The following is a 57,112-nucleotide window of genomic DNA, read 5'->3' on the forward strand; positions in this document are numbered from 1 at the left end:
AGGCGCCAACGGCCTGAGCTGGAAGACGGTCGATTCGCTCAAGCTCGGCATCCTGCATGCGCAGAACGGGCAGTGGAACGGCAAGCAGATCCTTACGAAGGCCTGGGTCGATTCGGTGCACGCGCCGCACACCAAGGACCGATACGGCTACCAGTGGTGGCTGGGCCAGCACGGCGCCTACAACGCCGATGGCCTGTTCGGGCAGTATTCAGTGGTGTTCCCTGAACAGAACGCGGTGCTCGCGCTCAATTCAGCGCTGCCGCCCAAGGCCGGGTTCAACGCAGGCATCCTGTACAAGCACTTTCCCGCGGCATTCGGCGCTACTGCCGTGGCCAGCGAGAAGGACTACGCCGCGCTCAAGGCCCGCACGCGCACGCTGCAGCTGCTCCCACCGGTGAAGCCGACCAGCTCGCCCGTTGCCGCGAACGTGCGGGCCAGCGCTTTGACTTTGCGGAGAACCCGGAGAAGATCAAGTCGATGCGGCTCGACTTCTCTTCCGCGGAGTCTTGCGTCTTCACCATGGAAGACGACCGCGGCACGCACAAGGTGCAGGTCGGCCTGCGCAAGCCCTTCGAGGGCGATACCACCATTACCGGCAACAAGCTGCACCACGAGTACCAGCCCGAAGTGATGCGCGTGGTGGCCAGCGGCGAGTGGCGCGACGCGCGCACCTTCGTCATGACGTGGACCTTCGTCGAGTCGGCCTTCCGCGACACCGTGGAGTGCCGCTTCTCCGGACCGTACATGCGCTTCGACCGCAGCGTGAACGTCAATTCCAGCGCAACCGAAATGCCTACGCTCACGGGGACGCGCGCGAAGACTTAGCCCACACTTTTTGAGAGGCGCTTTTACCGGCGGTTCACGTGCCGGACAAATTGACGGGCGGGGTTCGTGGCTCAATGTCCTTCATGCATATGCTTTCGGACGCCACGGTCTTCACGCAGGTGCGCTTCTGGGTGCTGGTGCTTTGCTCGCTGGTGTGCCCGGCCGCGATCTTCGTCACGCTGTTCGTGCGGCGCGAGTTCTCCAAGAAGGCCGTGCTTGCCTTCGGCCTGCTGCTGATCCTGCTCGCGGGCGTCGACATCTTCGTGCTGCGCGCGCTCTCGCTGGAGGCGCAGGCCACGCCTTCGCTGGCTGACGACATCGTCTTCTCGTCCGAACTGTCGATCGCGCTTTACATCATTCCTGCCGCGTTCGGCACCTTCGGGCTCAACATGGTTTCGCATGTGCTCATGCATTACCTGAAGCAGAAGGAAGCGCGCTTCGAGGCGCACCGGCAACCGGCGCAGCCGCTGCCCATCGTCAATGGGGCGCATCGGAATCGCCCGAGGGCGCCGGGCGGGCCACGGATGCGGCCGACCGCCGTGGTGCGTCGTCGGCGCGAGGCGGTGCAGGTCGTCGCCAATGCGCTGCCTCGCGATCCGTCAGCGACGGAAAGACGTCGCGCAACTCCGCGAGGGGCACGCAGCCCGATTCGCGGTTCATGATGAACCACGTCGGTTCTGCCGCATGGCTCGACATTGAATGCGCTGCAACGACCAGTGCGGCCAGGGCGACGAGGGTGCGGGATGCTGCGATCAAGTCCGTGATCTCCAGGGAAGAGGAGGGACGTACATCCTGCTGCGGGAAGGGGACGGCATGGCATCATCGTGCGCCTCTCCCACTCGCATGCCCATGTCCGCAGATTCCTTTGTCCGCCGCGTCCGCAGCCAGCTCGACCAGTTGTCCGCAACCGAGCGGCAGCTTGCCGATTTCGTCCTGGAGTTTCCGGGCGAGCTGGCCAGCTATGCGGGCAACGAGCTGGCGGAACTGGCGGGGGTGTCGCCTTCGACGGTGAGCCGCTTCATCCGTCGCATCGGCTACGAGAACTACGAAGAGGCCCGGCGCCAGGTTCGCGAGGAAAAGCAGACGGGTTCGCCGCTGTTCCAGAACGCGACCGAGGCCTCGAAGCGCGGCCACCTTGTCGCCACGCATTTCCAGCAGTCGCAGGCCAACCTGGCCAGCACCTTCGACCGGCTCAACGACAGGCAGATGGCCGGCATCGTGAAGGCGATCATCGGCGCGGGGCAGGTGCTGATCTTCGGCAGCCGCAGCAGCCATGCCTTTGCCCTTTACCTGCGTTGGCAGATCGTGCAGGTGGTGCCGCGCGTCACCGCCATTCCGGGGCCCGGCGAGACGTTGGCCGAGCACCTGGCTGGCCTGACCGGGCGCGACTGCGTGATCGTCTTCGGCACGCGACGGCAGACGCGGCAGATGGACATCCTGCTCGCGGGCGCCAGCAAGGCCGGCGCGAAGATCGTCTACATCAGCGACAAGGCCTCGCCGGACTTCGCTGGGGCCACCTGGTCGCTGCAATGCGATTGCCGGGGGCCGGGGCTTCTGGACAATCACACTGCCGTGATGGGCATCTGCGACCTGATCGCCACGATGGTGATCGAAGCCTCGGGCTCCGCCGGTCGCAGGCGTCTGGCCGCGATCGAGCTCGAGCACGAGGAAAACGGCGAGCTTTGAGCGGCAGCGGCGCTCGACTGGCCTGATCTGGTCGGAGTGCACTGAAAAGACGCACGACCGTAGTGCGCATCTGCCCATCCAAGGTGCATCCGCAGAGGCTGCAACAGGTCTCGGATGCGCCCGCCTGTGACGGTCATTCCACGCTTTCCCCTCTGAAAAGTACCCCTGCGGCACGTGGCTTACGTGCGTCACGCGCAGGCGGGCATGTCGCTTGCATAGGGATGTTTCGCATGAAATTGAGATTTCACAAAAACAAACTAGGTGAAATCGATATGTCAGACCGATGGAGTCGCCGATAGCATGCGAAGCGATTCCGGACTGCGCCGAGCAAAGCACTTCATACCTTTCTCAAGGGGTTTCCTATGGCTGGACCTGCACTCTCTTCCGGACCCGACTCGCCCCGGGTCGCCGAACTCGACAGAGCGCTCGACAAGATCGGCGTCACGCGATCGCACCACACGATCATCTTTTTGATCCTCATCGGCTGCCTGTTCGACAGCTTCGAGCAGAATGCCGTGGGTATCGTGGGACCGATGCTGCGCGAGCAGTGGGGGCTCAGCGCTTCCGACATCGGCTTGCTGAACACCGTCACCTTCGCCTGCGCGGCGGTGGGGCGGATCATCTCGGGCTTCATCGCCGACCGCTACGGCCGGCGCGTGATGCTGTCGATCGACCTGCTGCTGTTCACCCTCGGCGCAGGCATCTGCGCGATGGCGCCCAACCTGGCGGTGATGGCGCTGGGCCGCGCGGTCGTGGGTTTCGGGCTGGGCGGCGAGATCGCGATCGCCGTCACCATGCTGGCCGAGTTCTGCTCGACCAAGTTCCGCGGCACCGCTGTCGGGCTGGTGAACGTCGGCGCGGGTGGGCTCGGCAACTTCCTGGCGCCGGGCTTCGGCCTGCTGGTGTTCTGGATGTTCCCGGGCGACAACGCGTGGCGCTGGCTGTTCGCCTGCCTGATGGTGCCGGCGCTACTCGGTGCTTTCTATCGCCGCTACATCCCCGAGACGCCGCGCTTCCTCCTGTCGCAGGGCAAGGTGAAGGAAGTCAATGCGGTGTTGTCGCGACTGGCGTCGGGCAGGCTTTCGAAGAAGAACGTGCCGCAGCATCAGTACATCACCGACGATGGGCTGGCCACGCCGAATGCCCGCATCAAGGTACGCGTGACCGAGATCTTTCGCGGTGCACTGGCGCGGCGGACCATTCCGCTGTGCATCACGATCTGGATGACCTACGGCGCGCAGATCTCGGTGCTCACGCTGATGCCGACCATCCTTGTTGCCCTGGGCTACAGCATGTCGAAGAGCCTGCTCTTCACGATGGTGATGCAGGGCGGGAGCCTGCTGGGGGCCATCGCAGCCTCGCTGCTGGGTTTTCACTTTCCGCGCAAGCGCGTGCTGACGGCCGGCGCCGTGTGCGCCTGCCTGGCGGCGTTGACCATCGGCTTCGTTGCCAAGAGCATCGTGGTGATCCTGATTGCCGGCGCGGTGTTCCAGTTCTTCGTGCTGCTGCTCAACACGACGATCTGGATCTTTGCGCCCGAGCTGTACCCGACCCGGGTGCGAGCCTTCGGCACGGCCTTCATTCTTGCCACTGGCACAGCGGCAGGCGCGCTGATGCCGCTGGTGGCGGGCCGGCTCTTCGATGCCTTCGGCCTGGTCGGCGTGTTCAGCCTTGCGGCCGGTATGTACGCGGTCTTCGTGGTCAGCGTGCAGAGCGTGCCCGAGACCTATGGCCAGTCGCCCGATGCGTTGCCGCTGCCGGGTGAAAGCCCCGGCGACGACGCTGCCCCGACCACGAAGATCGTGCAGCCGGGTTGAATTTTCAGAGAGTCCTCACGCATGCAAGAAATCCTGCTCATCAACCCCAACTCGTCGTCGTCGACCACCGCAATGATGGCGAAGATCGCCAGCAGCGAGGCACCGGCCGGATGCCGCGTGACAGGCATCACCGCGGCCGGCGGGCCGACCATGATCGTCAATGAAGACGAGCTGAATGCGGCTGCGACGGAGGTGTTGAAAGCCTGGCGTTCCGCTGCCGGCGGAAGGTGGAATGGCGTGATTGTCAGCGCCTTCGGCGATCCGGGCATCGAGTTGCTGCGCTGTGAAGCAAGCGTGCCGGTGGTCGGCATCGCCGAAGCATCGATGCTCGCGGCCAGCGAGGGCCGTCGCCGCTTCGGCATTGCCACGGTCACGCCCGAACTGGTGTCGCCCATCGAGGGCAGGGCGGCCGCGCTGGGACTGCGAGCTCTCTACACCGGCATCCGCCTGACGCAGGGCGACCCGCACGCGCTGGCAGCTGATCCGCAGGCGCTGGAAGAAGCGCTGGCAAAGGCCGTGCAGTGCTGCATCGACGAAGACGGCGCCCAGGCGGTGATCATCGGCGGCGGTCCGCTGGGGCAGGCCGCACTGGCGCTGGCCCCACGGTTCGACGTGCCGGTGATCGCGCCCATCTCGGCCGCCATGCGACTGCTGTGTTCGCGGTTCGCAGCAACCCGGGGAGCATGAGGAATGAGCACCGTGGGCGTGTTCATCACAGTGTCGAGCTGCAAGCGCAAGTAACCGCTTCCGGCTGCACGATCCGCAGCCACGGCCATCGTGCCTGGTAGTCCGCCGCCTTCTTGAGGAACAACTCGCGCATCGGGAGCAGCGGGTTCATGCGCAGAATGCCCGCTGCCAGGTCGTCCAGCCCGTCGGGCGCATAGAGCGTTCCGTCGGCCAGGTCGATGCCGACGCGGGTGCATGCGATGAGGTAGCGGTCGATCCCGTCGCGCGCGGACCCGAGCCGGGGGTAGGGCGACTTGAAGCGTTGCTCATACCAGAGGTGAACGCGCGCCTGGTTCTTGACCTCCACGCTCACGCCCAGGTCGGCCACCGCTTTCTGCACGCGCTGGATCACGATGTCTTCGGCTTCCCACGACAGGTCGGTGTCGTCGAAGTAGAAGACGTCGTAGTCCTTCACGCCCCAGCCGGGCGGTTTGTCGGAAAGACGGTTCCACGTCGCCTGGAACAGGCAGCCGGCGGTCAGGAAGCCCTGGCGAAGCCCGAGGCCGGGCAGGCGTGAAAGCAGCGCGGCGTTGACCGGGTCCTGCATGGCTTGCCCGATCAAGCCGGTGGGTGTCAATGGCATGGTGTCGACGCAATGCAAAGAGGCCTGACGACCATCGCCGTCAGGCCTCGAATCGTGGAGATGCGAAAGAAGCGGATCAGCCGACTTCAGCAATCAGCTCGATTTCCACGCAAGCCCCCATCGGCACCTGCGCCACGCCGAAGGCGCTGCGTGCATGCGCGCCCTTTTCAGGCCCGAAGACTTCGGCGAAGAACTCGCTCGCGCCGTTGGTCACCAGATGCTGTTCGGTGAAGGTGCCGACCGAGTTGACCAGGCTCATCACCTTGACGATGCGCTTGACCTTGTTGAGGTCGCCCACGGCCGCATGCAGCGTGCCGAGCAGGTCGATGGCGATGGCGCGTGCGGCCTGCTTGCCTTCTTCGGTGCTGATGTTGGCGCCGAGCTGGCCGGCCCAGACCTTGCCGTCCTTCTTCGCGATATGGCCTGAGAGGAACACGAGGTTGCCGGTCTGCACGAAGGGCACGTAGGCGGCCGCGGGGGCGGAGACCGGGGGCAGGGTGATGCCGAGGCTGGAAAGTTTGTCGTAAACGCTCATGGAGACTCCTTGTCTTGGGAAGGCGATTGTGTCCGGGTTTGCGGCAGGCCCTCGATCACTTCCCCCACTGGCTGCACGGTCACGCCGACCCGCAGCGTGTGCCTTGCGCCGCCATGGAGTACGCCGCGCATCGGCGACACGTCGGAGTAGTCGCGGCCGATGGCGAGCGTGACGTAGTCTTCGCCCGGCTGGCGGCCGTTGGTGGGGTCGAAGTCGGCCCATCCGCCTTGACTGCCGACGCCCTCGGGGCCGTCGCCGGGCAGGTACACCGACACCCAGGCGTGCGAGGCGTCGGCGCCCACCAGCCGGGGCTGGCCGGGTGGCGGCTGTGTCAGCAGGTAGCCGCTCACGTAGCGCGCGGGCAGGCCCATGGTGCGGAAGCACGCAATCATGATGTGGGCGAAGTCCTGGCACACGCCTTTGCGCTGCGCGAGGGCCTCGACGGCGGGGGTGTTGATCTCGGTGCTGTCGGCGTCGTACGCGAAGTCTTCGTACATGCGCTCGGTGAGGTCCATCGCCACGTCGAAGGTGGGGCGGCCGGGCACGAAGCTGGCGCGCGCATAGGCCGTGAAGTCGTCGTGGCGCGGCACGTAGGGCGACGGAAAGACGAACTCCGAGGCCGCGTCGAAGGTGGCGTCCTTGCGGAAGCGGAAGCGTTCGCGCACGCTCTCCCAGGGCAGCTCGCGCGCCACGGTGGCGGGCAGCACGGGCACCGAGGTTTCGACCACGCTCTCGGCCGTGACGACGAGCCGGTCGTGCGTGGCCTCCAGCGCGAAGAAGGCACGCGTGTTGCCGTACAGGTCGGCCACTTCGCTGCGCTGCGCGGGCGCCGGCTCGATGGCGAGCTTGTGGCTCACGAGCCGCTGCGAGTCGGTGGCCAGCGGCTTCAGGTGGGCGAGGTGCTGCGCCGTCTCGACCGGCGGCGCGTACTCGTAGCGCGTTTCGTGGGTGACGTGTAGCAGCATGATGGTTTGGCCTACTTCGACTCGGCGCCGAAATGCGAAGCGTAGATCTTGGCGTAGGTGCCGTCGGCCCGGATGCCTTCGAGGCCTTGGTTGATCTTGGCGAGCAGTTCGGTGTTGCCCTTCTTCACGGCAATGCCGTACTTCTCGACCGGGAAGTTCGCATTGCTCACCGTCTTGAAGCCGCCTGCAGTGTTGTTGGCGATGTAGTGCACCACCACGCCGTTGTCGGCCACCACGGCCTGCACGCCGCCGGCTTCGAGTTCCTTGAGCGCGAGCGGCGTCGATTCGAAGCGCTTGATGGCGGTGCTCGATTTGCCCAGCAGCTTGCCCACAACCTCGTCGCCCGTGGTGCCGTTCTGCACGCCGACCTTCAGGGTCTTGATGTCATCGAACTTCGCGACGGGCGAGTCGTTCTTCACGGCAATCAGCTGCCTGGCGTCGAAATACGACTGCGAGAAATCCATCGTCTGGCGGCGCTCGTCGGTGATGGTGATGGCCGACACCAGCAGATCGCGGTCGCCCTGGTCGAGCGCGTTGAAGATGCCTTCCCACGGCGTGTTGACGAACTTCACCTCGATGCCGGCCTTCTGCGCGACCGCTTTCACCACGTCGATGTCGAAGCCCACGATCTCGCCCTTGTCGTTCTGCGACTCGAAGGGCGTGTAGGCGGCGTCGGTGCCGACCACCAGCACCCGGGCGGCGGCAGGTGGAGGCGGTGCGCTGGCTGCGGCGGGCGCGGCAGGCTCCTGCTTGCTGCAGGCCGCGATGGCGAGCGCCGCGAGCATGCCGGCGGCGGTGAGTGCGAAGCGGCGGTTGATGGCGATGCCTGACATGGATATGCCTCCTTGGAACTGTCTTTGTCTGGGAATCAGGCTCCGACCGAGCGCAGCGATTCGGATGTCAGCGTGAAGTAGCGTGTGCCGATCGCATCGGACACATGGTAGGCGGCCGTCTCGCAGTTGGCGAGCAGCTCGACGAGGGCCGGGTAGTTGGCTTCGGGCCCTGCGGCGCAGAGGTGTTCGAGCGTCCAGCCGGCCGGGTCGGGCAGTTCGTACGACAGCGCGGTCAGCTTGCCGGGCGCGCTGCCGGCCAGCCGTGCAATGCGCCCGCGCAGGGTCTGCGTGACCCATGCGAGCGAGCGCGGGTTTTCGGCGTCGAGCACCAGCAGGTCGACCATGGTGGCGACATCGCGGCGCTGCTGGTAGCGGGCGTGGAAGGTGATGGTGCTGTCGAACAGCGCCACCATCGCCTCGAAGCCGCTCACCTCGTGCACGGCGCCGTTGTCGAAGCCGGCCTCCAGCGCATTCGACAGAAAGCCCAGTCGCTCGATGTGGCGGCCGATGGACAGCAGCCGCCAGGCGTCGTCGCGTGTCATGCGGTCGGTCTGCGCGCCGGTCATGGCGGCCAGCGCGGTGCTGGCGGACTCGAGGGCGCGCAACGCGGCACTGCTGGCAAAGCTGCCTTCGCCGGCCTGCTCGGCCGCGCGGCGCAGGAAGTCGGTCTCGGCGCGCACGATCTGGTTCCAGTTGTCCTGCGACAGGCGCTCCCGCACGGCGGCGGCCGCTTGCCGGATGCACATCAGGCTGAAACCCACGCTGCCGCCGCGCTCCACATCGCCCAGTTCGGCGATGAGCGCGCGTTCGAACACGCGGCGCGATTGCGGCGCGCTCGGCACTTCGGCCGGCACCAGTGCATTTCGCAGCGCCATGCGGTGCAGCCATTCGAGCAACGGGCGCGAGGACTGGTCTTCGCTGCCCAGCAAGTTGAGCGTGAGGCGCGCAAGGCGCACGGCGTTCTCGGCACGCTCGGTGTAGCGGCCGAGCCAGAACATGTTCTCCGCGGCGCGGCTGGTAACGGGCGCGCGGTGCCGCGCGAGCGAGGCCGGCGTGGCGTGCGGCTGCAGCAGCGTGGTGCGGTCGACCTCGCCGTGGGTCTGCACCCACACGTCGGCGCTGCTGCCGCCACGTTGCATCGACGCGATCTGCGCATCGGGCCCCGCAAGCCGGGCCAGGCCGCCGGGCAGCACGCGCCACGACTGCGCGCCGTCGCTCACCGCGAACACGCGCAGCAGCACGGCGCGTGGCGCGATGTGGCCCGGGCCCATGTCGTTGGCCCAGGTGGGCATCTGCGACAGCGGCTGGTAGCCCTGCACGGTGTGCACATCGCCTTCTCGCACGATGCGGCCGGCCCATTCGTCGAGCTCGCGCCGGCCGAGCTGGCTGCCGAGCACGGCGTCGAAGCTGGCGCGGCCGTCGAAGCCGGGGTAGGTGGGCTTGATGGCGCAGTCGGCCAGTTGCGGCAGCACCGATTCGAGCGCGGCACGCTCGCCGCACCACCAGGTGGGCAGCGCGGGCAGCTTGAGTTTTTCGCCGATCAGGCGGCGCGCCAGCCCCGGCAAGAAGCCGAGCAGCGCGGGCGATTCGAGGAACGCCGAGCCCGGCATGTTGGCCACCAGCACGTTGCCGGCGCGAATGGCCTGCAGCAGGCCGGGCACGCCCAGCGTGGAATCGGGGCGCAGCTCCAGCGGGTCGAGGAACTGGTCGTCGAGCCGCTTGATGAGGCCGTGCACCGGGCGCAGGCCCTGCAGCGTCTTGAGGTAGAGCCGCTGGTCGCGCACCGTGAGGTCGCTGCCTTCGACCAGCGTGATGCCCAGGTAGCGCGCGAGATACGCGTGCTCGAAGTAGGTTTCGTTGTACGGGCCGGGCGTGAGCAGCGCGATGTGCGGCGGTACGCCGGCCGGGCACATGCGCTGCAGGCCTTCCATCATGGCGCTGTAGGTGGCGGCCAGGCGTTGCACGTGCAGCGCCTCGAAGGCCTGAGGAAACTGCCGCGTGATGGCGAGGCGGTTTTCGAGCAGGTAGCCCAGGCCCGAGGGCGCCTGCGTGCGCTGCGAAACCACCCACCAGTTGCCGTCGGGGCCGCGTGCGAGGTCGAAGGCGGTGATGTGCAGCCAAGTGTCGCCCGGCGGCTTCACGCCGTGCAGCGCGCGCAGATAGCCGGGGTGGCCGCGCACCAGCGCCGGGGGAATGAGCCCTTCGGCCAGCAGCTGCTGCGGGCCGTAGACGTCGGCCATCACCCGGTCGAGCACGCGCACGCGCTGCAGCACGCCAGCCTCGATCTGGCTCCAGCTTTCGGGCGAGACGATCAGCGGGAACAGGTCGAGCGACCAGGGGCGCTGCGGGCCATTGGCGTCGGCGTACACGTTGTAGGTGACGCCGTTGTCGCGGATCTGCCGTTCAAGGCTGGCCGCGCGCCGGGGCAGGTCGTTGAAGCCGCCAGGGCCGAGCTGTTCGAAGAAGGCGTTCCAGGCGGGCGTGAGCGGCGGTTGTTCGCCGGAAGGGCCCTGTGTCTGCGTCTGGGATTGAGACTGCGACGACTGCGATTGGGACTGCGACTGCCCAGCGGCCGGTGGTCGTTCGACCGCGGCGTCGTACAGCAGCGGGGCGGGCGCAGGGGCTGGCGCAGCCCCCGGCACTGGCCGTACAGGCGCTACCGCGGTGGCCTGCCCACGCAGTTCATCGAAATGGCCGGGCAGGGCCGGCGGGGCGAGCGCCGACGCCAGGGCCGCTGGAAACTCCAGTGCCTGGGCGTCGAACAGGGATTCGTTCAAAGGTTCCACAGGAGGGGGATTGTCACACTGCCTTCACGGGTATCCGTTTGGGCAGCGTGCTAAATGTCCCCTTATCGCCGCAGATCCAGCGTGAACGGGAATTCGCGGCTGCCCGGCAACTCGATGGTTGCCGGGGGTGTGCGCATGAGTCCGGGTGTATGGCCGGTGCGGGTGAAGCGCGAGTGGCGGCGGCTTTCCGCCTCGTAGGCGTTGACCGGGAAGGTGTCGTAATTGCGCCCGCCCGGGTGGGCGACGAAGTACTGGCAGCCGCCCAGCGAGCGCTTCATCCAGGTGTCGACCAGGTCGAAGGTCAGCGGCGCGTGGGCCGGGATGCTCGGGTGCAGGGCCGAAGGCGGGTTCCACGCCTTGTAGCGCACGCCGGCCACGAACTCGCCGACCACGCCGGTGGGCTGCAGCGGCAGCACCTTGCCGTTGACGGTGATGACGTGGCGGCTCTCGTTCAGGCCGGTCACGCGCACCTCGATGCGTTCGAGCGACGAATCGACATAGCGTACCGTGCCGCCGGCCGAGCCTTCCTCGCCCATCACGTGCCAGGGTTCGAGCGCGTTGCGCAGCGAGAGCTCCACGCCCATCGCCTGCATCTGGCCCACCAGCGGGAAGCGGAACTCGAAGTGCGGCGCGAACCAGTCGGCATCGAAGGCGAAGCCGGCCTGGCGCATCTCGCTGATGACGTCGTCGAAGTCCATCTTGACGAAGGTCGGCAGCAGGAAGCGGTCGTGCAACTCGGTGCCCCAGCGGGTGACGGGGGCCTTGTAGGGCTCGTCCCAGAAGCGGGCGACCAGCGCGCGAATGAGCAGCTGCTGCGCGATGCTCATGCGCGCATGCGGCGGCATTTCAAAAGCGCGCAACTCCAGCAGGCCGAGGCGGCCGGTGCTTGAGTCGGGCGAGTAGAGCTTGTCGATGCAGAACTCGCTGCGGTGCGTGTTGCCCGACACGTCGATCAGGATGTTGCGCAGCGTGCGGTCGACCAGCCAGGCCGGCATGTTCTGGCCATAGATCTCGCGGTTCTTCGCGATTTCCTTCAGGGCGATTTCCAGCTCGTAGACCTGGTCGTTGCGGGCCTCGTCCACGCGCGGCGCCTGGCTCGTCGGGCCGATGAACATGCCCGAGAACAGATAGCTCAGCGACGGATGGTTGTGCCAGTAGAGCAGCAGGCTGGCCAGCAGCTCGGGCCGGCGCAGGAAGGGGCTGTCGGCGGGCGTGGCGCCGCCCATCACGAAGTGGTTGCCGCCGCCGGTGCCGGTATGGCGGCCGTCGGTCATGAACTTCTCGGCCGACAGGCGGGTTTCGAACGCGGCGTTGTAGAGAAACTCGGTGTGGTCGACCAGTTCCTTCCAGTTGTGGGCCGGGTGGATGTTGACTTCGATCACGCCCGGGTCGGGGGTGACGGCCAGCATCTTCAGTCGCGGGTCGCGCGGCGGCGGGTAGCCTTCCATCACGATGCGCACGCCCAGGTCGCGCGCGGTGGCTTCGACCGCCGCAACCAGGTCGAGATAGTCCTCCAGGCGCGCGAGCGGCGGCATGAAGACGTAGAGCACGCCCGAGGCACTGCCCTTCTTCTCGGCCGAGGGGCCGTTGGCCCGGCGCGGGTCGCGCACTTCGACGCACAGCGCGGTGCGCGTGACCCAGTGGGCCGATTCGCCGCGCAGCGGCTGGCGCGTGGTCGATTTGTCGTCCGCATCGTCAGTTGCTGCTGCAGCCGATGCATCGCCTTCGCCGGCACTGCCCGGCGCCTGCATGCGTAGCGAGGCGGGCACGACGGGCGGTGCGCCGAAGGCATAGGGCACTGCGCCGAGGTCGGCCCCTGTGCCGGTTGTGCCTACGGCATAGCGCGCACGGTAGTCGGCCGCGCTCGGCAGGGCGCCGCGTGGCGCGGTCGGGTCGCGTTCGATCAGGTAGGGGTAGTCGCCCTTGCTGGCCCACGGCTGCGAGTCGAGCGGCAGGCGGTAGCCCATGGGCGAGTCGCCGGGGATCAGGTAGAGCCGGTCGTCGCGCAGGAACCAGGGGCCGGTCTTCCAGGCCGGGCCGGCGAGCGCGGGGGCGTCGCCGTTCGCATTGCCGGGCTCGATGGGCAGCATGTAGCCGATCACCGCGTCGAGCTTCTGCGTGAACACGCGGCGCAGGCGCACACGTTCGAGTTCGTCGTCGAGCTTCGATTCGAAGGGGTCGACGTTCACCGGCAGGCGGCGTTCGCGCCAGAGGTAGTAGTAGATGTCTTCGTAGCCGGGCTGGATGTAGCGCTCGGTCAGGCCGAGCTTGTGGGCCAGCACGGTGGTGAAGCGGCGCGCGTCCTCGCTCGTGTAGTGCGTGGGAAAGCGCTCGTCGGCAAACAGTTCGGGGTCGTGCCACAGCGTCTGGCCGTCGGCGCGCCAGAAGATCGACAGCGCCCAGCGCGGCAGTTGCTCGCCCGGGTACCACTTGCCCTGGCCGAAATGCAGGAAGCCGCCCTTGCCGTACTCGGCGCGCAGCTTGTGCACGAGTTCGGTGGCGTAGCCGCGCTTCGTGGGGCCGAGGGCGTCGGTGTTCCATTCGGGCGCGTCGCGGTCGCTGGTGGCCACGTAGGTCGGCTCGCCGCCCATGGTGAGGCGCACGTCGCCGGCCTTCAGGCGCGCGTCGACAGCGTCGCCCAGGGCCAGCACTTCGGACCACTGCTCTTCGGTGTAGGGCTTGGTGACGCGCGGCGATTCGTAGATGCGCGTGACCTTCATCTCGTGGCCGAACTCGACCTCGGATTCGTCGACGCCGCCCTCGATGGGCGCCGCGCTCGAAGGCGTGGGCGTGCAGGCCAGCGGAATATGGCCCTCGCCGGCCAGCAGGCCCGAGGTGGCGTCGAGGCCGATCCAGCCTGCGCCCGGCAGGAACACTTCGCACCAGGCGTGCAGGTCGGTGAAGTCGACCGTGGTGCCGCTAGGGCCGTCGAGCGCCTTCACGTCGGGCGTGAGCTGGATCAGGTAGCCCGAGACGAAACGCGCGGCCAGCCCGCAGTGGCGCAGCAGTTGCACCAGCAGCCAGCCCGAGTCGCGGCATGAGCCGCTGCCGCTGGTGAGCGTTTCTTCCGGCGTCTGCACGCCGGGCTCCATGCGGATCAGGTAATTGACGTCTTGCTGGACCTGCTGGTTGATGCCGACCAGGAAGTCGATGGTGCGCTGCTCCTTGCGATCGATCTTGTCGAGGTAGGCCTGCAGCAGCGGCGTGGGAGCTTCGGTGACGAGGTAGGGGGCGAGCTCTTCGGCCTGCGAGGCCGTGTACTTGAAAGGAAAGTTCTCGGCCTGCGGCTCGAGGAAGAAGTCGAAGGGGTTGTAGACCGCCATCTCGACCACGAGGTCGACCGTGACCTTGAATTCGCGCGTCTTCTCGGGGAACACGAGCCGCGCCTGGTAGTTGGCGAACGGGTCCTGCATCCAGTTGACGAAGTGCTCGGCCGGCTCGACCCGCAGCGAATACGAGATGACGTTGCTGCGGCAATGCGGCGCGGGACGCAAGCGCACGACCTGTGGGCCCAACTGCACCAGGCGGTCGTATTTGTAGTGGGTGACGTGGTGGAGAGCGGCGTGAATGGACATGCGTTTTTGTGTGCAGTACTGCGAGATTGCATCGAAAAGATGTCTCTTGTGAGACGCATACTAGCCCAGATGCCAAGCAATTAACGCGCCACTGAGCGTGACTTTGGGGAGGGTTTGCATCATGGGTTCGGGAGTTTTTCGTTGACGCCGTTTCGTGCGTCCGGTGGCGCCGTGGGCGCAGGGTGGGGGTTTGCGGCGCTGGGTGGCTCGCTGCTGGGAGCGGCCTTGCAGTTGCAGCAGGCGGTGCTTTGGCCGGCGTGGGCCTACGCCGGCTTGCTGTTCGTGGCAGTGGCCGGCCTGTGTTGGCGACGCATGCCGGGCAGGGGCCTGATGCTCATCGCCTTGCTATGCGGCGCGATGGCCGGCGCAGGGCTCACGGGATGGCGCGCGGCGGTCTATGCGAGCGGCGCGCTCGACCCGGCGCTCGAAGGGCGAGACCTGCAGGTCACGGGCGTGGTGTCGGAGATGCCCCAGCGAAACGAAGCTGGAACGCAGTTCCGCCTGGATGTCGAGTCCGCGGGTTGGGCCGATCCGGATGCGCAGGGGCGGCCCGCGGTGCCCGATCGCATTGCACTCGGCTGGTATGCCGAAGGCTCGAGCCTGTGGAGCCGTGCTTCCGAAAGCCGCGCGCCCTTGGCCAGCACAGTCGGCTCCCTGCACGCCGGCGAGCGATGGCGGCTGACGGTGCGTCTGAAGGCGCCGCATGGCAGCCGCAATCCCCATGGCTTCGACAGCGAACTCTGGATGTGGGAGCAGGGCCTGCATGCCAGCGGCTATGTGCGAACCGGCGCGCGCGATGCGGCGCCAATGCTGGTGGCAAGCACGTGGTGGCATCCCATCGAACGCGCACGCGAAGCCGTACGCGACGGCGTCTTCGAGCGCGTGCCCGACCGCGCGCAGGCGGGCGTGATCGCGGCCCTGGTCACCGGCGACCAGAGCGCCATCGACCGCTCGGGCTGGGACGTGTTCCGCGCCACGGGCGTGGCACACCTGATGTCGATCTCCGGCCTCCACGTCACGATGTTTGCCTGGCTGGCCGCGCACGTCGTCGGCCTGCTCTGGCGGCGCAGCGCGCGGCTGATGCTGCGCTTGCCGGCGCAGCAGGCAGCGTTGATAGGCGGCGTGCTGCTGGCCACGCTCTACGCGCTCTTCAGCGGCTGGGGTGTGCCCTCGCAGCGCACTGTGTGGATGCTGGCGACGGTCGCGCTGCTGCGCCTCACGGGCCGGCGCTGGCCTTGGCCGCATGTGTGGCTGCTGACTGCGGCCGTGGTGGTCGCGCTCGATCCGTGGGCCTTGATGCAGGCCGGCTTCTGGCTGAGCTTCGTGGCGGTGGGCGTGCTGTTCGCCACGGACGCCGCGGTGCCGGGCGAGCGGAAGACCGGTGCCGCTTCCCGCCTGTTGCAGTTCTTTCGCGAGCAATGGGTCATCACGCTGGCGATCACGCCGCTGAGCCTGTTGCTGTTCCAGCAGGTGTCGTTGATCGGCCTGCTGGCCAATGCGGTGGCGATCCCCTGGGTCACGCTCGTGATCACGCCGTTGGCCATGCTGGGCGTCGCCGTGGCGCCGCTGTGGGACCTTGCAGCCCGGGCCGTGCAGGTGCTGGCGCTGCTGCTGCAATGGCTGGCCGGGCTGCCGTATGCCACGCTGTCGATGGCCGCGCCGCCTTTGTGGATGGCCGCTTGCGGCGTGGCCGGCGGTGCATTGCTGGCCATGCGGCTGTCCTGGTCGCTGCGCAGCCTCGGCATTCCGCTGCTGCTGCCAGTGTTGCTGTGGCAGGCGCCCCGGCCGGCGGCCGGCGAATTCGAGTTGCTCGCTGCCGACATCGGCCAGGGCAACGCGGTGCTCGTGCGCACCGCCACGCACAGCCTGCTCTACGACGCCGGCCCGCGCTACAGCCTTGAAAGCGATGCCGGCCATCGCGTGCTCGTGCCGCTGCTGCGGGCCTACGGCGAGCGCCTCGACATGCTGGTGCTGAGCCACCGCGACACCGATCACACCGGCGGTGCGCCCGCGGTGCTCGCGATGCAGCCGCGGGCCGAGCTGCTGAGTTCCCTCGAAGCCACGCATCCGCTGCAGGCGACGCTGGCGGCACGGCGTTGCGAGGCGGGGCAGGCCTGGACCTGGGACGGCGTGCACTTCGAGGTGCTGCATCCGTTCGACACCGACTACCGCGGCTTCACCAAGCCCAATGCCGTCTCGTGCGTGCTGCGCATCGGCAACGGGCGCGCGGCGGCGCTGCTGGCCGGCGACATCGAGCGACTGCAGGAGGCCGCGCTCGTCGTTCGCACGCCGCAGCTGCTGCGCGCCGACGTGCTGCTGGCGCCGCACCACGGCAGCAAGACTTCGTCGAGCCCGGCCTTCCTCGATGCGGTGCAGCCGGGCATTGCCTTTGTCCAGGCGGGGTATCGCAACCGCTTCGGCCATCCGGCGCAGGAGGTGGCGGCGCGCTACCGGGACCGCGGCGTGCGGCTGGTCGAAAACACCCGCTGCGGCGCCGCTCACTGGACCAGCACACGCCCCGCCGACGTGGCCTGCGAGCGCGAGCGCCATGCGCGGTACTGGCAGCACAGCCCTGAAATCGTGAATTAATTGTCAAAAGTAGTCCGAAAGGCCACTTGTCAGCGTGCTCGTACTGGCGTCCCATGCGTTGTATCGTTTGGCTACAACTCAGAAGAGGGGACAGCATGAGCAACCGTCAAGGCCTTCGGTGGGACCTGTTGTCCGGGCATACGCCGTGACGGCCACTGTTCCGGCCATCACCAGCACGAGCGCCGCGGCCGCACCCGGCGCGCGGCTCAAGATGCACCGCGAAGGCCCGGTGCTGGTGCTGACGCTGAGCAACCCCGCGGCGCGCAATGCGCTCAATCCGTCGGTCTACCGCGCGGCCGCCAAGGCGATGCGCGCCACCTCGGGTTTTCGCACCGTGCGTGCCATCGTGTTGTGCGGGGAGGGCGATCATTTCAGCGGCGGCGGCGACCTGCGGCGCCTGGCCCGGCAACGCAAGCTGCCGGCCGCCGAGCAGCATGGCCACATCGATGCGCTGCACGAATGGATCATGGCGATCCAGGAGGCTCCCCAGCCCGTCATTGCCGCCGTCGAGGGCGCGGCCATGGGCGGAGGCTTTTCGCTGTGCCTGGCCTGCGACCTGATCGTGGCCGCGGAAGACGCGAAGTTCGCCATGTCCTATGTGAATGTGGGCCTCACGCCCGACGGCGGCGGCACCGATTCTCTGGTGCGCGCGTTGCCGCCGCAGGCCGCCATCGAAATGCTGCTCGACGGCACGCCCAGCACCGCGAAGCGGCTGCACGAACTGGGCGTGGTCAACAAGGTCGTGCCGCATGGGGAGGCCGGCGCCACCGCGCTCGCCTGGGCGCAGCAGCTCGCGCGCGGCCCGTTCGAGGTGCAGGCGCGCATCAAGCAGCTCGTGTATTCGGCGCGTGGGCGCAGCCGGCGTGAGCAGCTCGACGCCGAGCGCGAATCCTTCTTGGCCAGCCTCTACAGCGACGAGAGCGGGGAGCGCATCAAGGGATTTCTCTCGCCCCGCAAGAAGCTGACGGCCAGCGAGGAAGGGCCTGGGCGCTGAGCGAAGAAAAAGTCTTCCGGCCCGTCTCCGGCCTTGGCATAAGGGGTTCTACTGGCCCTGAACTTGCTAAGCTATAGCTCAAGGAGATTGGTCGTTCCATGCACAAATTTGACGAGATGTATGAGCAGTTGCCCTATGCGGGGGCTGCAATCCGACAGCACTACAAGCGCTACGACCAATGGCTCGCGAAGCAACCCGGTGAGGTGATGCGTTCGCGGCGCGAAGAGGCGGAATTGATTTTCCGCCGGGTCGGCATCACCTTCGCGGTGTATGGCGCCAAGGACGAGGACGGCTCCGGCACCGAGCGGCTCATCCCGTTCGACCTGCTGCCTCGCATCATTCCCGCCCACGAGTGGGACAGCATGGAAAAAGGGCTGGTGCAGCGCGTCACGGCGCTCAACCGCTTTCTTCACGATGTCTACCATGACCAGGAAATCATCAAGGCCGGCATCATCCCGGCCGAGCAGATCCTGAACAACGCCCAGTTCCGCCCCGAGATGATGGGCGTGAACGTGCCGCACAACGTCTACTCGAACATCTCGGGCATCGACATCGTTCGTGCCCCCGATGCCGACGGAAACGGCGAGTACTACGTGCTCGAAGACAACCTGCGCGTGCCCAGCGGCGTGAGCTACATGCTCGAAAACCGCAAGATGATGATGCGGCTCTTCCCCGAGCTGTTCAACCAGAACCGCATCGCACCGGTCGCGCACTACCCCGACCTGCTGCTCGAAACCCTGCGCGCCAGTGCGCCGCCGGCCACGGCCGAGCCCACGGTGGTGGTGCTCACGCCCGGCATGTACAACAGCGCCTACTTCGAACACGCCTTCCTCGCCCAGCAGATGGGCGTGGAACTGGTCGAGGGCCAGGACCTGTTCGTCAAGGACAACTTCGTCTACATGCGCACCACGCGCGGACCGCGCCGCGTCGACGTGATCTACCGCCGCGTGGACGACGACTTCCTCGACCCCGAGGTGTTCCGCCCTACGTCCACGCTCGGTACCGCCGGCCTGATGCGCGCCTACCGCGAAGGCAACGTCGTCATCTGCAATGCAGTGGGCACCGGTGTGGCCGACGACAAGTCGATCTACCCCTACGTGCCGAAGATGGTCGAGTTCTACCTCGGCGAAAAGCCGATCCTGAAGAACGTGCCCACCTACATGTGCCGCAACAAGGACGAGCTGCAGTACACGCTCGACAACATGAAGGACCTGGTCGTCAAGGAAGTGCACGGCGCCGGCGGCTACGGCATGCTGATCGGCCCGGCCGCCACGCAGGCCGAGATCGAAGACTTCAAGAAGGCCGTGATCGCCAAGCCCGACGGCTACATCGCCCAGCCCACCCTGAGCCTGTCGACCTCGCCCACCTTCGTCGACGCCGGCATCGCGCCGCGCCACATCGACCTGCGCCCCTTCGTGCTCTCGGGCAGCGAGGTGCAGATGGTGCCCGGCGGCCTCACGCGCGTGGCGCTGAAGGAAGGCTCGCTGGTGGTCAACTCGTCGCAGGGCGGCGGCACCAAGGACACCTGGATTCTCGAAGCCGACCGCGCGCCCAAGCCCAAGGCGGCGCCCGCGCAGTCGCAAAGCCAATCGTAGTAGGAGCACAACCGATGCTGTCTCGCACTGCCGACCATCTCTACTGGATGTCCCGCTACACCGAGCGCGCCGAGAACACGGCGCGCATGCTGGACGTCAACTACCAGACCTCCCTGCTGCCGCAGTCCGCCGAAGTGGCCAAGTACGGCTGGCAGGGCGTGCTCTCCATCAGCGAGCTGCTGCCCTGGTACAACAAGAAGTACGACCAGATCACGCCACACGACGTGATGGAGTTCATGGTCAAGGACGAGAGCAATGCCTCTTCGATCGTCTCCTGCCTGAAGGCCGCTCGCGAGAACGCACGTGCCGTGCGCGGTGCGCTCACCACTGAAGCCTGGGAAACGCAGAACACCACCTGGCTCGAAGTCAACCGCATGCTCCGCGCAGGCGATTTCGAGCGCGACCCCGGCCAGTTCTTCGAGTGGGTCAAGTTCCGCTCGCACCTGTCGCGCGGCGTCACGCTGGGCACCATGCTGCAAGACGAGGCCTTCTACTTCTCGCGCCTGGGCACCTTCCTGGAACGTGCCGACAACACCGCGCGGCTGGTGGACGTGAAGTTCCATGCGCTCAACAGCGAGTTCTTCGGCGCCGCCACCGAGGAAGACCAGGAGTACGACTTCTATCACTGGAGCGCGATCCTGCGCAGCGTTTCGGCCTTCGAGGTCTACCGCAAGGTGTACCGCGACGTGATCAAGCCCGAGCGCGTGGCCGAGCTGTTGATTCTTCGTGCCGACATGCCGCGCTCGCTGCACGCGAGCCTGGTCGAGGTGGTGAACAACCTCGCGAAGGTGCAGAACGAGCAGAGCGCCGAAACCCAGCGCCGCGCCGGCAAGCTGCTGGCCGATCTGCAATACGCGCGGGTCGACGAGATCCTTGCGACCGGCCTGCATGCCTACCTCACGCAGTTCCTCGATCGCGTGAACGAGCTGGGCGGGCGCATCAGCCAGGACTTCCTGGTTCCCGCGCACTGAGCGGTAGAGAGCCGGTGCGCCGCTGGCGCCCGGCTCAGAGCTTGTGCGTCGAAAGCAGGATGCTGGTCTCGGTGCTCGAGATGCCTTCGATCTGCCGGATGGCATTGAGCACCTTGTCGAAGGCTTCTAGCGAGTCGGAGCGCAGCTCGGCCATCAGGTCCCAGCGGCCGTTGGTCGAGTGCAGGGCCACGACGTTGGGGTGACCGCGCAGAACTTGGCTCACGCGCTCGGCGCGGTGCCCTTCGATCTCGATGCTCATGATCGCGCGGATGCGGTGCGCCTCCGCTTCGGGCTTCAGCCGCACGGTGTAGCCGACGATGGTTCCGTCGTTCTCCAGTTTTGCAATCCGGTTCTGCACGGTCGCCCGCGCCACGCGGAGCTTCTGGGCCAGGGCCACCACCGGCATGCGCGCGTCGTCGCGCAGCAGGGCAATGAGTTGTCGGTCGATGTCGTCCATTGCCATTTGTCAAATTGCTAATCAGATCGAGCGAAATGTAAGGTTCAAGGGCTAACTTGACAAGTTGGAGGGTTCAGTCTGACATGTCTCCCCGGAACAATCGAAAGACGGCTGCGCGATGCTGCCGGACCGTTCAGGAGACCCCCATGACCCGCTTCATCGACGTTCCCGCCATGTCCCGCCTCGTGCAGGAGATCGGCGTGGCCCCCTTCATCGGCGCATTGGCCGACACCATCCGGGAAGACTTCATCCGCTGGCCTGATTTCGACAAATCGGCCCGTGTGGCAAACCACTCGGACATCGGCGTCATCGAACTGATGCCTGTGTCGAACGCCTCGCGCTACGCCTTCAAGTACGTCAACGGCCATCCGGCCAACACCGGCAGAGGCCTCTACACGGTGATGGCCTTCGGCGTGCTCGCCGATGTCGAGACCGGCTACCCCGTGCTGTTGTCTGAGCTGACCCTTGCCACTGCGCTGCGCACCAGCGCGACCTCGCTGATGGCGGCGCGCGCATTGGCGCGGCCCGGCGCGCGGTGCATGGCGCTCATCGGCAACGGCGCGCAGAGCGAATTCCAGGCATTGGCTTTTCACTGCCACTTGGGCATCGAGGAAATCGCCGTGTACGACATCGACGCCCGGGCCACCGACAAGCTGGTGCGCAACCTCTCGGCCTTTTCGTCGCTCAAGATCATTCGTGCCGACTCCACGGCGCAGGCCGTGCACGGCGCCGACATCGTGACGACCGTGACTGCCGACAAGGCCTGCGCCACCATCATCACGCCGGACATGATCGAGCCGGGCATGCACCTGAACGCCGTCGGCGGCGATTGCCCCGGCAAGACCGAGCTGCATGCCGACGTGCTGCGCGGCGCGCGCGTGTTCGTCGAATACGAGCCGCAGACGCGCATCGAGGGCGACATCCAGCAGTTGCCGAAAGACTCCCCCGTGGTCGACCTGTGGCGCGTGCTGGCCGGCACGGCAACGGGGCGCGAAAGCGCTGAACAAGTCACGGTGTTCGATTCGGTCGGCTTCGCGCTCGAGGACTACGCCACCTTGCGCTATGTGCACGAACAGGCCGAACGTCGCAACCTCGGCGTGGACGTCGAGCTGGTGCCCCGGGCCGATGACCCGAAGGACCTGTTCCGCCACACTCGCAGCGGCGCCTCGCGTGCTGTCATCCGAAGGGTGGCTTGATGACGCCGGCCGCGATCCGCTCCGTTCAGGCGCCGGCCGCCGTGGTCATGGTCCGTCCGCACAGGTTCACGCCGAACCCGGAGACTGCTGCCGACAACGCGTTCCAGACCGCAGCCGCCAAGGAGGCCGCGCAAGCCGTGGCCGACGCCGCCTATCGCGAGGTAACGGCAGCCGTCGAGCAGCTCGAAGCCGAAGGCGTGCACGTGCATCTGTTCGAAGACCGGGGCGAGCACGACACGCCGGACTCGGTCTTTCCCAACAACTGGTTCTCCACCCACCCGGGCGGGCACGTTGCCATCTACCCGATGCATTCGCCGAGCCGCCGCCGCGAGCGGCGCAGCGACGTGATCGAGATGCTCAAGGCCAACTACCGGGTGCAGGACGTCATCGACTATTCCGGCCTCGAGCACGACGGCCTGTTCCTGGAGGGCACCGGTGCGATGGTGCTCGACCACCTGGCGCGCGTGGCCTACACGGCTCGCTCGAACCGGGCCGATCCGGTGGCGCTGGAGCGTTTCAGCACGCACTTCAATTTCGAGCCGATGCTGGTGGATACGGCCGATGAAGCCGGCCGGCCGATCTATCACACCAATGTGCTGATGTGCGTGGCCACGGCCTTCGCGTTGGTCGGCTTCGACATGATCCCGGATGCGCATCGTGCGGCCGAGGTGCGCGCCCGGCTGGAGGAATCGGGGCGCGAGGTCATTGCGCTCACCGCAGGGCAGATCGCCGAGTTCGCAGGCAATGCAATCGAGCTGTCAGGCCGCGATGGCCGCGTGCTCGCGCTGTCGCAGCGCGCCTGCAACAGCCTGAACAGCCAGCAGAAGGCTGTCATCGAACGGTCCGCGCGGCTGGTTCCGCTGCCGGTTCCGACGATCGAGATGGCGGGCGGATCGGTGCGCTGCATGATCGCCGGCATTCATCTGTCGCCCCGGCACGGCTAGCGCGAAAACGATTCGACCGCCACCGGAATCGTGGGCGCCTGCCAGCGGTAGGCATCCTGCAGCACATCGCGTTCCGGCTTCTGCCCGTTCCACTGGATGTGGAGCAGGTCCATCAGCGTCCAGCCCGACCAGTCTGCGCGAAACGGGTGCTGCTGCGCCGCGGCCGACGGCAGCGGTTGCTGGTTGCGCCACACGACAGCCGGAATGCGATAGCCCGAGGCGGTCGCCGGGCTGTGCCCCGCGCGGTCGCTGACGTGGCCTACTTCCTGGCCATGGTCCGACAGGTACATCCACGCGCGGTAGTCGCCCGGCTTGCCCGCGCTGCGCGTCTGCTGCAGCAGCTCGGACACCACGAAGTCGTGATACAGCAGCGCGGCGTCGTATTCCTGGCGGAAGCGGCGCACCCAGGCCGAGCGGCCGTCTTTCACGAGGCCGTTCTCGACCGCATCCACATCGTCGTCGAAGGGGTTGGCGTTGGCCGGAAAGCGCAGGCTGTAGTGCGGATGCGCGCCCATCAGATGGACCACGATCAGCTTGCGGTCGGTGCTCGTATCGGCCAGCGCCTCCTGCACGCAGTCGAGGATCTCGCCGTCCAGCGAGGCGCTGGCGCGGCCGGGCGTGCGGTTGACCATGTCGACCACGTCGGCGAGGCGCGCATGCTGCTGCTCGATGGCGAGGTCGTCATGGTTGCTGATCCACCAGACCTTGTAGCCGGCAGCACGCGCCAGCGCCAGCAGGTGCGGCGGGTTCTCGCTCTCGGGCAGGCCGAAGTGGAACATGTTGCGCAGCGCGGGCAGGGTGCTTGCGTCGACGGACCAGGCGTTCTTCAGCACCGCCATCTGGTCGCCGGTCTGCGCCTTGTGCGCCAGCAGGCGGGGCGTGGTCGGGCGGCCGTAGCCGTACAGCGCCATGTTGTCGCGGTTGATGCTGTCGGTGATGACCAGCACCACCGTGGAAGGGCCGGTCTGCGAAATCACGGGTGCGATGCCTTTGGCTTGCGCCATCAGGCGGTCGCGCTGCTTCTGCTGGTCGGCCCAGGCGGTGCGCAGCGTGTGAACGGAATTTGCCCACTGTGTCCAGAAGACTGCGGGATGCAGCCGGCGCCAGGGTTTGCTTGCGTAGGCTACGCATGCGACGAGAAGCAGCAGCGCGATCAGCGCCACGACCCATCGAACAGGCCGGGCTGATGTAGTCGCCGCATCGGCTGCAGCGCCGCGCTGCGCGAACATGCCCACGAGCACGCCTGCTACCACCAGCGCGGCACACCACACCGCAGCCGAGCGCCAATGCATCCACAGGTATTCGGAGCCCTCGCGCGCATTGGTGTTGGCCGCTGCGCCCAGCACCATGGCACCGTCGGGCGCGGCCTGGTAGGCGTCGAGCAGATAGGCGCGCACCGCGCCGTCGAGTGCGAAGCCCATGGCCCAGAGCCAGACCAGCAGCGTGCGTATGCGCCGCATCCGAGCGCTGCGCAGCGGCCACGCAAGCCACAGCACCATCGGCATTGCCAGCACCGCGAGCTGCGCCATGCGGCGGCCGTCATGGCCGAGCGCGATGAGCGCCAGCAGCGTCGCGCCCACCACGCCGCAGGCGAGCAGCGCGTTGCGCGATGGAGAGACTTCGTTGGTTGGAGTGGTCAAACAGGCAGCGCGGCAAGTCGGGGCGGCCGAATTCTGCCCCGGGGCTCGTGCAGCGGACCTCAGTTCCCCGATGGTGGCGAGGTCTTTTGGATCATCAGGTCGCAGTGGCCTGGCGCACCGCACGCTCCCAGCGCGCCATCGATTCCTCGGCCTGCGCGCGGCCCATGGTCGGCATGAAGCGGCGTTCGATCTTCCACAGCTTCGAGAGTTGGCGCGCGTCGGTGTAGACCCCGGTCGACAGCCCCGCGAGGTACGCAGCGCCCAGCGCGGTGGTCTCGATCACTTCGGGCCGTACCACCGGAATGCCCAGCAGATCGGCCTGGAACTGCATGAGCAGGTCGTTCACGCTCGCGCCGCCGTCCACGCGCAGTTCGGCCACGGGCTTGCCGCCGGCGGCCACTGCGTCGCGGCTCATGGCTTGCAGCAGCGCGGCGCTCTGGTAGGCGATGCTTTCCAACGCGGCGCGCGCAATGTGCGCAACCGTGGTGCCGCGCGTGAGGCCGGTGATGGTGCCTCGCGCATCAGCATCCCAGTAGGGCGCGCCGAGGCCGGTGAAGGCCGGCACCATCATCACGCCGCCGGCATCGGGCACGCTCTCGGCCAGCGACTGCACTTCGGCGCTGCCCTTGATGGCCTTGAGGCCGTCGCGCAGCCACTGCACCACGGCACCGCCGACGAACACGCTGCCTTCCATGGCGTACTGCGGCGTTGCATCGGTCTGCGCGGCGCTGGTCACGAGCAGGCCGTTGTGCGAGGGCTGGAACGCGCCGCCGGTGTGCATCAACAGGAAGCAGCCGGTGCCGTAGGTGTTCTTGGCCATGCCGGCCTCGAAGCAGGCCTGGCCGAAAAGGGCGCTCTGCTGGTCGCCGGCCACGCCGCCGATGGGCAGCGTGTGGCCCAGCAGCGCCGCATCGGTGTCGGCGAAGTGCGAGCTCGAGGGCTGCACCTTGGGCATCAGCCCGGCGGGAATGTCGAGTGCCTTCAGCAGGTCGGCATCCCACCCGTTGCTGTGCACGTTGAAGAGCATGGTGCGCGAGGCGTTGCTCACGTCGGTCACGTGCACCTTGCCGCCGGTGAGCTGCCACATGAGCCAGCTGTCGACCGTGCCGAAGGCGAGTTCGCCGCGCTCGGCCTGCGCACGCGCGCCGGGCACGTTGTCGAGCAGCCAGCGCAGCTTGGTGCCGGAGAAGTACGCGTCGATCACCAGCCCGGTCTTCTCGCGGATGGTGTCGGTCATGCCCTCGTCGCGCAGCCTGGCGCACAAGGGCTCGGCGCGGCGGTCCTGCCAGACGATGGCGTGGTGCACTGGCTGGCCCGTGGCGCGGTTCCACAGCACGGTGGTTTCGCGCTGGTTGGTGATGCCGATGGCGTGGATGTCGGTGGGCTTGAGCTTCGCCTTGGCGAGCACTTCGCGCGCGGTGGCGAGCTGGCTGCGCCAGATTTCCATCGGGTCATGCTCGACCCAGCCCGGCTGCGGGTAGATCTGCGTCAGCTCTTTCTGCGCGATGGCGACGATGTGGCCTTCGCGGTCGAACACGATGCTGCGGGAGCTCGAAGTGCCCTGGTCGAGGGCGAGCAGGTAGGTGGTCATTCGTTCGTGTTCTTTCTTGTCAGTTCTCGCGCGCGATCTCGAGGCGCACCTGGGCGGTGTGCAGCAGGTCGGCGAATGGCGCCGGCGGCTCGGCATCGGTGAACAGCCGGTCGATCTGCGAGAGCGTGCCGAGCTGAATCATTGCCGGCCGGTTGAACTTGCTCGCATCTGCTGCGAGCCACACCTCGCGCGCCTGCGCGATGATGGTCTGCGCCACCTTCACCTCGCGCAGGTCGAAGTCGCGCAGCGACCCGTCGGCCTCGATGCTCGACACGCCGATCAGCGCGATGTCGACCTTGAACTGGCGGATGAAGTCGATGGTTGCCTCGCCCACGATGGCGCGGTCGCGTTGGCGCACCGAGCCGCCCGCCACGATCACTTCGCACGAGGTGTTGCCGCTCAGGATGGTGGCCACGTTCAGGTTGTTGGTGATCACGCGCAGGCCCGTGTGGCGCAGCAGCGACTTGGCGATGGCCTCGGTGGTGGTGCCGATGTTGAGGATCAGCGAGCAGTCGTTGGGCACCAGCTCCGCCACGCGGCGGGCGATGCGCGCCTTGCCTTCGGCGTGCAGGGTCTCGCGCTGCTGGTAGCCGATGTTTTCCGTGGTCGAGCTGGGCACGCGCACGCCGCCGTGAAAGCGCGTGAGCAGGCCTTCGTCAGCCAGCCGCTGCACGTCGCGCCGCACGGTCTGCAGGGTGACGCCGAGCATGTCGGCCAGTTGCTCGACGGTGACGGAGCCGCGCGCGCGCACGGTGTCCAGGAGGTTGATCTGGCGCGGGTTGGAGTTCACAGGGGCGTCGTGGAAAGCAGGAAGACTGCGACCGAGGGTACAGAGCGCGCCACTTTAAAGCGAAAGAAAACGAAGCCATCTAAGGGAAAACTCGTAGGAAAATCGCGCCAAAAGGAATCCAAATGAAAAGACGCGAAAATACAATGGCCGCCGTTAGTGACCAAAGTCACGCTTCAACGGACCCAATTTCTGTGAGCGATTTCTCTTCCATTTCGCCCGCGCCGGCCACCGACTGCGACGTGCTCATCGTCGGCGGCGGCATCAACGGCTGCGGCATCGCGCGCGACCTCGCGGGCCGCGGCTGGCGCGTGGTGCTGTGCGAAAAGGACGATCTCGCCTCGCACACATCGTCTTCCTCCACCAAGCTGATCCACGGCGGGCTGCGCTACCTCGAGTACTACGAGTTCTCGCTGGTGCGCAAGGCGCTGCAGGAGCGCGAGGTGCTGCTCAAGAGCGCGCCGCACATCATGTGGCCGCTGCGCTTCGTGATGCCGCACGACCCGTCGATGCGCCCGGCCTGGATGATCCGCATCGGCCTGTTCATGTATGACCACCTTGCCAAACGCGAGGTGCTGCCGGCTTCGCGCAGCGTCGATCTGCGCCGCCACGCCGCGGGCAAGCCGCTGAAGGACCGGTACAAGCGCGGCTTCATCTATTCGGACGGCTGGGTCGACGATGCGCGCCTCGTGGTGCTCAACGCGCTCGACGCGCAGGCGCGCGGCGCCGAGGTGCTGACCCGAACGCGCTGCGTGCACGCCCAGCGAGACGCCGACGGATGGACTGCCACGCTGCAAGGCGCCGACGGCAACAAGCGCACGCTGCGCGCCCGGGCGGTGGTCAATGCCGCGGGGCCGTGGGCCGAATCATTCCTGCGCGGCGTCGCGCAGTCGGCCAAGGGCGAGGCGCTGGCCACCAAGAGCCTGCGGCTCGTGAAGGGCAGCCACATCGTGGTGCCGCGCCTGTTCGAGCACGACCACGCCTACATCTTCCAGAACCCCGACAAGCGGATCATCTTCGCCATTCCCTACCAGGACGAGTTCACGCTGATCGGCACCACCGACATCGAACTCACAGGCGACGACCCTGGCGCCGCGCGCATCGCGCAGGAAGAAATCGACTACCTCTGCACCCAGGCCAGCCGCTACTTCGAGAAGCCCATCGTGCCGGCCGACGTGGTGTGGACCTACTCGGGCGTGCGCCCGTTGCTCGACGACGACTCGGGCGACCCATCGGCCGTCACGCGCGACTACATGCTCGAATCGAACACCACCGCAGCGCCGCTGCTGTCGGTGTGGGGCGGCAAGATCACCACCTTCCGCAAGCTGGCCGAGGACGCGGCCGACGAGGTGGGCAGGATGCTGGGCCAGTCGAGCGCGCAGCGCCCGGCCTGGACCGACGGCGCCTTTCTCGCGGGCGGCGACCTGTCGGCATGGATCGGCGCTGCGAAGCGGCCCGACGACGATTTCGAACGCTTCGTGTCGGCTGTGCAAACCAAATATCCGTGGCTCTACGGCCACCTGGCGCGTCGCCTCGCGCGGGGCTACGGCGCCCGCATCGCGGAGTTGCTGGGCGAAGCGAAGTCCTTTGCCGACCTGGGCGACGAAGTGGCGCCCGGCCTGTACGAGCGCGAACTGCGCTTCCTGCAGGACCGCGAATGGGCCGTGAGCGCGGAAGACGTGCTCTGGCGGCGTTCCAAGCTGGGGCTGCACTACACGCCCGAAGAGCGCGAGCAGGTCGCGCGCTGGCTGTTGCAGCAGCAGGTCCGCGTCAAAAACAACTAGACCGAACACAAGGGAAAGAGCGCCAATGCAATTGACACTGGAGCGCGTCACCAAGAAGGTGGGTGCGCAGACATGGCTCTACGAGCAGAGCATCGCGCCCAGGAGCGGCGCGGTCACCGTGCTGCTGGGCGCAACGCAGGCCGGCAAGACCAGCCTCATGCGGCTGATGGCGGGGCTCGACACGCCCACCGAAGGCAAGGTGCTGGTCGACGGCAAGGACGTGACCGGCATGCCCGTGCGCGAACGCAATGTCGCGATGGTCTACCAGCAGTTCATCAACTATCCGTCGCTCAAGGTTGCGGACAACATTGCCTCGCCGCTCAAGCTGCGCGGTGAGTCGAACATCGATGCACGCGTAAAGGCGCTGGCCGACAAGCTGCACATCGGCATGTTCCTCGACCGCTATCCGGCCGAACTCTCGGGCGGCCAGCAGCAGCGCGTGGCGCTGGCGCGCGCGCTCGCCAAGAACGCACCGCTGATGCTGCTCGACGAGCCGCTGGTCAACCTCGACTACAAGCTGCGCGAAGGCCTGCGCGAAGAGCTCACGCAACTCTTCGCCACTGGCGATTCGACCGTGATCTACGCGACCACCGAGCCCGGCGAAGCGTTGCTGCTTGGCGGCTACACGGCCGTGATGGATGCCGGCGAGCTGCTGCAGTACGGCCCGACGGCCGAAGTGTTCCACGCGCCGCAGTCGCTGCGAGTGGCACGGGCCTTCAGCGATCCGCCGATGAACCTGCTGGCCGGCACCGCGACCGCCGGCAAGGTGCAACTGGCCGGTGGTCCCGCGCTGGCTCTGGCTGTGCCTGAAAGCGTTGCAGGCGCCGTCACGGTCGGCCTGCGCGCGAGCGCACTGAACGTGGATGCGGGGCAGGGCGACATCGCCTTGCCCGGCAAGGTGGAGCTGGCCGAAATCTCGGGCTCCGACACCTTCGTGCACGTCGAGACAGCGGTGGGCGAACTGGTGGCACAGCTCACCGGTGTGCATCGCTTCGAGCTGGGCGCCTCGATCACGCTGTACTTCAGCGCGTCGCAAGCCTATGTGTTCGATGCCAGCGAAAAGCTGGCGCTGGCGCCGGCATGGCGCAAAGGAAACTAGTCATGGCACGCATCGACCTCGACCTGGCCCACGCCTATCGCCCCAACCCGACGCAGGACAGCGACTATGCGCTGCTGCCGCTGAAGATGAGCTTTCGCGACGGCGGGGCATATGCCTTGCTCGGCCCTTCGGGCTGCGGCAAGACGACCATGCTGAACATCATCTCGGGCCTGCTCGTGCCCTCGCAGGGCACGGTCACCTTCGATGGCCGCGACATGACGCGCGCCACGCCGCAGGAGCGCAACATCGCGCAGGTGTTCCAGTTCCCGGTGATCTACGACACCATGACCGTGGCCGAGAACCTCGCGTTTCCGCTGCGCAACCGCAAGGTGCCGGCCGACCAGATCAAGAAGCGCGTGGGCGAGATTGCCGAGATGCTCGACATGAGCGGGCAACTCAACCAGCGCGCCGCCGGCCTCGCGGCCGACGCCAAGCAGAAGATCTCCCTCGGGCGCGGGCTGGTGCGCAGCGACGTGTCGGCGGTGCTGTTCGACGAGCCGCTCACTGTGATCGACCCGCACCTGAAGTGGCAGCTGCGCCGCAAGCTCAAGCAGATTCACCGCGAGCTGAAGCTCACGCTCATCTACGTGACGCACGATCAGGTCGAGGCGCTCACCTTCGCCGAAGAGGTGGTGGTGATGACGCGCGGCAAGGCCGTGCAGGTGGGCAGCGCCGAAGCGTTGTTCGAGCGGCCGGCCCACACCTTCGTCGGGCATTTCATCGGCTCGCCGGGCATGAACTTCCTGTCCGCGAAGAGCGCGAACGGCACCATCGAGGTTGCGGGCACGCCATTGGTGCCCACGCGCGAGTTGCCGCAGGGGCCTCTGAAGATCGGTATCCGCCCCGAGTACCTGCGCCTGTCCAACGCGGGCGCCGCCGGTGCGGTGCCGGCCGTGGTGAAGCAGGTGCAGGACGTGGGCACGCACGTGATGCTGAGCGTGGAGGCCGACGGCAGCGTGCTGAAGGTGCGGCTGCACTCTGACGACCAGCCGCCGGCAGCGGGAGACACGGTGTGGGTGCGAGTGTTGGATACGCACACCTGCTATTACAAAGACGAGGAACTGGTGGCATGAACGCAACCAACAAACCGATCAACCAGAAGGCGTGGTGGCTGGTGCTGCCAGTGCTCATCTGCGTTGCGTTCTCGGCCATCGTGCCGCTCATGACGGTGGTCAACTACTCGGTGCAGGACATCATCTCGCCCGAGCGCCGAGTCTTCGTCGGCACCGAGTGGTTCGCCTCGGTGATGCGCGACGACGAGCTGCACGAGGCGCTATGGCGCCAGCTGGGCTTCTCGCTGTCGGTGCTGCTGGTCGAGATTCCGCTGGGCATCGGTCTGGCGCTGTCGATGCCGGCCAAGGGCTGGAAGTCTTCAGCGGTGCTGGTGGTGGTGGCGCTGTCGCTGCTGATTCCATGGAACGTGGTCGGCACCATCTGGCAGATCTATGGCCGTGCCGACATCGGCCTGCTGGGCCATGCGCTGCAGACGATGGGCATCGAATACAACTACACCGGCAGCGCCACAGACGCGTGGCTCACCGTGCTGGTGATGGATGTGTGGCACTGGACGCCGCTGGTGGCGCTGCTGTGCTACGCGGGCCTGCGCTCGATTCCCGATGCCTACTACCAGGCCGCGCGCATCGACGGCGCGAGCAAGTTCGCGGTGTTCCGCTTCATCCAGCTGCCCAAGATGCGCGGCGTGCTGATGATCGCGGTGCTGCTGCGATTCATGGACAGCTTCATGATCTACACCGAGCCCTTCGTGCTGACGGGCGGTGGGCCGGGCAACGCAACCACCTTCCTGAGCCAATACCTCACGCAGAAGGCAGTGGGGCAGTTCGACCTGGGGCCGGCCGCTGCCTTCTCGCTGATCTATTTCCTCATCATCCTGTTGTTCTGCTTTGTGCTCTACAACTGGATGCAGCGGGTCGGCACGCAGGAAGCGGAGGTGGAGAAATGAACGAGAAGAGATTTCACAAGCGCAGCATCTTCCTGGTGCTGTACATCCTGTTCGCGCTGTTGCCCATCTACTGGATGATCAACATGAGCTTCAAGACGAACGAGGAGATCCTGTCGAGCTTCTCGTTCTTTCCGCAGCAGCTCACCTGGGCCAACTACGCGCGCATCTTCACCGACGAGTCGTGGTACTCGGGCTACATCAACAGCCTGATCTACGTGGCCATCAACACGGTGATCTCGCTCACCGTGGCGCTGCCAGCGGCCTATGCGTTCTCGCGCTATTCGTTCCTGGGCGACAAGCACGTGTTCTTCTGGCTGCTGACCAACCGCATGACGCCGCCCGCGGTGTTCCTGCTGCCGTTCTTCCAGCTGTACAGCACGGTCGGCCTGATGGACACGCACCTGGGCGTGGCGCTCGCGCATCTGCTGTTCAACGTGCCGCTGGCGGTGTGGATCCTGGAAGGCTTCATGAGCGGCATTCCGCGCGAGATCGACGAGACGGCGTACATCGACGGCTACTCTTTCCCGCGCTTCTTCCTCACCATCTTCCTGCCGCTCATCAAGGCTGGCGTGGGCGTGGCGGCGTTCTTCTGCTTCATGTTCAGCTGGGTCGAGCTGCTGCTGGCGCGCACGCTCACGAGCGTGAACGCCAAGCCCATCGTGGCGACGATGACGCGCACGGTGAGCGCCTCGGGCATGGACTGGGCAACACTGGCTGCGGCTGGCGTGCTGACCATCGTGCCGGGTGCCATCGTCATCTGGTTCGTGCGCCATTACATCGCGAAGGGTTTCGCGATGGGTCGTGTTTAAGGAGGCCGAGAGATGTTCGACTGGATGGTCTGGACCACCCCGGTGGCCGTGTTCTTCATCTGCATCGCGCTCATGCTGGTCGGCATGACGGTGTGGGAATTCAAGTCGCCCACCACGCTGCGGCGCGGCTGGCTGCCGATGGCCACCACGCGCGGCGACCGGCTCTTCATCGGGCTGCTGTCGGCGGCGTACCTGAACCTGGTCTTCATCGGCCTGGCCGGCAAGTTCCAGGAGTGGTTCAGCCTGGAGGCCGAGCCTTCGATCTGGATCAGCTTCGTGCTGTCGATGGGCCTGCTTGCGCTCGTGATGCGCAAGGGCTGAGCGGGCACGGCTCTTAGCGTTCAACCAAATGCGTTCCGGCTCTCCGCCTCCCCGGAGCCGTGATCGAACACAACACCGGGGAAGCAACAACCGAGGAGACAACTTCATGAAGATGCGCTACACGGCATTGGCACTGGCAGCGGCGATGTTCGCCGCGCACGGTGCGGCAACGGCCGGCGAGGCTGAAGCCAAGAAATGGATCGACAGCGAGTTCCAGCCATCTACCTTGTCCAAGGACAAGCAGATGGAGGAAATGAAATGGTTCATCGATGCGGCCAAGAAGCTGCAGGCCAAGGGCGTGAAGGAGGTGTCCGTCGTCTCCGAAACCCTGACCACCCACGAGTACGAATCGAAGACGCTGGCCAAGGCTTTCGAGGAAATCACCGGCATCAAGGTCAAGCACGACCTGATCCAGGAAGGCGACGTGGTCGAGAAGCTGCAGACCTCGATGCAGTCGGGCAAGTCGATCTATGACGGCTGGGTGTCCGACTCCGACCTGATCGGCACGCACTACCGCTACGGCAAGATCATGTCGCTGACCGAGTACATGGGCGGCGCGGGCAAGGAGTTCACCAACCCCGGCCTCGACCTGAAGGACTTCATCGGCACCAGCTTCACCACTGCTCCCGACGGCCAGCTCTACCAGCTGCCCGACCAGCAGTTCGCCAACCTGTACTGGTTCCGCGCCGACCTGTTCGCACGCAAGGACCTGCAGGACAAGTTCAAGGCCAAGTACGGCTACAACCTGGGCGTGCCGCTCAACTGGAGCGCCTACGAAGACATCGCCGAGTTCTTCAGCGTCGACGTGAAGACCATCGACGGCAAGCCGATCTACGGCCACATGGACTACGGCAAGAAGGACCCGTCGCTGGGCTGGCGCTTCACCGATGCGTGGCTGTCGATGGCCGGCTCCGCCGACAAGGGCATTCCCAACGGCATGCCGATCGACGAATGGGGCATTCGCGTGGCCGCCGACAAGTGCACGCCCACCGGCGCCTCGGTGTCGCGTGGCGGCGCCACCAACTCGCCGGCTGCCGTGTACGCGCTCACCAAGTACATTGACTGGATGAAGAAGTACGCGCCCAAGGAAGCCATGGGCATGACCTTCGGCGAATCCGGCCCGGTGCCGGCGCAGGGCCAGATCGCCCAGCAGATCTTCTGGTACACGGCCTTCACCGCCGACATGACCAAGAAGGGCCTGCCCGTGGTGAACGACGACGGCTCGCCGAAGTGGCGCATGGCCCCCGGCCCGAACGGCCCGTACTGGAAGCAGGGCATGCAGAACGGCTACCAGGACGTGGGTTCGTGGACCTTCTTCAAGGGCCATGACGCCAACAAGACGGCAGCAGCCTGGCTCTACGCGCAGTTCATCACCGCCAAGACCACCTCGCTGAAGAAGTCGATCACCGGCCTGACCTTCATCCGCGACAGCGACATCCGCTCGGACTACTTCACGCAGAACGCCAACAAGTACGGCGGCCTGATCGAGTTCTACCGCAGCCCGGCGCGCGTGGCCTGGACCCCGACCGGCACCAACGTGCCCGACTATCCGAAGCTCGCGCAGCTCTGGTGGAAGAACGTGGCCGAGGCCGTCACGGGCGAGAAGACCCCGCAGAAGGCAATGGACAACCTGGCCGACGAGATGGACAACGTGATGGCCCGCCTCGAGCGCGCCGGCATGGCCCATTGCGCGCCCAAGCTCAACCCCAAGGGCGACCCGGCCAAGTACCTGAGCGACGACCACGCCCCGTGGAAGAAGCTGGCCAACGAGAAGCCGAAGGGCGAGACCATCGACTACAACAAGCTGCTGACCGCCTGGAAGGAAGGCAAGGTGCGCTGAGCTTCCCTCGCGCACCACGACAGGGGCCGTGCCGCAAGGTGCGGCCCTTTTTTCTTGTTCTTTTTCCGTATCGCCGGCCATTTGACCGATGCGACCGTCTGATTGCCGCGACGCCATGACCATTGGCAGATGCGCTCGCTACAGGCATCGCGTACATTCGACGGCCCCCGAAACGCCACCGCCAGTGACTTCCAGCCCCTCCAGCCCCCCTCGAAGCGTCAAGCGCGTCCTCGTTCTTCGCTATTCGCAATCCGGCCAGCTCGACGAGGTTGCAGACCGGATCGTGGCGCCGCTGCGCGCCGACCCGTCGATCGAGGTGCACGAGGAAACGCTGCGCCCACTTGCGCCGTATCCCTTTCCCTGGCCCTTCCTGAGCTTCTTCGACGCTTTCCCGGAGTCGGCCCACATGAAGCCGCAGCCGCTGGCGCCGCTGTCGCTCACGGGCCAGGAAGACTTCGACCTCGTCATCCTGCCGTACCAGGTGTGGTTCCTGGCGCCTTCACAGCCCGTGGCGGCCTTCTTGAAGCACCCGGCGGCGGCGCGGCTGCTCAAGGGCAAGCCGGTGGTCACGGTCATCGCCTGCCGCAACATGTGGCTTCTGGCCCACGAAAAACTCAAGGGCATGCTCGACGACGTGGGCGCGAGGCTGATCGACAACGTGGTGCTGACCGACCCCGGCCCCACGCTCGCCACCTTCTTCACCACGCCGGCCTGGCTGATCTGGGGCCGCAAGCGCGGCTTCTGGGGCATGCCCGATGCGGGACTCAGTACCGAACAGATCGAAGGTACAGGCCGCTTCGGCCGTGCCCTGCGCGATGCCCTGCACAACGACCTGGAGCGCGGCACGCAGCCGCTGCTGGCCGGCCTCGGGGCGGTGCAGGCCAATGCCAGGCTGCTCATCAGCGAGAAGGCTGGCACGCGCAGCTTCTACCTCTGGGGCAAGCTGATCATGGCCGCCGGCGGGCCCGGCGCGTGGCAGCGCAAGCCGCTGCTGCTGCTGTACGTGCTGTTTCTGCTGGTACTGATCATTACGGTGGTGCCCGTGAGCCTGAGCCTGCAGGCACTCTTGCGACCTTTGTTCAGAGGGTGGCTGACTAAAATGACAGCCCAATTCGAGTGCCCGTCGGGCTCTGCCACGGACCGCACCCCCCTCTATGACGACTGATGTCTTCCTGACCCGCACCGCCGCCTTTCTGCCCTTTTCCCCGGTCAGCAATGAAGACATCGAAGACGTCCTCGGTCGCATCGGCGGCAAGGCGTCTCGCGCGCGGCGGCTGATTCTGCGCAGCAACGGCATCCAGTCGCGCCACTACGCCATCGACCGCGCCACGGGCGAACTGGCGATGACCAACGCCCAGCTCACCGCATCCGCGATCCGCGCGCTTGGCGACGTGGGGCCGGTCGACTGCCTCGTCACCGGCACTTCGCTGCCCGACCAGCTCATGCCCAACCACGCGGTGATGGTGCACGGCGAACTCGGCTGGCCGCGGCTCGAAGTGGTGGCCTGTGCGGGCATCTGCCTTGCTGGTGCCACCGCGTTGAAGCATGCGTGGCTCTCGGTGCGCGCGGGCGATGCCCGGCGCGCGGTGGCCACGGGTTCCGAGCTGGCCTCGGCCGTGATGCGCGGCTCGCGCTTCGAGGCTGAGCTCGAGCACAAGCTCGAAGCATTGGAGGCGCGGCCCGAACTGGCCTTCGAGAAAGACTTTCTGCGCTGGATGCTGTCCGACGGCGCGGGTGCAGTGCTGCTGGAGCGCGAGCCGCGCGGGCCGCTGTCGCTGCGCATCGACTGGATCGACCTGTCGTCCGCCGCGCACGAACTGCCGGTGTGCATGTACGCTGGTGCCGAGAAGAATGCCGAAGGCGGCCTCGACGGTTGGGGGCGCAAGTCGCCTGAAGACTGGCGGCGCGAGTCGACCTTCGCCGTCAAGCAGGACGTGCGCCTGCTCAACGACAACATCGTGCGCGCCACGCTGGGAGAGCCGCTGGCGGCCATCATCGAGCGGCGCGGGCTGAAGACGGCGGACATCGACTGGTTCCTGCCGCACCTGTCGTCGCAGTACTTCGTCGAGCCGGTGAGCCAGTGCCTCGAATCGCTGGGCCTGCCGATTCCGCGCGAGCGCTGGTTCAGCAATCTTGCGAGCAAGGGCAATACGGGTTCGGCGTCGCCTTACATCATGCTCGACGAGCTGTTCCGCTCGGGCCGCATCAAGCCCGGCCAGAAGCTGCTGATGTTCGTGCCCGAAAGTGGCCGCTTCTCCAGCGGCTTCATCTACATGGAAGCGGTGTAGCCATGGATCTCGACGCGGTACCGCAGGAGGGCAATGCGACCCTCGACGGCCACTCCAAGCTGATGTACGCCCGCGATGCGCAGGGCCGCGTCGTCACCACCACTTCGCGCGGCTGGGAGGCGGAAGAGATCGTCACCAGCCATGCGGTCGACGTGCTCGTCGAGCAGGCGCAGGCCGCGAAGGAGCGCGTGAAAGCGGGGCAGGCTTCGCCGCTCGAATACTGGATGTACGAGCGCCGCATGGACGTGGCGCTGCTCTCGCAGACCAGCGGCTTCTGGCAGTGGCGCGTGCGGCGCCACCTGCAGCCGCGCCATTTCGCCGCGCTGTCATCGGCCCAACTCGCACGCTACAGCGAAGCGCTAGGCCTGCCCGTTTCCACCTTGCAAGGCCTGCCGTGAACTTTCAACACCAACAGGCGGCGCATTGCGAAAGCGGCGTCATCTCCAGCCTGATGCGCCACCACGGCGCGCCGATGAGCGAGAGCATGGCGCTGGGCCTGTCGTCCGCGATTTCGTTCGCGTACCTGCCCTTCATCAAGCTGTCGGGCCTGCCGCTGATCTCGTACCGCATGCCGCCCAAGGCCATCATCAAGGGCCTGCTGGCGCCGATGGCCGCGCGCTTCCGCTTCGAGACCTTCCGCAGCGCCGAGGCAGGGCAGCAGAGGCTCGACGCGCTGCTGGCCGATGGCCAACTGGTGGGGCTGCAAACGTCGGTGTACTGGCTGCCGTACTTTCCGCCGAACATGCGCTTTCACTTCAATGCGCACAACCTGCTGGTGTACGGCAAGGACGGCGACGACTACCTGATCAGCGACCCGGTGTTCGAGGAGCCCGTGCGTTGCGCGAGCAGCGACCTGGCACGTGCCCGCTTCGCCAAGGGCGTGCTGGCCCCGAAGGGACTCATGTACTACCCGCAGGCCATCGACCGCAAGGTCGTCGATGCGGCCTCGGTGGTCAAGGCCATCCGCAAGACAGTGCGCAACATGCTCGCGCCCATTCCCATCGTCGGTGTGCGCGGCATGCACACGCTGGCCAAGCGCATGCAGAAGCTGTCGCCGGCCGATCCGCGCAGCGTCGACTTCATCGGCCACGTGGTGCGCATGCAGGAAGAAATCGGCACGGGCGGGGCGGGCTTCCGCTTCATCTACGCGGGCTTTCTGCAGGAGGCGGCCCAGTTGCTCGACAAGCCGCAGCTGCAGCAGATGTCGGAGCGGCTCATCGCCATCGGCGACGGCTGGCGTGCGTTCGCGCTCAAGGCCGCGCGCATGGTGAAGGGGCGTGAGGCGGTCGACCCGGCTGCGCTGGCTGCGAAGCTGCGGGAGCAGGCGCAGCAGGAGGAAAGCTTCTTTCGCGACCTGAAGGCAGCTGTCGCCTGATGTTAGAGCTGCGCCAGCTCAGCTACCGCTACCCGCATGCCGACGCGCCCGCGCTGGCCGACGTATCGCTCGCGGTGCCAAGGGGCTGCGTACTGGGTTTGCTGGGACCGAACGGCGCAGGCAAGACCACGCTGATCTCGCATCTGTCGGGCGCGCTTGCCGTGCAGTCGGGCGAGATCCGAATCGATGGCCAGCCGCTGCAGCAGGTGCGTGCGAAGACACCTACGCGCATTGCCGTGGCGCCACAGGAGCAGGCCTTCTATCCGATGCTGACCGTGGCCGAGAACCTTGCCTGCTTTGCCGCGGCTGGAGGCCTGTCGGGTGCGCGCAAGAAGGAGCGCATCGCGGCCTGTACGCAGTTTGCGCAGCTGGAGCAGTTCGCGGGCGTGCGCGCCGAGCGGCTGTCGGGCGGACTCAAGCGCCGGCTCAACCTGGCCATTGCCCTGCTGCCCGAACCCGAGCTGATGCTGTTCGACGAGCCCACCGTGGGCGTCGATCCGCAATCGCGCGCCTTCATCCTCGACGCCATCAAGAGCCTCGCGCAGCAGGGCGCGGCGGTGATCTACGCCTCGCACTACATGGAAGAGATCGAGGCGATCGCTGACCGTGTCGCCATCCTCGACCGCGGCCATGTGCTGCGCGAAGGCTCGCTCGACGAACTGCTGTCGAAGAACGCGATGCTGCTCACGCTGGCTGCTGACGGGCTAGATGCCGACATGCTCTCGCGCTTCGGCACGGTGGAGCAGGGGGGAGTGCACTGGCGCATTCACCTGAACGCCGGCAGCGGCCCGGGGCCTGTGCTGGCCGCGCTCGAAGCTGCGGGCATCGAAGCGCGCCATGCCGAATTCGGCCGCCATGACCTCGAGCAGCTGTTCATGGCGCTCACCCATCGCTCGCTGCGCGACTGACCCCCATGCTCCTCGCGCTCATCAAGAAAGAACTGCTCGCCCTCGTGCGCGACATGCATGGCCTTGCCGCGCTGTTCCTGATGCCGATGGTCTTCATTGTGCTGATGTCGCTCACGCTGAAGGACATCTATCGCCCGCCACTGGCCGAGCTGACTTATGCCATCGACATGCGCGACACGGCCACGCCGGCCAAATGGCTGCAGCAGCTCTGGCAGCGCAGCCACGGTGCACCGCAGCCGCTGGGCAGCGACTGGCAGGCGCGGCTGCGCAACGGCTCGCTCAAGTACGTGATCGTGATGGAGCCGGGCCTGTCTGAAGAACTGGAATCTGCCGCGCTGTCGACGCAGGCGCGCATCCATCTGCTGACCGAGCCGGGCATCGACGCCAACCTGTTCAACGCGCTGCGTGCCGAACTCATCGGTGCATCGGGCGAGCTCAAGGCGCGCCTCGCGCTGGCGGTGCCCGGCACAGCCAGCCCTGCGCCAGAGGCCTCCATCGAGGCGATGGTGCGTGCCGAGCGCTTCTCCACCGCCGGCCCGCGGCCGACCTCGGTGCAGCAGAACGTGCCGGCATGGCTGGTGTTCGGCATGTTCTTCGTGGTGGCCTCGCTCTCCAGCCTGTTCGTGCAGGAGCGCAGTTCGGGCGCTCTCGGCCGGCTGCAGAGCCTGGGCGTGTCGCGCACCATGCTGCTCGCGTCGAAGGCGTTGCCGTACCTGGGCGTGAACGCGCTGCAGGCCGTGCTGATGCTTGCGGCCGGCATCTGGTTCATGCCGCTGATCGGCGGTGATGCACTGTCGCTCGCGGGCATCCATTGGGGGGCGCTGCTGCTGTCGCTGGCGGCGGTGAGCCTGGCGGCGGTGAGCCTGTCGCTCGCACTGGCTTGCCTGGTGCGCAGCCATGCGCAGGCCGCCACCATCGGGCCGATGGTCAATGTGCTGATGGCGGCGGCGGGCGGCATCATGGTGCCCAAGTTCGTCATGCCGGGCTTCATGCAGCGGCTGGTCGAGATCTCTCCGATGAACTGGGGGCTCGAGGCGCTGCTGACCGTGCTGCTGCGCGGCGGCGGCGTGGCCGATGCCCTGCCGCAGATCGGCCGGCTGGTCGTGTTCGCGGCGCTGATGTTTCTTCTGGCCGTTTTCCTGTTTCGCAGGCGCGCACCGTGAGCACCACCGTCACCCCTGAATTCATTGCCAGCCTCAAGGCGATGGTGCTCGAAGCCGTCGAGAAAGAAGCGCCCCCGGGCGGCCTCGGCGACGACGAGCCGCTGTTCGGCCCCGAGGCCCGGCTCGACCTCGATTCGCTCGACGCCCTGCAGGTGTCGATGACGATCCAGCAGCGCTTTGGCGTGCGCATGCCCGACAGCAAGGAAACGCGCCGGGCGATGACTTCCATCGCCCATCTCGCGGAGCATCTGGCGCAAGCGGGCAAGGCATGAACGATGTCTACCTGGCCGGCATGGGCCTGGCCTGTGTGCTGGGTGACGACATGCCGTCCGTGCTGGCCTCATTGCGACATGGTGGCGTGCCCCCGACGCCGGTGGCCGTGGCGGACGGAATCAGCTGGCCGGTCTACGCGCTGGCGTCGAGAAAAGGCGACTGGACGCAGCGCCTGTGCAGCACCGTGCGCAGCGTGGTTGCGCAGACTGACAAGACCGGTGATTTGGGACCACGCACCGCGCCGCTGTTCGTGGCCTCGTCGTCGCTCGACATCGGCTTCATGGAATACGAGAAACAGGATCTGCGGCTAGGCGGTGATCTGCAGGACTTTGCCGGTGTCGTGGCCCGCGCGCTGGACTGGCAGGGGCCGGTGTTCACCGTCTCGACCGCCTGTACCTCGGCGCTGAACGCCGTGCTGGCCGCCGCCGACCTGATCCGAAGCGCGGAGGCCGACGAAGCGCTGGTGATCGGCGTCGAGATGGACAACCGCTTCACCGTGGCCGGCTTCGGCGCGATGCAACTGCTGGCGCCAGACAGCGCGCAGCCCTTCGGTGCGCAGCGCAAGGGGCTGGTGCTCGGCGAAGCGGTGGCTGCATTGCGCCTGACATCGCAGCCCGCGCGATGGCAGATCACGGGTGGCGCCAATGTGGTCGATGGGCGCAACCCCTCTGGCACCGAAGCCTCGGCCGTGCTCGCGATGTGTCGCGGCGCGCTGACGCAGAGCGGCCTGCAGCCCGGCGACATTGACCTGATCAAGGTGCAGGCGGCTGGCAGCCCCGTCAACGACGCCATCGAGGTGGAAGCGCTGAAGCAGGTGTTCGATCCGCTGCCGCCGCTGGTGTCGCTCAAGTCGGCGATCGGCCACACGCTGGGCGCGGCGGGGGCTGCGGAATTGGCCCTGCTGGTTGGCTGCATCGAAGGTGGCGTCTGGCCCACCGTGGACTATCCGCTCGACGCCTCGCTCGGCATTGCGCTGAGCGAGCGGGCGCCGCAGAGGCTGCGCAACATCCTGCTCAACGTGGTCGGCTTCGGCGGCGGGCATGCCTCGCTGGTGTTGAAGGATGTCGGCTCATGAGCACCTGGCGCACCGCAGCTCATTTCGTCGCGCATCCGCCGCCCGCCGACTGGCGCGACGACCTGGCCCGCCGCATCGGCCGCCGGCCGCGCCGCGTCGGCCTGTGGACCGAACTGGCGATGTACGGCGCGCGCTGCTGCCTAGACGCCGCTGGCGAGGCAGCGCTGCCGGCCGGCGCGCGCATCCGCGTTGCGAGCATGCGTGGCGCATGGGGCGCCACGCACGCAGGCCTGACCCAGCTCGATGCGGGCCTGCCGATGCCCTTCACCTTCATGCAGAGTCAGCCTGCGCTGATGCTGGCCGAAGTCGGCCGGTGCCTTGAATGGCAGGGCGATGCCAGCTTCGCGCTGTGCCGCGATGCGGCGCGCGCGCTGCAGCTGGCGAAGATGGGTGCGTCGCGTGATGGACTGCTGTTCGGCATCGTTGAAGAGGAGCGCAACGGCGAACTGCCGCGCTCCGAGTGGTGGCGGCTGATGCCCGACTGACGGGCAAGGCCAGTCAGCCGGCGATGGAGCGTTGCAGGTTGGCGCGCGCCTGTGCTTCGAGCTGCGCGTGCATCCGCGGCGTGGCGTAGATGGCCTGGCGGTCGAGAAAGCGCTGAAGGATCGCGCGGCGGCGCGGCAGGCGCACTTCATCCGGAACGAAGGCGTACTCGGCATGCACCTGGCGCTCGTACTCGTCGAAGCGCGTGCGTTCGGCGCCGAGGATCGACAGGTCGATGTCGATCAGCAGTTCGGCATCGCGGCCTTCGGGCACCGCGTCGTGGCGCGTGGCCATGACGAGCGCGTGAACCCGTTCGGCTGCTGCTTCGTCCACGCCGGCTTCAAGCAGGGCCTGGCGCGCCCAGTCTGCGCTGCGAGCTTCGTTGTCGTGGGCGTGCACGTCGTAGACCGCGTCATGGAACCACAGCGCAAGCGCCACTTCGCCAGGGCGCTCGGCCGATGTCTTTTCGCGCTCGAACCATGCGAGGCATTCGCCCAGGTGCTGCATCGTGTGGTAGTGGCGCTGCGGCTCGCCGTAGCGGCGCTGCAGCTCGGTGCACAGCGCATCGCCGGGCGATTCGACGCCCAGCGCACGCCATGCGTCGGTCCAGTTCGCGTGCAGCGCCTCGGGTGTCATGGTGCCTATTGCTCCATCGCCGCCTTGACCTCTTGCCCGAGGTCGAGCACGGACATGGCGTAGTAGCTGCTCCAGTTGTAGCGCGTGATCACGTAGAAGTTGCGCGTGCCCGCCACGTAGGTCGGCGGTGCGTCGGCACCGTTCTGCAGCTCGATCAATGCGAGCAGGCCCTTGTGCTTGATGCCTTCACCCTCGGGCACCGCACCGGCGGCCACGAAGCTGTCGGCGCTGAAGGTCGGCAGGATGTCGGGCGCCAGCAGCAGCGCCTTCTGCAGCCGCGCTTCCTCGAAATGCACCGGGTAGATGGCCGGCATGCCGGGTGTCCAGCCGAAGGACTTGAAGTAGTTGGCGACCGAGCCGATCACGTCGGCGGGGTTGTTGACGAGGTCGATGCGGCTGTCGCCGTCGAAGTCGACCGCGTACTTGGCCATGCTGCTGGGCATGAACTGCGGCATGCCCATGGCGCCGGCATAGCTGCCCAGGGGCGTGAGCGGATCGTCGGCGGTGCGGCTCTCGGTGCTCAGGAAGCTTTCGAGTTCGCCGCGGAAGAATGCCTGGCGCTCGGCCGCGCGTGGGTGGCGGTCGGGGAAGTCGAATGAGAGCGTGGCCAGCGCGTCGATCACGCGGAAGTTGCCCATGTTGCGGCCGTAGATGGTTTCCACGCCGATGATGCCGACGATGATTTCAGGCGGCACGCCGTACACCTGCTCGGCGCGCACCAGCGTGTCGGCGTTGGCGCGCCAGAAGCGCACGCCGGCCGCGATGCGCACCGGGTCGATGAAGCGGCTGCGATACGTTTGCCAGTTCTTCACGGTGCCGACCGGGCCCGGCAGCATCAGGCGCGGCACGTTGGGCAGGAAACGCGCGCTGCCGATGGTGGCGCGCACCCAGTCGCGGTCGAGTCCTCGGCGCTCGGCCACGTCGTCGGCGAATTGCATCGCGTCGTCGCGCGTGGCGTAGGGCGTGCTGCCGCGCACCGGGTTGGCGGCTGTATTCCGGCCATTGGAAGGGCCGTTGGAAGATTTCTGGGCCATGGCCCCCGTGGACCAGGCGCAGCATGCGGCGAGAAGAGCGGCTGCCGCAGCGGCGCGAGAAGGCGTAGGGAGAAAAAATCGCATCGGCCGATTGTGCCGTCCGCCCGCGCCGCCCCTCTTCAGGGACACATGTGGTTTCAGCCGCGTGCGTTGGCGCTGGGCCAGGCGAGGTGGCGGAACTCCGAGCGCAGGGTGGAGAGCGAGTCTGGCGTGGCCGGCGCGTAGCGCTGCGCTTCGAGTTTCAGCAGCCAGTCGCGCACGGCCTGCGCGGCAGGGCCGAAACGCGCGTCGGCTGCCTGCGCCATCTGGCGGGGCGGGGCGGTGTCGGGCAGTTGCAGGCCGGCCTTGGCGAGGCGCGCGCGCGCCTGGCCCAGCAGGCGCAGCCACGGATCGTGCCGGCTGCGCTCCCACAGCGTCCAGGCGGCACCGGCCAGGCTCGCGCCCACCAGCAGGTAGAGCAGCACGTAGGCCAGGTCTTCGAGGCTCGGCGCTTCGAAGCCGATGTTCTTCAGCAGGTTGAGCTGGCGGCTCTGCGTGTAGTTGAGCACCCACTGGTTCCAGCCGTTGTTCACGGCCTCCCAGGCGGCGCGGATGTTCTGGGCGAGCGTGGGGCTCATCGAGCTGATGGCGCCCGCGAACAGGCCCGGTTGCGGCACGAGCCGTTGCGTCTGGCCGATGCGCCCCGGGGCGACGGAGCCTGTCGGGTCCACGCGCGTCCAGCCGGTGCCTTCCTGCCAGATCTCGGCCCACGCGTGGGCATCGCTTTGTCGCACGATCCAGTAGTTGTCTACGCTGTTGAGTTCTCCGCCCTGATAGCCCGTCACGATGCGTGCCGGAATGCCGAGGTTGCGCATCAGCACCACGAAGGCCGAGGCGATGTGCTCGCAGAAGCCCTCCTTGCGGTCGAACCAGAACTCGTCGGCGGTGTTGTCGCCGTAGACGCCCGGCTCCAGCGTGTAGGTGTAGCCGCCGGTGCGAAGGCGCCGCAGGGCGGCCTGCACGAATGCCTGTGCATTGGCGTTGGCCAGCGCGGGATCGGCGCGCATCTCGGCGGCGAGGGCGGCGGTGCGCGGGTTGGTGCCAGGCGGCAGCGCCAGGTAGGCCTGGAGCTGGCCGCCCGTACGCTTCACCGGGCCGCTCTGGAACTGCGTGTAGCTCTCGGCGCGGTAGCGCACCAGATCGGTGACGGGGCGGCTAGCGAACCATTGCAGGTCGGGCGTGCCGGTGACTTCGAATCCGGCCGCCTCGGGAGGGCGCTGCGAGGCGTCGAGGGTCAGCAGCCAGGGGCGGTTGTTGGCTTCGAGCGTGATTTCGTAGCGCACGGGCTCGCCGCTCACGCGCAGGTTGGCGGACCACTGCGCGCCGCGCGCCCATGACGGGAGCGCGGTCCACTCACGGCCGTCGAACTGCGCCAGCACCGGCCCGCGAAAGTAGAGCTGGCTTTGCGGCGGCGCGCGGTCGCCATCGAACTTGATGCGCGCGGCGATGCTGTCGTCAAGCGCCAGTTCGGCGATGGTGCCCACGCGCATGGTGTTCGACAGGCCCGTGCGGCCCGCCATGGCGTCGCTGGGCGTACCCCACAGCGGTGCGAAGCGCGGGAACAGCAGGAACAGCGCGAGCATGATCGGTGCGCCCGCAAGCGCCATCCATCCCGCGGTGCGCGCGGCCTGCATCAGCGGAGGCCGGCCCACGGGCATGTGCGCGTTGACCAGTGCCGTCAGCAGGCCCAGCAGCGCCAGCAGCATGGTGAAGGCGGTCAGCAGCGATTGCGAATAGAAGAAGTTCGTGAGCATCGTGAAGAAGCCCAGGAAGAAGACGACGAAGGCGTCTCGCCGCGCGCGCAGTTCCAGCGTCTTGAGTGCGAGCAGGCTGACGATCAACGTGACGCCCGCGTCCCGGCCCAGCAGCGTGCGGTGGGTGGCGTAGGTGGCGCCGATCGTCAGTATCAGCAGCGCAAGGCGCCACCACTTGCTGGGAAGGGGGCGTGCCTGCACGGCCAGCGAGGCGCGCCAGAGCAGCACCATTGCCGTGATGGCCGTGCACCACCAGGGCAGGTTCTCGACCTGCGGCAAGAGGATCAGGCCGATGACGCAGAGAAGGAAAAGGGTGTCCCTCGCGTCGCGGGGAAGCGAGGCGAGTTCGCGTGTAACTCTGTTCATTTGACGGTCTCGTTCAGCACAGGGCCAAGGCCTCCAGGCAGGCCCGCCGGTGGGCTTCGCCCTGGGACGGCTTCACGACCCGGCCCGCCACCCGCACGCCGTAGTCCACGCCCAGCCGGTCTGACATCAGCACCCAGGCGCACAAGCGCGAGATGCGGGCCTCGGTGTCCGCGAGGCCGGTGGCCTGTGCATCGAGCCAGAGTTCTTCGCGCTGGGTCTGCTGCGTGTCGCGGCTGACGAGGTCTTCCGACCCGGCTGCCTGCGCCCGCGCGGCCTTCTTCCAGACCACGAGCTTCAGCGGATCGCCGCGCCGGTAGGCCCGCACGCCGTCGTATTCGCCGGCGTTGTGCGCCCGCAGCGCGGCGGACACTGCCGCTGGCCCCGACAGGGGCTCGCCCGGCGGGAGCGGCGGCGGATGCGCTTCTGGCGTGGGGTACACCAGCATCTGCGCGGCCGGCCGCCAGACCGTCCACACGCGGAACGTGCCGAGCGGGAAGCGCGTTTCCGCCGTCAGCGGCGGCACCGGATGCAGCCCGCGCCGCTCGGGCTTGAATGCGATCTCGACGGTCGACGTGCCCTCGGCCGGCACGTCGGTCCAGGCCCATTGCCCGCTGCCGCGCACGGCCATGCCGATGCCGTAGCGCACGCTGCGGCGCGTGTTGTGCAGCACCACCCGGAAGACGGCGGCGGCGCCTGCGTAGTGGGCGTCGGGCGCCACCATGTGCATGGCCAGTCCGCGCAGCGTGCCGTGGCAAACGTGCATGCCCACGGCCACGCTGCCGGCGAGCAGGAAGGTCAGCAGGTAGCCCAGGTTGAGCTGGTAGTTGATCGAGGCGATCAGCAGCACCAGCAGCGTCGCGGCCAGCGTCCATCCAGCCCGCGTGGGCACGATGTAGACATTGCGCTGCGTCAGCTCCAGTGTGTCCGACGGCGGACGGCGCGACAGGAACCAGCCGTCGATGCGCGAGCGGAGGGCGCCTGCAGGGCTCACGGCAGCGGCACTGCGGCGATCATGGCGCGCACCTGCTCGACGGCGCCGCGGCCTGCGTCGCCAACCGGCGTGAGGCGGTGCGCGATCGTCTGCGGCAGCACGGCCTGCACGTCATCGGGAGCGACGTAGTTGCGGTTGGCCAGCAGCGCCTGCGCCTTGGCCGCGCGCAGCACCGCGATGCCGGCGCGCGGCGACAGGCCCTGCAAAAACCAGCGGCCAGAGCGCGTGGCCGCGATAAGGTCTTGCACGTAGTTGAGTAGCGGATCGGCCGCATGCACCTGCTGCACACGCTGCTGCAGGGCGGTCAGCTCGCCGGCGGTCAGCATCGCGGGCAGGGAGGCCAGCATTTCGCGGCGGTCGACGCCCGAGAGCAGCTGGCGCTCGGCGGCGCGGTCGGGGTAGCCGAGCGAGATGCGCATCAGGAAACGGTCGAGCTGCGACTCGGGCAGGGCGAAGGTGCCGAGCTGGTCCTGCGGGTTCTGCGTGGCGATCACGAAGAAGGGCGTGGGCAGGGGACGGGTCTCGCCTTCGACGGTGACCTGCTTTTCTTCCATCGCCTCGAGCAGCGCACTCTGGGTCTTGGGGCTGGCGCGGTTGATTTCGTCGGCTAGCAGCACCTGCGCGAAGATCGGCCCGGGGTGGAACACGAAGGCCTGCTGGCCCCGGTCGTAGATTGCCACGCCCGACAGGTCGCCCGGCATCAGGTCGGCGGTGAATTGCACCCGGGAGAACTGCAGCCCGAAGGTGTGCGACAGCGCGTGGGCGAGGGTGGTCTTGCCGACCCCCGGCACGTCCTCGATCAGCAGGTGCCCGCCCGCCAGCAGACAGGCAACGCAGTCGCGCACTTGGGCCTCTTTGCCCACGATCACCGTGTTAAGCTGAGTTAACAAAGTGGCTAGCTTTGCAGCAACGTCCATATTTGTATCCATATGCAAACGATACCGTAAGACCTGCCGGCCCCATGCCGCGTGAGGTCTAGACGTGGCGACAGAGACACATGGGCAAGACAGGCTACTTCACACATCGCGACTTCTGGAAGCACGACATGGGCGGGGGGCATCCCGAATGTCCCGGGCGCCTGGATGCCATCGAAGACCGCCTGCTGCTTACCGGCGTGGGTGACGCACTGGAGCACTGCGAGGTGCCGCTGGCCACCCTGGAGCAGCTCACCCGGGCGCACAGCACGGAGCACGTCGAGTACCTCGAGGAACTGCATCAGCGCCTGGTGGCCGACGAGCCCGCCGGCGGCCCCGACCACGCGCAGGTCGATCCCGACACGATGCTCACCCGCTTCACTCTGCTGGCCGCGCGCCGCGCCGCCGGCGCCGCGATTGCCGCGACCGACGCGGTGATTGCCGGCGATCTGGAAAACGCCTTCTGCTCGGTGCGCCCGCCCGGCCACCATGCCTGCCGCGAGCAGGCGATGGGTTTCTGCTTCTTCAACAACATTGCCATTGCCGCGCGGCACGCCATCGACGTGCACGGCCTGGAGCGCGTGGCCATCGTCGACTTCGACGTGCACCACGGCAACGGCACCGAGAACATCCTGTCGAACGACCCGAACGTGCTGATGGTCGGCTTCTTCCAGCATCCGTTCTATCCGTACAGCGGCACGGTGCATCCGGCATCGAACATGCTGAACCTGCCGATCCCGGCCTACACCCGGGGCATGGACGTGCGTGAGCTGATCGAGGCGATCTGGATGCCGCGGCTGGAAGAATTCAAGCCGCAGATGATCTTCATCAGCGCCGGCTTCGACGCCCACCGCGAGGACGACCTGGGCCAGCTTGGCCTCAACGAGAACGACTTCGCCTGGATCACGGGCCGCATACAGGATGTTGCCAGGCGCCATGCGAAGGGCCGTATCGTCTCGATGCTCGAAGGCGGCTACAACCTCGATGCGCTGGCGCGCAGCGTGGAAGCCCACATCCGCGTTCTCGCGGACCTGTAACGCAGCCGGCGCGAATGGCGCCCACGCTTCCGTTTTCTTTCAATAGATGAATTTCAACGATTTCACCCAACGCCTCGCCCAGGTCGATGCGCGCGGCATCGGCGTCGAATTGGTTGCGCTGGTGGCCTGCGTGGCGCTGGCCTGGGCCGTGAGCAAATGGTTCGGCCGCGACCAGCCCAAGGACTCGATCTGGTTCGGCGAAAGCACCTTCGACGGACTGCTGTTCCCGCTGCTGGCGCTGGTGCTCACCGATCTCGCCCGGCGCGTGGTGATCGATTTCCAGACCGTGCTGGTGCTGCGCATCGCGGTGCCAGTGTTCCTGTCGCTGGCGGTCATCCGGCTGTTTGCGCGGGTGCTGCGGGCGGTGTTCCCGGCGTCCAACGTCGTGCGGCTGATCGAGCGCACAGTCTCCTGGCTGGCCTGGATCGCGGCGGTGCTCTGGATCGTCGGACTGCTGCCGCCGGTGCTGGCCGAACTCGACCAGATCACGCTGGCCTTCGGCAAGACGCGCGTGAGCCTGCAGACGATCTTCCAGGGCGTGCTGTCGGCGGGGCTGGTGCTGGTGATCTCGCTGTGGATCTCCAGCACCATCGAAAAACGCATCCTGCGCGAGGCCGTCACCGACCTGTCGATGCGCAAGGTGGCTTCGAACGCGGTGCGCGCCTTCCTGCTGCTGGTCGGCCTGCTGTTCGCGTTGTCGGCGGTGGGGGTGGACCTGACGGCGCTGTCCGTGCTGGGTGGCGCGCTCGGCGTGGGCCTTGGCTTCGGGCTGCAGAAGCTGGCGGCCAATTACGTGAGCGGCTTCGTGATCCTGCTCGAACGCTCGATCCGCATCGGCGACAACGTGAAGGTCGACACCTTCGAGGGCCGCATCACGGACATCAAGACCCGCTACACCCTCATTCGCGCGGGCAACGGACGCGAGGCCATCGTGCCGAACGAATCGCTCATCACCAGCCGGGTGGAAAACCTGTCGCTGGCCGACCGCAAGTTCAACATCACGACCACCATCGTGGTCGGCTACGAGAGCAACGTGGCGCAGGTGCAGACCATCCTGTGCGATGCGGCCAAGGCCCAGCCGCGCGTGATGAGCGACCCGGAGCCCGTGGCCTTCCTCATGAACTTCGCGCCCGACGGCCTGGAGTTCACGCTGAACTTCTGGGTGGCCGACCCCGACAAGGGCAAGGACAACCTGCGCTCGGCCATCAACATCGCCATCCTCGACGGGCTGCGCGGCGCGGGCATCGACATTCCCTATCCGCAGCGGGTGGTGCGTGTGGAGTCTTTACCGGATGGACTCGCCCAGGCACCCAACGCTGTTTTATAATCACGGAAAAGCACGATCGTTCTTTTTTCTTGGCGCCTGCGCCGATGAGAAGAACGGAGAGGCCGCAAAGGTCGCGTCCTAGAATGACCGGCTGCCCTCGAAGCCCCCTTTTTGCAATCCAATGGAGTCAAGTCAATGAAGGTTCTTGTACCTGTCAAACGGGTCGTCGACTACAACGTGAAAGTGCGCGTCAAGAGCGACGGCACCGGAGTGGACATTGCCAACGTCAAGATGAGCATGAACCCCTTCGACGAGATCGCCGTTGAAGAGGCCGTGCGGCTGAAGGAAAAGGGCGTGGTCACCGAAGTCATCGCCGTCTCGTGCGGTGATGCCAAATGCCAGGAAACCCTGCGCACCGCCATGGCCATCGGCGCCGACCGCGGCATCCTCGTGGAAACCACCGAAGAACTGCAGCCCCTGGCCGTGGCCAAGCTGCTCAAGGCGCTGGTGGACAAGGAACAACCGTCGCTCATCATCCTTGGCAAGCAAGCCATCGACGACGACGCCAACCAGACCGGCCAGATGCTGGCGGCTCTTGCTGACCTGCCCCAAGCCACCTTCGCCTCCAAGGTCGAAGTCGCTGGCGACAAAGCCACCGTCACCCGCGAAGTCGACGGCGGCCTGGAAACCATCTCCCTGAGCCTGCCGGCCGTCATCACCACCGACCTGCGCCTGAACGAGCCGCGCTACGTCACGCTGCCCAACATCATGAAGGCCAAGAAGAAGCAGCTCGACGTCTTCAAGCCTGAAGACCTGGGCGTCGACGTCAAGCCGCGCCTGAAGACCCTGAAGGTGGCTGAGCCCCCGAAGCGCGGCGCCGGCATCAAGGTGCCTGACGTTGCAACGCTGGTGGACAAACTGAAGAACGAAGCGAAGGTGATCTGAACATGACCGCACTTGTTATTGCCGAACACGACCACGCGACCGTCAAGCCCGCGACCCTCAACACCGTGACTGCTGCACTCGCCTGCGGCGGCGATGTCCATGTGCTGGTGGCCGGTGCCAATGCAGCCGAAGCCGGCAAGGCCGCCGCCCAGATCGCTGGAGTCTCCAAGGTCATCGTGGCCGACAGCCCCAGCCTTGCGGAAAACCTCGCCGAGAACGTCGCCGCTCAAGTGCTGGCCATCGCCGGCAACTACAGCCACATCCTGTTCCCCTCGACCGCCAACGGCAAGAACGTCGCGCCTCGCGTGGCTGCCAAGCTCGATGTGGCCCAGATCAGCGACATCACCAAGGTCGACAGCCCCGACACCTTCGAGCGCCCGATCTATGCTGGCAACGCCATTGCCACCGTGCAGAGCAGTGACGCGACCAAGGTGATCACCGTGCGTACGACCGGCTTCGATGCCGCAGCAGCCACGGGTGGCAGCGCAGCCGTCGAAACGGCCGAAGGCGTCGCAGACAGCGGCAAGAGCAGCTTCGTGGGCCGTGAAGTCACCAAGAGCGAACGCCCCGAGCTGACCGCAGCCAAGATCATCGTCTCGGGTGGCCGTGCCTTGGGCAGCGCCGAGAAGTTCACCGAAGTGATGGCCCCTCTGGCCGACAAGCTGAACGCAGGCCTTGGCGCCAGCCGCGCAGCCGTCGACGCAGGCTACGCCCCCAACGACTGGCAAGTGGGCCAGACCGGCAAGATCGTCGCCCCGCAGCTGTACATCGCAGCAGGCATCTCCGGCGCGATCCAGCACTTGGCCGGCATGAAGGACTCCAAGGTGATCGTGGCGATCAACAAGGACGAAGAAGCCCCGATCTTCTCGGTGGCCGACTACGGCCTCGTGGCCGACCTGTTCACGGCCGTGCCGGAACTGGTGAAGGCGCTCTGATCGCATTGCTGCACTGAGCCAGAGGGCATCGTTCGCGATGCCCTTTTCGTATCCGCTGTATCTGGAGACAAGACATGAGCTACACCGCCCCCATCAAGGACATGCTGTTCGACATCGAGCACCTGGCCAACATAGGCGAGATCGCGAAGCTGCCGGGCTTCGAAGACGCCGGCCTCGAAACCGCGCAGGCCGTCCTCGAGGAATGCGCGCGCTTCAACCAGGACGTGGTCGCGCCGCTGAACGTGGCGGGCGACCGCAACCCCTCGTCGTTCAAGGACGGCGCGGTCACCACCACGCCGGGCTTCAAGGAAGCTTTCGCGCAGTACGTGTCAGGCGGTTGGCAGGGCCTGCAGCATCCGGCGGACTTCGGCGGCCAGGGCCTGCCCAAGACCATTGGCGCGGCTTGCGGCGAGATGCTCAATTCGGCCAACATGAGCTTCGCGCTGTGCCCGCTGCTGAGCGACGGCGCCATCGAGGCGCTGCTCACGGCCGGCTCCGACGAGCTCAAGGCGGTGTACCTCGAAAAGCTTGTGAGCGGCCAGTGGACCGGCACGATGAACCTCACCGAGCCGCAGGCCGGCAGCGACCTCGCCATGGTGCGCAGCCGCGCCGAGCCGCAGCCCGATGGCACCTACAAGGTGTTCGGCACCAAGATCTTCATCACCTATGGTGAGCACGACATGGCCGAGAACATCGTGCACCTCGTGCTGGCCCGCGTGACCGGTGCGCCCGAGGGCGTGAAGGGCATCAGCCTGTTCGTGGTGCCGAAGTTCCTCGTCGGCAAGGACGGCTCGCTGGGCGAACGCAACGACGTGCACTGCGTGAGCATCGAGCACAAGATGGGCATCAAGGCCTCGCCCACTGCCGTGCTGCAGTACGGCGACCACGGCGGCGCAGTGGGCTACATCGTCGGCCAGGAGAATCGCGGCCTCGAATACATGTTCATCATGATGAACTCGGCCCGCTATGCGGTGGGCATGCAGGGCATTGCGATTGCGGAGCGCGCCTACCAGCACGCCGTGGCCTACGCAAAAGACCGCGTGCAGAGCCGCCCGGTCGATGGCTCCATCAATGCCAGCGCGCCCATCATTCATCACCCCGACGTCAAGCGCATGCTGATGACGATGCGCGCCTACACCGAAGGCTGCCGCGCGATGGCCAGCGTGGCCGCTGCCGCCTACGACGCAGCGCACCATCATCCCGACGCGGACGCGCGCAAGCAGAACCAGGCCTTCTACGAATTCATGGTGCCGCTGGTCAAGGGCTACAGCACAGAGATGAGCCTCGAAGTGGCATCGCTCGGGGTGCAGGTGCACGGCGGCATGGGCTTCATCGAGGAGACCGGCGCGGCGCAGTACTACCGCGACGCCAAGATCCTGACGATCTACGAAGGCACCACCGCCATCCAGGCCAACGACCTCGTGGGCCGCAAGACCGCACGCGACGGTGGCCAGACCGCAAAGGCGATTGCCGCGCAGATCGAGAAGACCGAAGCCGAACTCGCCAAGAGCGACAGCCCCGCGGCGGCTGCCGTGCTCAAGCGCCTGAAGGCCGCGCGCCTTGCGTTCATCGACGTGGTCGATTTCGTGGCCGGCCAGACCAAGGCGTCGCCCAATGCGGTGTTCGCCGGCAGCGTGCCCTACCTGATGCTCGCGGGCAACCTCGTGGCAGGCTGGCAGCTCGCGCGTTCGCTGATCATTGCGCAGGACCTCGCTTCGCGCAGCTTCGACACCGACTTCATGCTGGCGAAGATTGCCACCGCGCGCTTCTATGCCGAGCACATCCTCAACAAGGTGCCGGGCATCCGCGACAGCATCGTCGACGGCGCCGAGAGCGTCACGGCGATGGCGCTCGACGCCTTCTGACGCACCGCCGCTGTCGCCCATCTGACGGGCGATGGCGGCTTCTCTCTCTTATAAAACCGAACCCATCTCCGGAGACGACATGTCCAAGCTGCCCCCCGTACTCGCGAACCTGCCGCTGCCGATCATCGGCTCGCCGCTGTTCATCATCAGCAACCCGAAGCTCGTGATTGCGCAATGCAAGGCGGGCGTGGTCGGCTCGATGCCGGCGCTCAACGCGCGCCCCGCGGCGCAGCTCGAAGAGTGGTTGATCGAGATCACCGAAGAGCTCGCGGCCTACAACAAGGCCAATCCCGACAAGCCTGCCGCCCCGTTCGCCATCAACCAGATCGTGCACAAGAGCAATGACCGGCTCGAGCACGACATGGAGATGGTCGTGAAGTACAAGGTGCCGATCGTCATCACCTCGCTGGGCGCGCGCACCGACGTGAACGACGCGGTGCACAGCTACGGCGGCGTGACGCTGCACGACATCATCAACAACAAGTTCGCGCAGAAGGCGATCGAGAAGGGCGCCGACGGCATCATCGCCGTGGCGGCCGGCGCTGGCGGCCACGCGGGCGTGAAGAGCCCGTTCGCGCTGGTGCAGGAGATTCGCCAGTGGTTCGACGGCCCCATCGCGCTGTCGGGCTCCATTGCCACCGGCGGTGCGGTGCTTGCCGCGCAGGCCATGGGCGCCGACTTTGCCTACATCGGCACGGCCTTCATCGCGACCGAGGAAGCGCGCGCGAGCGACGATTACAAGCAGGCCATCGTCGACGGTAGTTCGGACGACATCGTCTATTCGAGCCTCTTCACGGGCGTGCACGGCAACTATCTCGCGCCCAGCATCGTCAAGGCCGGCATGGACCCGGCCAACCTGCCCGAGGGCGACGTGAAGACCATGAACTTCGGCGGCGGCGAAGGCAGCAAGGCCAAGGCCTGGAAGGACATCTGGGGCTCGGGCCAGGGCATTGGCGCCGTGACCGAAGTGGCCAGCGCCGCGGCCTTCATCGAAAAGCTCAAGCGCGAATACCAGGAAGCAAGGCAACGGCTCGCGCTTTGACTGCCACTGCGAACGGCGCCGCGCCTGCTGCCGGCGCGCCGCCGTCATCGCTGGGGCGCATGCCGCTGCTCGACGCGGCGAAGGGCATCGCCTGTGCGGTGATCGTTGGACATCATCTCTCGCGCTATGGCCCGATGCCGGCAGGCGCGTACGCGCTCGCGCCTGATTTCTTCTCGTGGCTGGCCAACGAAGGCCGGCTGGCGGTGCAGGTGTTTCTCGTCATCGCCGGCTTTCTTGCAGCCGCCAGCCTCGCGCCCGACGGCATGCTGCGCGTGGAGCGGCCGGTGACGCGCATCCTGCAGCGCTATGGGCGGCTGGTCATGCCGTACCTCGCCGCGCTCACTGTGTGCGTGCTGGTCGCGGCGGTGGTGCGGCCGTGGCTCGATGAAGAGGTTGTGCCTGCGTCGCCGACCTTCGGGCAACTGGTCGCCCATGGATTGCTGCTGCAGGACTTGTTGGGCTACGAGTCGCTGTCGACGGGCGTCTGGTACGTGGCCATCGACTTCCAGCTGTTCGCGCTGGCGCTGGCACTGGTGGGCCTGCCCACGATGCTGCAGCGCTCCAGCGGCTCGCCGCCGCTGAGCGCACAGGCGCGCTGGATGCCCGTGGCGCTGGTGCTCGGGCTGGCTGTGGCTTCGCTCGCGCTCTTCAATCGCAATGCCGGGCTGGACGACACAGCCTTCTATTTCTTCGGCACCTACGGTGTGGGCATGCTGGTGTTCTGGATCGGGCGCGCGACACGGTCAAGCACCTGGCAGAGCGCGATCGCATTGCTTGCGCTGGTGGGGGCGGGCGCACTGGCTATCGACTGGCGCAGCCGTATCGCCACGGCGCTGTTCACGGCACTGCTGATTGCCATTGCGCAGCGCCGCAACTGGCTGTCGCCTAAGCACTGGCCTGCCGTGGCCCTGCCTTTGTTGCGGCTGGGGCGTATGTCGTACTCGCTGTTCCTGATCCACTTCCCGGTGCTGCTTGCCATGAATGCGGCGGTTGCGAATTCCGGGCCGCACGGTGCGTGGTTCGACGCGGTCGGCCTCGTGGCGACCTTCGGCCTGTCGGTAGCTGCGGCGGCGCTGCTGTACCGCTGGGTGGAAGCGCGCCCGGCCTCGTGGCGCGCGGTGTTCACGCTTTTTGCTGCGCTGCTGGTTACCGGGCTAGTCGTTTCTCATTAAGGACAGGGGCGCCCGCGCAGGCGCACTGGCCGAATCTTCCTGAACCCGGTTGCGCTCGAGCGCCGGAGCGTGCAGTCTGCGGGCTCGTCAGTCGCTCGCATCTTCGGTATGATTGTGGAGATTTCAGTAATTACTGAAAATACACGAAACCAAGGAATGACCAAGCACTCGCCATCCCGATCGCCGCTGCGGGCTTTCGCGTCGCCTGACGTCGGCGGGGTGGTGCAGGGTGCCGCGGCGCTGTTCTGGCTGCCGCAGGCGGCGCTGCTGGCGATGGCGGTGCAGGGACTGGCTTCCGGGCGCGGTTTCGCTGCCGTGATCTGGCCCGCCGGCGCGATCCTGCTGCTTGGGCTGCTGCGGGCGGGTTGCGAGGCCTGGGGCGCTCGCCGGACCTTTACTCGTGCACGTGCACAACTCACGGCGCTGCGCGAGCAAACGGCCACGGCGCTGGCCGGCAGCTCGCCGCTGGACCGCAGCCGCGCGCCTTCCGGGCTCGCCGCCAGCGTGCTCGCCGAGCAGGCCGAGGCTCTGGTGCCGTACCTCGTGCGCTACCAGCCCGCGCGCTGGCGCGCGACGGTGGTGCCGATCTTCATCCTGTGCGCGGTGGCCGCCTTTTCATGGGTGGCCGCGCTGGTGCTGCTG

At 66.9% G+C, this 57,112-nt stretch carries 51 protein-coding genes (2 of these 51 cut by a window edge); 36 read left to right on the forward strand and 15 right to left on the reverse strand.

From position 1 onward, the window contains the following. From BMW87_RS26980 to BMW87_RS27005, 6 genes are all read left to right on the forward strand, one after another. A protein-coding gene (locus BMW87_RS26980; RefSeq protein WP_093080102.1) for a serine hydrolase domain-containing protein crosses the window boundary here: on the forward strand, positions 1-631 show its end. 737 nt of this gene lie to the left of the window's left edge; only the last 631 of its 1,368 coding nucleotides appear in the window; its start codon lies beyond the left edge, outside the window; the stop codon is at positions 629-631. Next, entirely contained in the window at positions 520-825 is a 306-nt protein-coding gene (locus BMW87_RS34830; RefSeq protein WP_143062616.1) for a hypothetical protein, read from the forward strand. Before BMW87_RS26980 ends, BMW87_RS34830 begins: the two co-directional genes overlap by 112 nt. An 83-nt stretch (positions 826-908) precedes the next feature. Beyond that, positions 909-1,487 carry a hypothetical protein gene (locus BMW87_RS35200; protein WP_177192850.1) on the forward strand — a complete coding sequence of 193 codons (579 nt, stop codon included), beginning with the start codon at positions 909-911 and terminating at the stop codon, positions 1,485-1,487. 181 nt (positions 1,488-1,668) lie between these two features. Continuing rightward, positions 1,669-2,511, forward strand: a complete 843-nt coding sequence (locus tag BMW87_RS26995; protein ID WP_177192851.1) for a MurR/RpiR family transcriptional regulator — start codon at positions 1,669-1,671, stop codon at positions 2,509-2,511. Between the two features lie 362 nt (positions 2,512-2,873). Continuing rightward, positions 2,874-4,328 (forward strand): MFS transporter, encoded by a 1,455-nt coding sequence (locus tag BMW87_RS27000; RefSeq protein ID WP_093080106.1) that lies wholly within the window; start codon positions 2,874-2,876, stop codon positions 4,326-4,328. A gap of 21 nt (positions 4,329-4,349) precedes the next feature. Further along, positions 4,350-5,015, forward strand: coding sequence for an aspartate/glutamate racemase family protein (locus BMW87_RS27005; RefSeq protein WP_093080108.1), 666 nt, complete (start codon positions 4,350-4,352; stop codon positions 5,013-5,015). A gap of 25 nt (positions 5,016-5,040) precedes the next feature. On the opposite strand, the gene BMW87_RS27010 is transcribed toward BMW87_RS27005, so the two are convergent. From BMW87_RS27010 to BMW87_RS27035, 6 genes are all read right to left on the reverse strand, one after another. Continuing rightward, positions 5,041-5,637, reverse strand: a complete 597-nt coding sequence (locus BMW87_RS27010) for a nucleotidyltransferase family protein (protein WP_093080111.1) — start codon at positions 5,635-5,637, stop codon at positions 5,041-5,043. A gap of 76 nt (positions 5,638-5,713) precedes the next feature. After that, positions 5,714-6,172 carry a RidA family protein gene (locus BMW87_RS27015; RefSeq protein ID WP_093080114.1) on the reverse strand — a complete coding sequence of 153 codons (459 nt, stop codon included), beginning with the start codon at positions 6,170-6,172 and terminating at the stop codon, positions 5,714-5,716. Then, complete coding sequence (locus tag BMW87_RS27020; RefSeq protein WP_093050830.1) at positions 6,169-7,137, reverse strand: transglutaminase family protein; 969 nt, start codon at positions 7,135-7,137, stop codon at positions 6,169-6,171. Before BMW87_RS27020 ends, BMW87_RS27015 begins: the two co-directional genes overlap by 4 nt. A gap of 11 nt (positions 7,138-7,148) precedes the next feature. After that, positions 7,149-7,970: a basic amino acid ABC transporter substrate-binding protein gene (locus BMW87_RS27025; protein WP_093080116.1), complete on the reverse strand. Its 822-nt coding sequence runs from the start codon at positions 7,968-7,970 to the stop codon at positions 7,149-7,151. 35 nt (positions 7,971-8,005) lie between these two features. Next, on the reverse strand, positions 8,006-10,756 hold the full coding sequence (locus BMW87_RS27030) for a circularly permuted type 2 ATP-grasp protein (protein WP_093080119.1): 2,751 nt from the start codon (positions 10,754-10,756) through the stop codon (positions 8,006-8,008). 62 nt (positions 10,757-10,818) lie between these two features. Then, positions 10,819-14,331, reverse strand: a complete 3,513-nt coding sequence (locus BMW87_RS27035; RefSeq protein WP_093080121.1) for a transglutaminase family protein — start codon at positions 14,329-14,331, stop codon at positions 10,819-10,821. 141 nt (positions 14,332-14,472) lie between these two features. Between BMW87_RS27035 and BMW87_RS27040 the strand changes: the two genes are divergently transcribed. The 4 genes from BMW87_RS27040 to BMW87_RS27055 all read left to right on the forward strand — a co-directional run bounded on the left by BMW87_RS27040 (position 14,473) and on the right by BMW87_RS27055 (position 20,480). Further along, positions 14,473-16,920, forward strand: coding sequence for a DNA internalization-related competence protein ComEC/Rec2 (locus BMW87_RS27040; RefSeq protein WP_093080124.1), 2,448 nt, complete (start codon positions 14,473-14,475; stop codon positions 16,918-16,920). Positions 16,921-17,065: 145 nt separating this feature from the next. Next, positions 17,066-17,914, forward strand: a complete 849-nt coding sequence (locus tag BMW87_RS27045; protein WP_093080127.1) for an oxepin-CoA hydrolase, alternative type — start codon at positions 17,066-17,068, stop codon at positions 17,912-17,914. Positions 17,915-18,012: 98 nt separating this feature from the next. Next, positions 18,013-19,509: a circularly permuted type 2 ATP-grasp protein gene (locus tag BMW87_RS27050; RefSeq protein ID WP_093050814.1), complete on the forward strand. Its 1,497-nt coding sequence runs from the start codon at positions 18,013-18,015 to the stop codon at positions 19,507-19,509. Between the two features lie 14 nt (positions 19,510-19,523). After that, the gene (locus BMW87_RS27055) at positions 19,524-20,480 is read left to right on the forward strand and encodes an alpha-E domain-containing protein (RefSeq protein WP_093050811.1); all 957 of its coding nucleotides are present in this window, start codon (positions 19,524-19,526) and stop codon (positions 20,478-20,480) included. A gap of 34 nt (positions 20,481-20,514) precedes the next feature. Here the strand turns inward: BMW87_RS27055 and BMW87_RS27060 are convergent, their stop codons facing one another. Then, positions 20,515-20,937 carry an Lrp/AsnC family transcriptional regulator gene (locus tag BMW87_RS27060; RefSeq protein WP_093080129.1) on the reverse strand — a complete coding sequence of 141 codons (423 nt, stop codon included), beginning with the start codon at positions 20,935-20,937 and terminating at the stop codon, positions 20,515-20,517. Positions 20,938-21,083: 146 nt separating this feature from the next. On the opposite strand from BMW87_RS27060, the gene BMW87_RS27065 reads away from it, so the two are divergent. Beyond that, positions 21,084-22,133, forward strand: coding sequence for an ornithine cyclodeaminase (locus tag BMW87_RS27065; RefSeq protein ID WP_093080132.1), 1,050 nt, complete (start codon positions 21,084-21,086; stop codon positions 22,131-22,133). Further along, positions 22,133-23,077 (forward strand): citrulline utilization hydrolase CtlX, encoded by a 945-nt coding sequence (gene ctlX / locus BMW87_RS27070; protein WP_218149781.1) that lies wholly within the window; start codon positions 22,133-22,135, stop codon positions 23,075-23,077. Before BMW87_RS27065 ends, ctlX begins: the two co-directional genes overlap by 1 nt. Here the strand turns inward: ctlX and BMW87_RS27075 are convergent. The 3 genes from BMW87_RS27075 to BMW87_RS27085 form a co-directional block, all read right to left on the reverse strand. Further along, on the reverse strand, positions 23,074-24,717 hold the full coding sequence (locus BMW87_RS27075; RefSeq protein WP_093080135.1) for a phosphoethanolamine transferase: 1,644 nt from the start codon (positions 24,715-24,717) through the stop codon (positions 23,074-23,076). The genes ctlX and BMW87_RS27075 overlap by 4 nt on opposite strands. A 94-nt stretch (positions 24,718-24,811) precedes the next feature. Continuing rightward, on the reverse strand, positions 24,812-26,308 hold the full coding sequence (gene glpK / locus BMW87_RS27080) for a glycerol kinase GlpK (protein ID WP_093080137.1): 1,497 nt from the start codon (positions 26,306-26,308) through the stop codon (positions 24,812-24,814). Between the two features lie 19 nt (positions 26,309-26,327). Beyond that, on the reverse strand, positions 26,328-27,098 hold the full coding sequence (locus tag BMW87_RS27085; RefSeq protein ID WP_093080140.1) for a DeoR/GlpR family DNA-binding transcription regulator: 771 nt from the start codon (positions 27,096-27,098) through the stop codon (positions 26,328-26,330). A gap of 122 nt (positions 27,099-27,220) precedes the next feature. On the opposite strand from BMW87_RS27085, the gene glpD reads away from it, so the two are divergent. The 16 genes from glpD (at position 27,221) to BMW87_RS27165 (ending at position 42,475) form a co-directional block, all read left to right on the forward strand. Beyond that, positions 27,221-28,879, forward strand: coding sequence for a glycerol-3-phosphate dehydrogenase (gene glpD / locus BMW87_RS27090; RefSeq protein WP_093080143.1), 1,659 nt, complete (start codon positions 27,221-27,223; stop codon positions 28,877-28,879). A gap of 25 nt (positions 28,880-28,904) precedes the next feature. After that, on the forward strand, positions 28,905-29,978 hold the full coding sequence (locus BMW87_RS27095; protein WP_093080145.1) for an ABC transporter ATP-binding protein: 1,074 nt from the start codon (positions 28,905-28,907) through the stop codon (positions 29,976-29,978). 2 nt (positions 29,979-29,980) lie between these two features. Further along, positions 29,981-31,051 (forward strand): ABC transporter ATP-binding protein, encoded by a 1,071-nt coding sequence (locus tag BMW87_RS27100; protein WP_093080148.1) that lies wholly within the window; start codon positions 29,981-29,983, stop codon positions 31,049-31,051. Further along, positions 31,048-31,938, forward strand: coding sequence for a carbohydrate ABC transporter permease (locus tag BMW87_RS27105; protein WP_093050786.1), 891 nt, complete (start codon positions 31,048-31,050; stop codon positions 31,936-31,938). Before BMW87_RS27100 ends, BMW87_RS27105 begins: the two co-directional genes overlap by 4 nt. Continuing rightward, positions 31,935-32,747 (forward strand): carbohydrate ABC transporter permease, encoded by an 813-nt coding sequence (locus tag BMW87_RS27110; protein WP_019656045.1) that lies wholly within the window; start codon positions 31,935-31,937, stop codon positions 32,745-32,747. The genes BMW87_RS27105 and BMW87_RS27110 overlap by 4 nt, the downstream gene beginning before the upstream one ends. A 12-nt stretch (positions 32,748-32,759) precedes the next feature. Further along, positions 32,760-33,068, forward strand: coding sequence for a DUF2160 domain-containing protein (locus BMW87_RS27115; protein WP_093050783.1), 309 nt, complete (start codon positions 32,760-32,762; stop codon positions 33,066-33,068). Between the two features lie 106 nt (positions 33,069-33,174). Further along, positions 33,175-34,908, forward strand: coding sequence for an ABC transporter substrate-binding protein (locus BMW87_RS27120; protein ID WP_093050780.1), 1,734 nt, complete (start codon positions 33,175-33,177; stop codon positions 34,906-34,908). Between the two features lie 184 nt (positions 34,909-35,092). After that, positions 35,093-36,073 carry a hypothetical protein gene (locus BMW87_RS27125; RefSeq protein ID WP_093080151.1) on the forward strand — a complete coding sequence of 327 codons (981 nt, stop codon included), beginning with the start codon at positions 35,093-35,095 and terminating at the stop codon, positions 36,071-36,073. After that, the gene (locus BMW87_RS27130) at positions 36,063-37,196 is read left to right on the forward strand and encodes a beta-ketoacyl-ACP synthase III (protein WP_093080153.1); all 1,134 of its coding nucleotides are present in this window, start codon (positions 36,063-36,065) and stop codon (positions 37,194-37,196) included. The genes BMW87_RS27125 and BMW87_RS27130 overlap by 11 nt, the downstream gene beginning before the upstream one ends. Positions 37,197-37,198: 2 nt before the next feature. After that, entirely contained in the window at positions 37,199-37,594 is a 396-nt protein-coding gene (locus tag BMW87_RS27135; protein WP_093080156.1) for a DarG family dialkylresorcinol biosynthesis protein, read from the forward strand. Beyond that, positions 37,591-38,571 (forward strand): BtrH-related acyltransferase DarH, encoded by a 981-nt coding sequence (locus tag BMW87_RS27140; RefSeq protein WP_093080158.1) that lies wholly within the window; start codon positions 37,591-37,593, stop codon positions 38,569-38,571. Before BMW87_RS27135 ends, BMW87_RS27140 begins: the two co-directional genes overlap by 4 nt. After that, positions 38,571-39,479: an ABC transporter ATP-binding protein gene (locus BMW87_RS27145; protein WP_093080161.1), complete on the forward strand. Its 909-nt coding sequence runs from the start codon at positions 38,571-38,573 to the stop codon at positions 39,477-39,479. Before BMW87_RS27140 ends, BMW87_RS27145 begins: the two co-directional genes overlap by 1 nt. Before the next feature lie 5 nt (positions 39,480-39,484). Next, positions 39,485-40,642 (forward strand): ABC transporter permease, encoded by a 1,158-nt coding sequence (locus BMW87_RS27150; RefSeq protein WP_093080163.1) that lies wholly within the window; start codon positions 39,485-39,487, stop codon positions 40,640-40,642. Continuing rightward, entirely contained in the window at positions 40,639-40,914 is a 276-nt protein-coding gene (locus tag BMW87_RS27155) for an acyl carrier protein (protein WP_256216931.1), read from the forward strand. Before BMW87_RS27150 ends, BMW87_RS27155 begins: the two co-directional genes overlap by 4 nt. Continuing rightward, on the forward strand, positions 40,911-41,990 hold the full coding sequence (locus BMW87_RS27160; RefSeq protein WP_093080166.1) for a beta-ketoacyl synthase N-terminal-like domain-containing protein: 1,080 nt from the start codon (positions 40,911-40,913) through the stop codon (positions 41,988-41,990). Before BMW87_RS27155 ends, BMW87_RS27160 begins: the two co-directional genes overlap by 4 nt. Continuing rightward, positions 41,987-42,475 (forward strand): hypothetical protein, encoded by a 489-nt coding sequence (locus BMW87_RS27165; RefSeq protein WP_093080168.1) that lies wholly within the window; start codon positions 41,987-41,989, stop codon positions 42,473-42,475. The genes BMW87_RS27160 and BMW87_RS27165 overlap by 4 nt, the downstream gene beginning before the upstream one ends. A gap of 13 nt (positions 42,476-42,488) precedes the next feature. Here the strand turns inward: BMW87_RS27165 and BMW87_RS27170 are convergent, their stop codons facing one another. From BMW87_RS27170 to BMW87_RS27190, 5 genes are read right to left on the reverse strand one after another with little or no spacing between them, the layout of a single operon-like run. Then, positions 42,489-43,109: an HD domain-containing protein gene (locus tag BMW87_RS27170; protein WP_093080171.1), complete on the reverse strand. Its 621-nt coding sequence runs from the start codon at positions 43,107-43,109 to the stop codon at positions 42,489-42,491. 5 nt (positions 43,110-43,114) lie between these two features. Then, entirely contained in the window at positions 43,115-44,227 is a 1,113-nt protein-coding gene (gene mltB, locus BMW87_RS27175) for a lytic murein transglycosylase B (protein ID WP_093080174.1), read from the reverse strand. A gap of 53 nt (positions 44,228-44,280) precedes the next feature. Continuing rightward, the gene (locus BMW87_RS27180; RefSeq protein WP_093080176.1) at positions 44,281-46,302 is read right to left on the reverse strand and encodes a transglutaminase TgpA family protein; all 2,022 of its coding nucleotides are present in this window, start codon (positions 46,300-46,302) and stop codon (positions 44,281-44,283) included. Positions 46,303-46,315: 13 nt separating this feature from the next. Continuing rightward, positions 46,316-47,293 (reverse strand): DUF58 domain-containing protein, encoded by a 978-nt coding sequence (locus BMW87_RS27185; protein ID WP_093050743.1) that lies wholly within the window; start codon positions 47,291-47,293, stop codon positions 46,316-46,318. Next, the gene (locus tag BMW87_RS27190; protein WP_093050740.1) at positions 47,290-48,210 is read right to left on the reverse strand and encodes an AAA family ATPase; all 921 of its coding nucleotides are present in this window, start codon (positions 48,208-48,210) and stop codon (positions 47,290-47,292) included. Before BMW87_RS27190 ends, BMW87_RS27185 begins: the two co-directional genes overlap by 4 nt. Before the next feature lie 80 nt (positions 48,211-48,290). Between BMW87_RS27190 and BMW87_RS27195 the strand changes: the two genes are divergently transcribed. From BMW87_RS27195 to cydD, 8 genes are all read left to right on the forward strand, one after another. Next, complete coding sequence (locus tag BMW87_RS27195) at positions 48,291-49,244, forward strand: histone deacetylase family protein (RefSeq protein ID WP_093080179.1); 954 nt, start codon at positions 48,291-48,293, stop codon at positions 49,242-49,244. 46 nt (positions 49,245-49,290) lie between these two features. Next, positions 49,291-50,571 (forward strand): mechanosensitive ion channel family protein, encoded by a 1,281-nt coding sequence (locus BMW87_RS27200; RefSeq protein ID WP_093080181.1) that lies wholly within the window; start codon positions 49,291-49,293, stop codon positions 50,569-50,571. A gap of 135 nt (positions 50,572-50,706) precedes the next feature. Next, positions 50,707-51,456, forward strand: a complete 750-nt coding sequence (locus BMW87_RS27205) for an electron transfer flavoprotein subunit beta/FixA family protein (protein ID WP_093080184.1) — start codon at positions 50,707-50,709, stop codon at positions 51,454-51,456. Positions 51,457-51,458: 2 nt separating this feature from the next. After that, positions 51,459-52,391: an electron transfer flavoprotein subunit alpha/FixB family protein gene (locus tag BMW87_RS27210; protein WP_093080186.1), complete on the forward strand. Its 933-nt coding sequence runs from the start codon at positions 51,459-51,461 to the stop codon at positions 52,389-52,391. Between the two features lie 74 nt (positions 52,392-52,465). Then, the gene (locus BMW87_RS27215) at positions 52,466-54,256 is read left to right on the forward strand and encodes an acyl-CoA dehydrogenase (protein WP_093080189.1); all 1,791 of its coding nucleotides are present in this window, start codon (positions 52,466-52,468) and stop codon (positions 54,254-54,256) included. A gap of 79 nt (positions 54,257-54,335) precedes the next feature. Continuing rightward, positions 54,336-55,298: an NAD(P)H-dependent flavin oxidoreductase gene (locus tag BMW87_RS27220; RefSeq protein ID WP_093050722.1), complete on the forward strand. Its 963-nt coding sequence runs from the start codon at positions 54,336-54,338 to the stop codon at positions 55,296-55,298. Between the two features lie 59 nt (positions 55,299-55,357). Continuing rightward, entirely contained in the window at positions 55,358-56,470 is a 1,113-nt protein-coding gene (locus BMW87_RS27225; RefSeq protein ID WP_093080249.1) for an acyltransferase family protein, read from the forward strand. Positions 56,471-56,626: 156 nt separating this feature from the next. Next, positions 56,627-57,112 carry the beginning of a thiol reductant ABC exporter subunit CydD gene (gene cydD, locus BMW87_RS27230; protein WP_093080192.1) on the forward strand. 1,203 nt of this gene lie beyond the right edge of the window, so 486 of the gene's 1,689 nt are visible here — the first part of the coding sequence; its start codon is at positions 56,627-56,629; its stop codon lies beyond the right edge, outside the window.

The sequence above is a fragment of the Variovorax sp. OV084 genome, assembly GCF_900111625.1.
Classification (GTDB): Bacteria; Pseudomonadota; Gammaproteobacteria; order Burkholderiales; family Burkholderiaceae_C; genus Variovorax.

What these genes read in the sequence shown, in the direction of transcription:
- BMW87_RS27100 (WP_093080148.1), top strand. Translation starts at nt 29,981, where the DNA reads ATGGCACGCATCGACCTCGACCTGGCCCACGCCTATCGCCCCAACCCG.
- BMW87_RS27165 (WP_093080168.1), top strand. Translation starts at nt 41,987, where the DNA reads ATGAGCACCTGGCGCACCGCAGCTCATTTCGTCGCGCATCCGCCGCCC.
- BMW87_RS35200 (WP_177192850.1), top strand. Translation starts at nt 909, where the DNA reads ATGCATATGCTTTCGGACGCCACGGTCTTCACGCAGGTGCGCTTCTGG.
- BMW87_RS27135 (WP_093080156.1), top strand. Translation starts at nt 37,199, where the DNA reads ATGGATCTCGACGCGGTACCGCAGGAGGGCAATGCGACCCTCGACGGC.
- BMW87_RS27225 (WP_093080249.1), top strand. Translation starts at nt 55,358, where the DNA reads ATGCCGCTGCTCGACGCGGCGAAGGGCATCGCCTGTGCGGTGATCGTT.
- BMW87_RS27010 (WP_093080111.1), bottom strand. Translation starts at nt 5,637, where the DNA reads ATGCCATTGACACCCACCGGCTTGATCGGGCAAGCCATGCAGGACCCG.
- BMW87_RS27205 (WP_093080184.1), top strand. Translation starts at nt 50,707, where the DNA reads ATGAAGGTTCTTGTACCTGTCAAACGGGTCGTCGACTACAACGTGAAA.
- BMW87_RS27170 (WP_093080171.1), bottom strand. Translation starts at nt 43,109, where the DNA reads ATGACACCCGAGGCGCTGCACGCGAACTGGACCGACGCATGGCGTGCG.
- BMW87_RS27050 (WP_093050814.1), top strand. Translation starts at nt 18,013, where the DNA reads ATGCACAAATTTGACGAGATGTATGAGCAGTTGCCCTATGCGGGGGCT.
- BMW87_RS27120 (WP_093050780.1), top strand. Translation starts at nt 33,175, where the DNA reads ATGAAGATGCGCTACACGGCATTGGCACTGGCAGCGGCGATGTTCGCC.
- BMW87_RS27190 (WP_093050740.1), bottom strand. Translation starts at nt 48,210, where the DNA reads ATGGACGTTGCTGCAAAGCTAGCCACTTTGTTAACTCAGCTTAACACG.
- BMW87_RS27200 (WP_093080181.1), top strand. Translation starts at nt 49,291, where the DNA reads ATGAATTTCAACGATTTCACCCAACGCCTCGCCCAGGTCGATGCGCGC.
- BMW87_RS27095 (WP_093080145.1), top strand. Translation starts at nt 28,905, where the DNA reads ATGCAATTGACACTGGAGCGCGTCACCAAGAAGGTGGGTGCGCAGACA.
- BMW87_RS27055 (WP_093050811.1), top strand. Translation starts at nt 19,524, where the DNA reads ATGCTGTCTCGCACTGCCGACCATCTCTACTGGATGTCCCGCTACACC.
- BMW87_RS27220 (WP_093050722.1), top strand. Translation starts at nt 54,336, where the DNA reads ATGTCCAAGCTGCCCCCCGTACTCGCGAACCTGCCGCTGCCGATCATC.
- BMW87_RS26995 (WP_177192851.1), top strand. Translation starts at nt 1,669, where the DNA reads ATGCCCATGTCCGCAGATTCCTTTGTCCGCCGCGTCCGCAGCCAGCTC.
- BMW87_RS27115 (WP_093050783.1), top strand. Translation starts at nt 32,760, where the DNA reads ATGTTCGACTGGATGGTCTGGACCACCCCGGTGGCCGTGTTCTTCATC.
- BMW87_RS27005 (WP_093080108.1), top strand. Translation starts at nt 4,350, where the DNA reads ATGCAAGAAATCCTGCTCATCAACCCCAACTCGTCGTCGTCGACCACC.
- glpD (WP_093080143.1), top strand. Translation starts at nt 27,221, where the DNA reads ATGAAAAGACGCGAAAATACAATGGCCGCCGTTAGTGACCAAAGTCAC.
- BMW87_RS27145 (WP_093080161.1), top strand. Translation starts at nt 38,571, where the DNA reads ATGTTAGAGCTGCGCCAGCTCAGCTACCGCTACCCGCATGCCGACGCG.
- BMW87_RS27020 (WP_093050830.1), bottom strand. Translation starts at nt 7,137, where the DNA reads ATGCTGCTACACGTCACCCACGAAACGCGCTACGAGTACGCGCCGCCG.
- glpK (WP_093080137.1), bottom strand. Translation starts at nt 26,308, where the DNA reads ATGACCACCTACCTGCTCGCCCTCGACCAGGGCACTTCGAGCTCCCGC.
- BMW87_RS27180 (WP_093080176.1), bottom strand. Translation starts at nt 46,302, where the DNA reads ATGAACAGAGTTACACGCGAACTCGCCTCGCTTCCCCGCGACGCGAGG.
- BMW87_RS27130 (WP_093080153.1), top strand. Translation starts at nt 36,063, where the DNA reads ATGACGACTGATGTCTTCCTGACCCGCACCGCCGCCTTTCTGCCCTTT.
- BMW87_RS27065 (WP_093080132.1), top strand. Translation starts at nt 21,084, where the DNA reads ATGACCCGCTTCATCGACGTTCCCGCCATGTCCCGCCTCGTGCAGGAG.
- BMW87_RS27105 (WP_093050786.1), top strand. Translation starts at nt 31,048, where the DNA reads ATGAACGCAACCAACAAACCGATCAACCAGAAGGCGTGGTGGCTGGTG.
- ctlX (WP_218149781.1), top strand. Translation starts at nt 22,133, where the DNA reads ATGACGCCGGCCGCGATCCGCTCCGTTCAGGCGCCGGCCGCCGTGGTC.
- mltB (WP_093080174.1), bottom strand. Translation starts at nt 44,227, where the DNA reads ATGCGATTTTTTCTCCCTACGCCTTCTCGCGCCGCTGCGGCAGCCGCT.
- BMW87_RS27000 (WP_093080106.1), top strand. Translation starts at nt 2,874, where the DNA reads ATGGCTGGACCTGCACTCTCTTCCGGACCCGACTCGCCCCGGGTCGCC.
- BMW87_RS27215 (WP_093080189.1), top strand. Translation starts at nt 52,466, where the DNA reads ATGAGCTACACCGCCCCCATCAAGGACATGCTGTTCGACATCGAGCAC.
- BMW87_RS27160 (WP_093080166.1), top strand. Translation starts at nt 40,911, where the DNA reads ATGAACGATGTCTACCTGGCCGGCATGGGCCTGGCCTGTGTGCTGGGT.
- BMW87_RS27150 (WP_093080163.1), top strand. Translation starts at nt 39,485, where the DNA reads ATGCTCCTCGCGCTCATCAAGAAAGAACTGCTCGCCCTCGTGCGCGAC.
- BMW87_RS27015 (WP_093080114.1), bottom strand. Translation starts at nt 6,172, where the DNA reads ATGAGCGTTTACGACAAACTTTCCAGCCTCGGCATCACCCTGCCCCCG.
- BMW87_RS27110 (WP_019656045.1), top strand. Translation starts at nt 31,935, where the DNA reads ATGAACGAGAAGAGATTTCACAAGCGCAGCATCTTCCTGGTGCTGTAC.
- BMW87_RS27210 (WP_093080186.1), top strand. Translation starts at nt 51,459, where the DNA reads ATGACCGCACTTGTTATTGCCGAACACGACCACGCGACCGTCAAGCCC.
- BMW87_RS34830 (WP_143062616.1), top strand. Translation starts at nt 520, where the DNA reads ATGGAAGACGACCGCGGCACGCACAAGGTGCAGGTCGGCCTGCGCAAG.
- BMW87_RS27035 (WP_093080121.1), bottom strand. Translation starts at nt 14,331, where the DNA reads ATGTCCATTCACGCCGCTCTCCACCACGTCACCCACTACAAATACGAC.
- BMW87_RS27060 (WP_093080129.1), bottom strand. Translation starts at nt 20,937, where the DNA reads ATGGACGACATCGACCGACAACTCATTGCCCTGCTGCGCGACGACGCG.
- BMW87_RS27195 (WP_093080179.1), top strand. Translation starts at nt 48,291, where the DNA reads ATGGGCAAGACAGGCTACTTCACACATCGCGACTTCTGGAAGCACGAC.
- BMW87_RS27025 (WP_093080116.1), bottom strand. Translation starts at nt 7,970, where the DNA reads ATGTCAGGCATCGCCATCAACCGCCGCTTCGCACTCACCGCCGCCGGC.